49 protein-coding genes, 1 tRNA gene and 1 other RNA gene (1 of these 51 cut by a window edge) are annotated in these 57,671 nt (G+C 60.4%); 37 read left to right on the forward strand and 14 right to left on the reverse strand.

What is annotated here, in order from left to right:
* Positions 1 to 162 precede the first annotated feature (162 nt).
* Positions 163 to 1,053 carry a LysR family transcriptional regulator gene (locus AAID99_RS06365; RefSeq protein WP_188426996.1) on the forward strand — a complete coding sequence of 297 codons (891 nt, stop codon included), beginning with the start codon at positions 163 to 165 and terminating at the stop codon, positions 1,051 to 1,053.
* 76 nt (positions 1,054 to 1,129) lie between these two features.
* Here AAID99_RS06365 and AAID99_RS06370 read toward each other — a convergent pair whose 3' ends face one another.
* The 3 genes from AAID99_RS06370 to AAID99_RS06380 all read right to left on the reverse strand — a co-directional run bounded on the left by AAID99_RS06370 (position 1,130) and on the right by AAID99_RS06380 (position 3,019).
* Positions 1,130 to 1,426 (reverse strand): integration host factor subunit beta, encoded by a 297-nt coding sequence (locus AAID99_RS06370; protein WP_188426998.1) that lies wholly within the window; start codon positions 1,424 to 1,426, stop codon positions 1,130 to 1,132.
* A gap of 69 nt (positions 1,427 to 1,495) precedes the next feature.
* Positions 1,496 to 2,440, reverse strand: coding sequence for a signal peptide peptidase SppA (gene sppA / locus AAID99_RS06375; protein WP_188427000.1), 945 nt, complete (start codon positions 2,438 to 2,440; stop codon positions 1,496 to 1,498).
* An 87-nt stretch (positions 2,441 to 2,527) separates the two neighbouring features.
* Entirely contained in the window at positions 2,528 to 3,019 is a 492-nt protein-coding gene (locus AAID99_RS06380) for a Ros/MucR family transcriptional regulator (RefSeq protein WP_188427002.1), read from the reverse strand.
* Positions 3,020 to 3,954: 935 nt separating this feature from the next.
* On the opposite strand from AAID99_RS06380, the gene AAID99_RS06385 reads away from it, so the two are divergent.
* Both AAID99_RS06385 and guaD read left to right on the forward strand, forming a co-directional pair.
* The gene (locus AAID99_RS06385) at positions 3,955 to 6,117 is read left to right on the forward strand and encodes an FUSC family protein (protein ID WP_229719852.1); all 2,163 of its coding nucleotides are present in this window, start codon (positions 3,955 to 3,957) and stop codon (positions 6,115 to 6,117) included.
* On the forward strand, positions 6,114 to 7,436 hold the full coding sequence (gene guaD, locus AAID99_RS06390; protein WP_498493450.1) for a guanine deaminase: 1,323 nt from the start codon (positions 6,114 to 6,116) through the stop codon (positions 7,434 to 7,436). Before AAID99_RS06385 ends, guaD begins: the two co-directional genes overlap by 4 nt.
* A gap of 12 nt (positions 7,437 to 7,448) precedes the next feature.
* Here guaD and AAID99_RS06395 read toward each other — a convergent pair whose 3' ends face one another.
* The 3 genes from AAID99_RS06395 to AAID99_RS06405 all read right to left on the reverse strand — a co-directional run bounded on the left by AAID99_RS06395 (position 7,449) and on the right by AAID99_RS06405 (position 9,142).
* Positions 7,449 to 8,411, reverse strand: coding sequence for an alpha/beta hydrolase (locus tag AAID99_RS06395; RefSeq protein ID WP_229719853.1), 963 nt, complete (start codon positions 8,409 to 8,411; stop codon positions 7,449 to 7,451).
* Between the two features lie 24 nt (positions 8,412 to 8,435).
* Positions 8,436 to 8,780, reverse strand: coding sequence for a zinc ribbon domain-containing protein YjdM (locus AAID99_RS06400; protein WP_188427006.1), 345 nt, complete (start codon positions 8,778 to 8,780; stop codon positions 8,436 to 8,438).
* 272 nt (positions 8,781 to 9,052) lie between these two features.
* Positions 9,053 to 9,142 (reverse strand) — tRNA-Ser (locus AAID99_RS06405).
* Between the two features lie 266 nt (positions 9,143 to 9,408).
* Here AAID99_RS06405 and rplU point away from each other — a divergent pair.
* The 4 genes from rplU (at position 9,409) to proB (ending at position 12,247) form a co-directional block, all read left to right on the forward strand.
* Positions 9,409 to 9,723, forward strand: a complete 315-nt coding sequence (rplU, locus tag AAID99_RS06410; RefSeq protein WP_188427008.1) for a 50S ribosomal protein L21 — start codon at positions 9,409 to 9,411, stop codon at positions 9,721 to 9,723.
* 28 nt (positions 9,724 to 9,751) lie between these two features.
* On the forward strand, positions 9,752 to 10,018 hold the full coding sequence (gene rpmA / locus AAID99_RS06415) for a 50S ribosomal protein L27 (protein ID WP_025840841.1): 267 nt from the start codon (positions 9,752 to 9,754) through the stop codon (positions 10,016 to 10,018).
* 94 nt (positions 10,019 to 10,112) lie between these two features.
* A complete protein-coding gene (gene obgE, locus AAID99_RS06420; protein ID WP_188427010.1) occupies positions 10,113 to 11,132 on the forward strand; it encodes a GTPase ObgE in 1,020 nt (339 codons plus the stop codon).
* Complete coding sequence (gene proB / locus AAID99_RS06425; protein WP_498493451.1) at positions 11,129 to 12,247, forward strand: glutamate 5-kinase; 1,119 nt, start codon at positions 11,129 to 11,131, stop codon at positions 12,245 to 12,247. Before obgE ends, proB begins: the two co-directional genes overlap by 4 nt.
* Before the next feature lie 68 nt (positions 12,248 to 12,315).
* Here the strand turns inward: proB and AAID99_RS06430 are convergent, their stop codons facing one another.
* From AAID99_RS06430 to AAID99_RS06460, 7 genes are all read right to left on the reverse strand, one after another.
* A complete protein-coding gene (locus AAID99_RS06430) occupies positions 12,316 to 13,392 on the reverse strand; it encodes an SDR family NAD(P)-dependent oxidoreductase (protein ID WP_498493452.1) in 1,077 nt (358 codons plus the stop codon).
* Positions 13,393 to 13,647: 255 nt separating this feature from the next.
* On the reverse strand, positions 13,648 to 14,463 hold the full coding sequence (locus AAID99_RS06435) for a hypothetical protein (RefSeq protein ID WP_498493453.1): 816 nt from the start codon (positions 14,461 to 14,463) through the stop codon (positions 13,648 to 13,650).
* Positions 14,464 to 14,529: 66 nt separating this feature from the next.
* Complete coding sequence (locus AAID99_RS06440; RefSeq protein ID WP_498493454.1) at positions 14,530 to 15,765, reverse strand: histidine-type phosphatase; 1,236 nt, start codon at positions 15,763 to 15,765, stop codon at positions 14,530 to 14,532.
* Between the two features lie 9 nt (positions 15,766 to 15,774).
* Positions 15,775 to 18,318: a TonB-dependent receptor gene (locus AAID99_RS06445; protein WP_498493455.1), complete on the reverse strand. Its 2,544-nt coding sequence runs from the start codon at positions 18,316 to 18,318 to the stop codon at positions 15,775 to 15,777.
* 93 nt (positions 18,319 to 18,411) lie between these two features.
* Complete coding sequence (locus AAID99_RS06450; protein WP_498493456.1) at positions 18,412 to 19,287, reverse strand: FecR family protein; 876 nt, start codon at positions 19,285 to 19,287, stop codon at positions 18,412 to 18,414.
* Complete coding sequence (locus AAID99_RS06455; protein WP_188427020.1) at positions 19,284 to 19,784, reverse strand: RNA polymerase sigma factor; 501 nt, start codon at positions 19,782 to 19,784, stop codon at positions 19,284 to 19,286. Before AAID99_RS06455 ends, AAID99_RS06450 begins: the two co-directional genes overlap by 4 nt.
* A gap of 146 nt (positions 19,785 to 19,930) precedes the next feature.
* Positions 19,931 to 20,230, reverse strand: coding sequence for a DUF2312 domain-containing protein (locus AAID99_RS06460; protein WP_051395789.1), 300 nt, complete (start codon positions 20,228 to 20,230; stop codon positions 19,931 to 19,933).
* Between the two features lie 241 nt (positions 20,231 to 20,471).
* Here AAID99_RS06460 and zwf point away from each other — a divergent pair, with 241 nt between their 5' ends.
* Both zwf and AAID99_RS06470 read left to right on the forward strand, forming a co-directional pair.
* Positions 20,472 to 21,941, forward strand: coding sequence for a glucose-6-phosphate dehydrogenase (zwf, locus tag AAID99_RS06465; protein WP_188427021.1), 1,470 nt, complete (start codon positions 20,472 to 20,474; stop codon positions 21,939 to 21,941).
* Positions 21,942 to 21,950: 9 nt separating this feature from the next.
* Complete coding sequence (locus AAID99_RS06470; protein WP_188427022.1) at positions 21,951 to 22,424, forward strand: hypothetical protein; 474 nt, start codon at positions 21,951 to 21,953, stop codon at positions 22,422 to 22,424.
* A 32-nt stretch (positions 22,425 to 22,456) separates the two neighbouring features.
* On the opposite strand, the gene AAID99_RS06475 is transcribed toward AAID99_RS06470, so the two are convergent.
* Complete coding sequence (locus AAID99_RS06475; RefSeq protein ID WP_188427023.1) at positions 22,457 to 23,449, reverse strand: alpha/beta hydrolase; 993 nt, start codon at positions 23,447 to 23,449, stop codon at positions 22,457 to 22,459.
* Between the two features lie 582 nt (positions 23,450 to 24,031).
* On the opposite strand from AAID99_RS06475, the gene rnpB reads away from it, so the two are divergent.
* The 28 genes from rnpB to AAID99_RS06615 all read left to right on the forward strand — a co-directional run.
* Positions 24,032 to 24,430: RNase P RNA component class A (rnpB, locus tag AAID99_RS06480), an RNA gene on the forward strand.
* A 462-nt stretch (positions 24,431 to 24,892) separates the two neighbouring features.
* Positions 24,893 to 25,366: a division/cell wall cluster transcriptional repressor MraZ gene (gene mraZ, locus AAID99_RS06485; RefSeq protein WP_188427024.1), complete on the forward strand. Its 474-nt coding sequence runs from the start codon at positions 24,893 to 24,895 to the stop codon at positions 25,364 to 25,366.
* A complete protein-coding gene (gene rsmH / locus AAID99_RS06490; protein WP_188427025.1) occupies positions 25,363 to 26,364 on the forward strand; it encodes a 16S rRNA (cytosine(1402)-N(4))-methyltransferase RsmH in 1,002 nt (333 codons plus the stop codon). The genes mraZ and rsmH overlap by 4 nt, the downstream gene beginning before the upstream one ends.
* Positions 26,361 to 27,371 (forward strand): cell division protein FtsL, encoded by a 1,011-nt coding sequence (gene ftsL / locus AAID99_RS06495; protein WP_498493457.1) that lies wholly within the window; start codon positions 26,361 to 26,363, stop codon positions 27,369 to 27,371. The genes rsmH and ftsL overlap by 4 nt, the downstream gene beginning before the upstream one ends.
* Before the next feature lie 127 nt (positions 27,372 to 27,498).
* Positions 27,499 to 29,505: a peptidoglycan D,D-transpeptidase FtsI family protein gene (locus AAID99_RS06500; RefSeq protein WP_188427107.1), complete on the forward strand. Its 2,007-nt coding sequence runs from the start codon at positions 27,499 to 27,501 to the stop codon at positions 29,503 to 29,505.
* Between the two features lie 3 nt (positions 29,506 to 29,508).
* The gene (locus AAID99_RS06505) at positions 29,509 to 30,978 is read left to right on the forward strand and encodes a UDP-N-acetylmuramoyl-L-alanyl-D-glutamate--2,6-diaminopimelate ligase (protein WP_188427027.1); all 1,470 of its coding nucleotides are present in this window, start codon (positions 29,509 to 29,511) and stop codon (positions 30,976 to 30,978) included.
* Complete coding sequence (locus tag AAID99_RS06510; RefSeq protein WP_188427028.1) at positions 30,975 to 32,336, forward strand: UDP-N-acetylmuramoyl-tripeptide--D-alanyl-D-alanine ligase; 1,362 nt, start codon at positions 30,975 to 30,977, stop codon at positions 32,334 to 32,336. The genes AAID99_RS06505 and AAID99_RS06510 overlap by 4 nt, the downstream gene beginning before the upstream one ends.
* A complete protein-coding gene (gene mraY / locus AAID99_RS06515; RefSeq protein WP_188427029.1) occupies positions 32,336 to 33,427 on the forward strand; it encodes a phospho-N-acetylmuramoyl-pentapeptide-transferase in 1,092 nt (363 codons plus the stop codon). Before AAID99_RS06510 ends, mraY begins: the two co-directional genes overlap by 1 nt.
* 1 nt (position 33,428) lies before the next feature.
* Positions 33,429 to 34,781 carry a UDP-N-acetylmuramoyl-L-alanine--D-glutamate ligase gene (gene murD / locus AAID99_RS06520; protein WP_498493458.1) on the forward strand — a complete coding sequence of 451 codons (1,353 nt, stop codon included), beginning with the start codon at positions 33,429 to 33,431 and terminating at the stop codon, positions 34,779 to 34,781.
* A 28-nt stretch (positions 34,782 to 34,809) separates the two neighbouring features.
* Positions 34,810 to 36,003, forward strand: coding sequence for an FtsW/RodA/SpoVE family cell cycle protein (locus AAID99_RS06525; RefSeq protein WP_188427031.1), 1,194 nt, complete (start codon positions 34,810 to 34,812; stop codon positions 36,001 to 36,003).
* Positions 36,000 to 37,115 (forward strand): undecaprenyldiphospho-muramoylpentapeptide beta-N-acetylglucosaminyltransferase, encoded by a 1,116-nt coding sequence (gene murG, locus AAID99_RS06530; protein ID WP_188427032.1) that lies wholly within the window; start codon positions 36,000 to 36,002, stop codon positions 37,113 to 37,115. Before AAID99_RS06525 ends, murG begins: the two co-directional genes overlap by 4 nt.
* Positions 37,116 to 37,170: 55 nt before the next feature.
* The gene (murC, locus tag AAID99_RS06535) at positions 37,171 to 38,589 is read left to right on the forward strand and encodes a UDP-N-acetylmuramate--L-alanine ligase (RefSeq protein ID WP_332363524.1); all 1,419 of its coding nucleotides are present in this window, start codon (positions 37,171 to 37,173) and stop codon (positions 38,587 to 38,589) included.
* The gene (gene murB, locus AAID99_RS06540; protein WP_498493460.1) at positions 38,586 to 39,482 is read left to right on the forward strand and encodes a UDP-N-acetylmuramate dehydrogenase; all 897 of its coding nucleotides are present in this window, start codon (positions 38,586 to 38,588) and stop codon (positions 39,480 to 39,482) included. The genes murC and murB overlap by 4 nt, the downstream gene beginning before the upstream one ends.
* Positions 39,479 to 40,417: a D-alanine--D-alanine ligase gene (locus AAID99_RS06545; RefSeq protein ID WP_498493461.1), complete on the forward strand. Its 939-nt coding sequence runs from the start codon at positions 39,479 to 39,481 to the stop codon at positions 40,415 to 40,417. The genes murB and AAID99_RS06545 overlap by 4 nt, the downstream gene beginning before the upstream one ends.
* The gene (locus AAID99_RS06550) at positions 40,414 to 41,436 is read left to right on the forward strand and encodes a cell division protein FtsQ/DivIB (RefSeq protein ID WP_498493462.1); all 1,023 of its coding nucleotides are present in this window, start codon (positions 40,414 to 40,416) and stop codon (positions 41,434 to 41,436) included. Before AAID99_RS06545 ends, AAID99_RS06550 begins: the two co-directional genes overlap by 4 nt.
* Entirely contained in the window at positions 41,433 to 42,833 is a 1,401-nt protein-coding gene (gene ftsA / locus AAID99_RS06555; protein ID WP_188427037.1) for a cell division protein FtsA, read from the forward strand. The genes AAID99_RS06550 and ftsA overlap by 4 nt, the downstream gene beginning before the upstream one ends.
* Before the next feature lie 84 nt (positions 42,834 to 42,917).
* Complete coding sequence (gene ftsZ, locus AAID99_RS06560; RefSeq protein ID WP_498493463.1) at positions 42,918 to 44,405, forward strand: cell division protein FtsZ; 1,488 nt, start codon at positions 42,918 to 42,920, stop codon at positions 44,403 to 44,405.
* Positions 44,406 to 44,572: 167 nt separating this feature from the next.
* Positions 44,573 to 45,580 (forward strand): UDP-3-O-acyl-N-acetylglucosamine deacetylase, encoded by a 1,008-nt coding sequence (lpxC, locus tag AAID99_RS06565; protein ID WP_498493464.1) that lies wholly within the window; start codon positions 44,573 to 44,575, stop codon positions 45,578 to 45,580.
* Positions 45,581 to 45,722: 142 nt separating this feature from the next.
* Positions 45,723 to 46,538 (forward strand): outer membrane protein assembly factor BamD, encoded by an 816-nt coding sequence (locus AAID99_RS06570; protein WP_371869875.1) that lies wholly within the window; start codon positions 45,723 to 45,725, stop codon positions 46,536 to 46,538.
* Positions 46,539 to 46,616: 78 nt separating this feature from the next.
* Entirely contained in the window at positions 46,617 to 48,332 is a 1,716-nt protein-coding gene (gene recN / locus AAID99_RS06575) for a DNA repair protein RecN (RefSeq protein ID WP_188427041.1), read from the forward strand.
* Positions 48,332 to 50,398 carry an NAD-dependent DNA ligase LigA gene (ligA, locus tag AAID99_RS06580; protein WP_188427108.1) on the forward strand — a complete coding sequence of 689 codons (2,067 nt, stop codon included), beginning with the start codon at positions 48,332 to 48,334 and terminating at the stop codon, positions 50,396 to 50,398. Before recN ends, ligA begins: the two co-directional genes overlap by 1 nt.
* Positions 50,399 to 50,513: 115 nt before the next feature.
* Positions 50,514 to 51,824 carry a hemolysin family protein gene (locus tag AAID99_RS06585; protein WP_188427109.1) on the forward strand — a complete coding sequence of 437 codons (1,311 nt, stop codon included), beginning with the start codon at positions 50,514 to 50,516 and terminating at the stop codon, positions 51,822 to 51,824.
* A gap of 109 nt (positions 51,825 to 51,933) precedes the next feature.
* Entirely contained in the window at positions 51,934 to 54,009 is a 2,076-nt protein-coding gene (locus tag AAID99_RS06590) for an FUSC family protein (protein ID WP_498493465.1), read from the forward strand.
* A gap of 34 nt (positions 54,010 to 54,043) precedes the next feature.
* Positions 54,044 to 54,238 (forward strand): DUF1656 domain-containing protein, encoded by a 195-nt coding sequence (locus AAID99_RS06595; RefSeq protein WP_188427043.1) that lies wholly within the window; start codon positions 54,044 to 54,046, stop codon positions 54,236 to 54,238.
* A gap of 13 nt (positions 54,239 to 54,251) precedes the next feature.
* Positions 54,252 to 55,199 (forward strand): HlyD family secretion protein, encoded by a 948-nt coding sequence (locus AAID99_RS06600; RefSeq protein WP_188427044.1) that lies wholly within the window; start codon positions 54,252 to 54,254, stop codon positions 55,197 to 55,199.
* A 21-nt stretch (positions 55,200 to 55,220) separates the two neighbouring features.
* On the forward strand, positions 55,221 to 55,796 hold the full coding sequence (locus AAID99_RS06605) for a nicotinamidase (protein ID WP_188427045.1): 576 nt from the start codon (positions 55,221 to 55,223) through the stop codon (positions 55,794 to 55,796).
* Between the two features lie 94 nt (positions 55,797 to 55,890).
* The gene (locus tag AAID99_RS06610; RefSeq protein WP_498493466.1) at positions 55,891 to 57,363 is read left to right on the forward strand and encodes a PepSY domain-containing protein; all 1,473 of its coding nucleotides are present in this window, start codon (positions 55,891 to 55,893) and stop codon (positions 57,361 to 57,363) included.
* A gap of 9 nt (positions 57,364 to 57,372) precedes the next feature.
* Positions 57,373 to 57,671: the 5' end (the start) of a DMT family transporter gene (locus AAID99_RS06615; RefSeq protein ID WP_188427047.1), read on the forward strand. Its footprint extends 679 nt past the window's final position; 299 of the gene's 978 nt are visible here — the first part of the coding sequence; its start codon is at positions 57,373 to 57,375; its stop codon lies beyond the right edge, outside the window.

Below are 57,671 nucleotides of genomic sequence, written 5' to 3' on the forward strand. Positions count from 1 at the left end.
TCTTGCGTAAGATCTGCTGCATAAAATGACTTGGCAGCGTCAAAGAATGCTGCCAAGTCAATGAAATCAACAATTCATGACCGCATGGGACACTGACAGGCGACCAAGCCTGTCAGGCCTTTTTCTGTCCTGCGGTCGGAGACGAGCTCTAGGAAAGCCGGCATGGACTGGGACAAACTGCGTATCTTCCATGCTGTCGCTGAAGCTGGGTCTTTCACTCATGCCGGAGACAGGCTCAATCTCAGCCAGTCTGCCGTGTCACGCCAGATCTCTGCTCTGGAAGAGACTCTCAACGTGCCGCTGTTTCATCGGCATGCGCGCGGGCTCATCCTGACCGAGCAGGGCGAAACGCTGAACCACACGGTCAGGGAAGTGTTCTCGAAACTCTCCCTTACCCAGGCCTATCTGAGCGAGAGCAAGGTCAAGGCGAAGGGCGAGCTCAAGATCACGACCACCTCAGGCTTTGGGCTGGGCTGGCTCGCGCCGAGGCTTCAGCGTTTTCTGGCGCTTCATCCCGATATCGAAGTCAGCCTCATCATGGAGGACACGGATCTCGATCTGGGCATGAGAGAGGCGGATGTGGCCATACGCATGCACCCGCCCCGTCAGGCCGATCTGATCCAGCGTCATCTCGCGAATTTCCTGATGCCGATCTATTCCAGTCAGGCCTATATCGATCAGCACGGCATGCCGACGAGCATCGCCGAACTGTCCCAGCATCATCTGGTTGGTTTTGCCGGGCTATCGCCGCCTCTGCCCGACGCCTTCTGGCTGCTTGATCTTGTGCGTCGTCAGAGCCACGGATCGGTGCGCAACAAGCTCGAGATCAACAGCTTTCCGGCAATCGCCAGCGCAATCGCCAATGGCGCCGGCATCGGCTCGCTGCCTACCTATCTGGCTCAGGCACATCCCGAACTGGTCCGTATCCTGCCCCACGAGCCGATACCGACCGTGGAAGCTTTTTTCGTCTATCCTGAAGAACTCAAGATGTCGAAGCGCATCACCGTTCTGCGCGATTTCCTGCTGAGCGAAATCCAGAGCGCAAAGCTTTAACGGCGCCTCTCGTCACGCGCCTCTCTGCCAGGCGCGGCATCAAGGCTTGAAGAAGCGGTCGGCCGCCCTTTGGAAGTCAAGTTTTCCGGGTATGGAGACGATTGACCCGTTCACGCAGCTCCTTGCCTGCCTTGAAGAACGGAATCGTCTTCTCGCCGACAGCCACACTCGACCCGGTGCGTGGATTACGTCCCTGACGCGCCTCACGCTTCTTCACGACAAAAGCGCCAAAGCCACGTATCTCGACCCTGTCGCCGCGAGAGAGCGCAGACGAAATCTCCGACAGGATCGTCTGGACGATCAGTTCGATGTCGCGAGCATTCAGGTGAGGATGCACCGCTGAGAGTTCAGCAATGAGTTCTGATTTCGTCATGAAGAAAACTATGCGCTCTCGAAATCGATTGGATGGCCCCTGAGGGCAATCCGGGGACTGTGATCACGGCTACCGTGGCAAAATCGCTACCGCACCGTCAAGCTTCTGATAGGCGGTCAGGGCCTCGACGGCCTGGCCGATGCCAAACCAGTCGCCCCCCAGTTTACGCTGCAGACGACCGAAAAACGAATGAGCAGGCTTTTTGGCCTCGATTGTCCTCAAGGGCAGGTCTTTGCCGTCATGTATCTGGCCATGCAGCCACACCAGCGCCTGGTCTTCATCACCCAGCTGATCGATCAGATGCAGGGGCACTGCCTGACGACCCGTATAGGGACGACCGTCGGCCAGAGCGCGAATATCTTCGACCGGCCGATGACGCCCCTTGGAGACCATGGTCACAAACTGGTCGAAAAGATCGTCGACAATTCCCTGCAGCATGACCCGCCCTTCCGGCTTGAGCGGCACGAAGGGCTGCGACTGATCCTTCATGGCCCCCGAAACGATTGTGTCGGTCGTCAATCCGATTCGACCAAGCAGGCCCGAGGCGTCGGGCCTGATCATGATCACACCGATCGATCCTGTAATCGTCGAGGGGTAGGCAAAGATGCGCTGGGCCGAAACCGCAATCATGTAGCCCGCAGAGGCAGCCGTGCCCTGCATGGAGACCGCAACAGGCTTGTGCGCCGCAAAGGACGCCACAGCATCATGCAAGGCGACACCCCCTGTAACGCCGCCGCCGGGACTATCGATCACAAGCAACAGGCCTCGGATATGCGGATCGCGCTCAGCGCGCTCGATCGCCTCGACCTGAGGACGAACCTGATCGGAAATGACTCCCTTGATCTCGAAACGCGCAATCGCATTGGCAGGCGCATGATGGCGCGCGGGCAGGAAGAGTGCCGCACCCGCAACAACGAGCGCAGCGAGGGCCACCCCTCGCCAGAGCACGAGACGACGACGCTGGTATTGGTTCACGTTACTGGCGTCATCACCCGGTATCGTCTCGTTCGTCATGACCCGTTTCCTCGTGCGGCAATAAAAAAGGCAACTCATCACAGGATGAGTTGCCTTTGAGGTCGAGTCTACTGGGTAAAAGTGGAATCAGGCCTTTTTGGCGCGTCCACGACGAGCCGGACGCTCTTCACCCTCGGTGCCTTCAGCAGCCGAAGCGCGGGCAGCGGCATCGCCACCAGCATTGATCTTGCGACCAAGGCCGATTTCACGAGCCAGATGCGAACGACGCTCGGCGTAGTTCGGTGCCACCAGCGGGTAGTCGCTCGGCAGGCCCCAACGCTCACGATACTGCTCAGGCGTCATGCCATAGGCGCTCTGCAGGTGACGCTTGAGCATCTTCAGCTTCTTACCGTCTTCAAGGCAGACGATGTAATCCGGGAAAACCGAGCGCTTGATCGGCACGGCAGGCTGCGGACGCTCCGGCTCGGGATCTGCCTGACCAGCACCCTGCAGCGCGTTGTATACTTGCTTGATCATCCCCGGGAGCTCTTCGCCAGCCATGGGATTATTTGCAACATGAGATGAAACAATCTGAGCGGTCAGCTCAAGCAGGGCGACGTTGTTTTCAGACTCTGACATTTATTTTCTCTTTGTTAAAGTTTAACTCTTTTAACTGGATCTTTTATACCATCACCTTTGTGAGGTAAATAGGTTTAACGATTTCTTCTTTGGTTTTTATTCTTTTCGGAGTTTCCTGTTAAAGACCCCTAGAATTCACAATGTTCCCTCTGCTTTATCAAGAAAATAAACCCTATTCGCAACAGACCAAAACGATTTTTTCTGACCATTCCGTCAATGCACGTCAAAATACAATAGAACACGTTTGTAAACTTTTTGATAAATCAAGGATAAACGGGATTATTTTTTTATCCACAAAGGAATGTGTCAAAAATTAGGTCAATTACTGAATAATTAACGCATTCTATTCTTTCCCCATTGGCTCACCATACCCGCCTTCTCGTCATTCTGAGTCGCCGTTTTCTATGAGGCGAGATATGGCAACAGCCGGAACTCCCCCTCTTTCCCCGTTTTCTTGAAAACGAGTCGGTTGACTGACGTCGGTTCGTGACAATGGCCCACCCACAATAGAAGCTTCCTTTGCCATACCTTCAGGAGTCACCGCTCGACTGCACTGCATCAAATTGATACTGACGCAACAGGTCGGTAATGAAGTAAGGCCTCGTGTCTAACATCGAGGCGCGCCTCGCGTTCCATAGCCCAGAGGCACAAAGCCCGAGTTTCACACGCGCAGAATAACGGTCGTTAACAAACTTTTCTGCCATGCGCGCCCATTCTCAAGAGCGAAACCGGAGGTGTGACTAGAGCGCTGCGCATTCTTTGCGAGGCGGATGTCAGGGCTCGCGCTATTCTGCGGCTATACCCGAATCGAATTAATGAATGTTTAGATCGTGGGGGCCGCCCCGCGCTTTTCTTCATTCCCGCAGACTGTCATCATGGACACTTCTGTGCCGCATCGGCCTTTTTCAACCGTGTGAATCCCGGTCTTGCCAGTCTTGCGCTTCTTTTCCCGTTTTTCCCTGAACCCCAATTCCTTCGGAAGCGTCTCCCTGTCGCTGCGCCGCAATCGATGGGCGTGGCTTTTTGCTCCCTCCTCGCAGGCGGTCGAGTTTGCCTTGCGCAATACCATCGCCGCCCTCCTGGCTTTGGGCATTGCCATGTGGATGGAGCTCGACAGCCCGATCTGGGCAACAATGACCGTCTGGGCCGTCGCACAGGGCACGCGTGGCGAAAGTCTCTCAAAGGCCAGATGGCGTATCGTTGGAACCGTTATCGGTGCCATTGCGGCAGTCGGTCTTTTCACAGTGTTCCCCCAGCAACCGCTCCTGTTCTTTCTGACACTGGCGCTCTGGATGGGGCTTTGTGCGGGCATTGCGACCTTTGTCAGCAATTTTCGCGCTTATGCCCTCGTCTTGTCGGGCTATACCTGCGCCATCATCGCAATGGGCGCGGTCTACGACCCTGAAAACGTCTTCATGATCGCGGTCTCGCGCTCCACCTATATTGCGCTCGGCGTGATCTGCGAGGCGGCGATGGGCCTCATCTTCGCCACCAGTCAGGAGCGTCAGGCACGGCAGGCCGTGCGTACCAAGCTGCAATCAGCCCTGTCTCTGGTGTCACTCTCGATCGCCGATATTCTCTCTGATGCGGCGACGACCCAGCGCAAGGCGCGCGAGCTTTTCGCCACTATCCTGCGTCTCAACAGCGAAATCGAGTTTGCAGAAATCGAGATGGGGCCGCATGGGCATGAGGGCGACCATGCCCGCGCTGCCCTTGCTGCCGTTTCCATCCTGCTCTCACGAGGCTTCGGCATGGCCGCCCGTCTGGCAGCGCTCTCGCACAGCCATGGCAGTTTTCGAGAAACGTCGCATGACGCCCAGATCTTTCTGCGTGGGCTTGAGGCGCGGCTGAAAGCGCAGGAGCCTGTACAATCCATCCTCGCCGATCTGCATATCCTTATTGAAGATTGCCGCGTTCACGCAGCCCCTTTCATACGATCGGATCAGGAAGAACCCGTTCTGCTCGCCCCGGTCGATGAACGCGTGCTGCATGTTGCACTGGGCGAGCTGCTGAACGATCTCGAGATCGCCATCATCGAATATGATGCCAGCACGCATCTCATTCGTGGCGATCGCTTCCAGTTCCGCCTGCAATCCCATCACGATCCGCGCAACGCAATCAATAACGGCCTGCGCGTGATGGCAGCCATCCTGTTCACGGCGCTGGTCTGGGAGGTCACTGCCTGGCCGAATGGCACCGCCTTCATTTCAATGACCTCCCTGATCTGCGGCTTGTTTGCCACTCAGGAAAATCCGGTTCTTGGCACCACCACCTTTCTCAAGGGAACGATCTGGTCGGTTATTGCGGGAGGGATTCTCACCTTCATTTTCGTGCCGAAATTCGACACGTACGAAATGTTCATCATGGCCTTCGGGCCTGCGATGTTCATCGGCGGTCTTGCCCGGGTCAATGTGCCGACAGCTGGAGCTGCGGCAGCTTACGGGCTTCTGATGCCAAGTATGGTGAATGTGCAGAACCACCACCGGCTTGATGAAATTGCCTTCTTCAACGGAGCAACCTCAACCGTCATGGCAGCCTGCGCCGCCGTTTTGGTCTTTCACACATTCCTGCCTTTCAACCCGCAATCGGAGCGTCTACGCCTGCGCAAGCAGATGCTGGGCGAATTGCGCGCGCTCTGCCATTTGCGCAAGGCACCCGAAACCCGCCTCTGGATCGGCCGCAACATCGATCGCTTTGCCCGGCTTATCCGCCATGCCGGCCCCTCGCCTCTGCCGATTGTCGAGAGCTATCTGCAAGGGACGCTTGCGGTCATGACGATCGGTCTCAATGCGATCAGATTGCGTACCCTTCTTGATCGCGAGCATCTGCCTGTTACTGCACGACGTGCCATCGAGTTGCTTCTCGACCGGATGGAATACACGCGCGACCGCCATGACCGGCCCGCACGCGTTGCCGCTGCCGCTGTACGCCGCCTGCGCGCGCTTGATCGCACCGAGCGCGATCTGGTGACACGGCTCGAACTGATCAGGGGCATTTCCTATCTCGTGGTCATCAGGGATGAGCTGGTGGCCAATGCGGCGTTTCTCGACGAGACCCAGAGCTTCACGAGCCGCTACATTCTGGAGGAGTCGCGATGACGCCCGAACTACCAAGCCTCGCCTTGCGCGGCACGACCCTGCGCTTTGCCGGCAACCCGTTCGACATGCCCCCACAGGATGCCCTGCTGACTGACACTGACGGCCTCGTGGTCATCGAGTCCGGTCGTATCACCGCCATTGGCAACTACGCCGATCTCGCTCGCGACTTGCCGCCGGGCATGCCGGTTACAGATCATCGTGGATGTCTGATCGGGCCCGGCTTCATCGACGCCCATGTGCATTACCCGCAATTCGGCGTCATTGCCTCCTATGGCGAGCAGCTTCTTTCATGGCTCGAACGCTATGTTTTTCCGGAAGAACGCCGCTTTGCCGATCGCGTCTATGCCGGTCAGATTGCCGAGAGCTTTCTCGACAGCCTGCTCGATCATGGCACCACGACAGCGGCGGTCTATTGTACGGTTCACCCTGAATCAGTGGAGGCATTTTTCACGGCCTCGCAAAAGCGCAACACCCGCATGATTGCGGGCAAGGTGCTGATGGATCGCAATGCGCCCGATTATCTGCGCGATACGGCACAAAGCGGCTATGACGAGTCGCGACGCCTTATCGACACCTGGCATGGCACGGGTCGGCAGCTTTACGCCGTCACACCACGCTTTGCGCCAACAAGCACGGAAGAGCAGCTGAACCTTGCCGGTGCGTTGCTCGATACGGCACCGGGCCTGTTCATGCAGACCCATCTGCTCGAAACCGTGCAGGAAGCACGCTGGGTCGAAGCGCTGTTTCCGCATCGCTCCGGTTATCTCGATGTCTATGATCGTGCCGGGCTTGTGCGGCCCCGCAGCATCTTCGGCCATGCCGTGCATGTCACAGAGCAGGATCTCACACGCTGCTCTCATGCGGGCTGTACCCTCGCCCATTGTCCGACATCGAACGCCTTTCTGGGCAGCGGGGCGTTCCGCCTTTTCGATGCCTTGCGCCCGGACCGCCGCGTCGCGGTCGCCCTTGGCACCGATATAGGTGGCGGCAACAGTCTTTCGATGCTGCGCGTGATGAACGATGCCTATACAGCGGCCCAATCACACGGCACGAGCCTGCACCCTGTGCAATCCTACTGGCTGGCCACAGCCGGGGCGGCTCAGGCGCTCGGCCTTGCCCCCCAGATCGGCCAGATCGAACCGGGGGCCGAGGCCGATATCTGCGTGCTGAATCCCATGGCTACCCCTCTCATGGCGCAACGGGCCGAGCGGGCCGAAACCGTGCCGGATCTGCTTTTCGCCTTGTCGATGCTGGGTGACGATCGGGCCATCGAGGCAACCTACGTGATGGGCCGACGCCACAGTCCGCCCTCGCGCTGAAAAATGGCCCTCTCAGGCCATGCCGCGCTCGGTCAGCCAGGCGTGATACCAGTTGGGCCATTCGGATGTGACATGATCGGGCTCTCCCATGCCGAAGCCATGCCCGCCCGTGGGCAGGCGGTGATAATCGACCTCGGTGCCAATCGCCTCACAGGTGCGCGCCATGAGCGCCGCATTATAGGGGCTGGCGATGCGATCATTATCCGCCTGGGCCAGAAAGACCGGCGGATAGCCTGATGTCACATGGCTTTGCACGGACCACAACCGCGCCAAAGCGGGGTCAGAATTCGTGCCGACAAGGTCGCGATGCGTCGCCGTGTGGTCGTACGGCTTTTCCAGCGTGATGACCGGATAGATCAGGGCGGCACCGGCGAGAGGAGCCAGCCTGCCCCCGACCGGCCCGGCGGAGAACGGCCCTGCCCCGGCCCAATGCGTGGCGGTCATCCCCATAAGATGGCCACCAGCCGAAAACCCCAGCAGCGAAACCCGGTCTAGATCGAGATTTTCGGCAGACGCGCGATGCCGGATTAGTGCCAGAGCGCGTCGCGCATCCTGAAGCGGGGCGAGCGGCCCCTCGGCCCAGCCCTCACCCGGAAGGCGATAGACAAGCACGAATGCCGTGATGCCCCGTGCCGTCAGCCATCGTGCCGCTGGATAGGCTTCTCGACGCATGCCGATCCGCTGATAGCCACCGCCAGCCGCCACGAGAACGGCACTGCCATTGGGGCGCTCCGGCCGGAATATCTCCAGCCTTGGCTCACGTATATTATAGAGCGCCCCTGTTGCCGTGGATTGCTCGATTCCTCCTGGCCCGCCCCCACCGGGTGGCGTATCGGGCCAGAGGGCAATCTGATCGGGTGATTGCGAACGCGATGGCCCGTGACAGCCACCAAGCAGGGAAAGCGATCCGGCGAAAGAGGCCGTGAGCAAGGTGCGACGATCCATCCTGGTGGCGCCAAAATGATCACGCGTCATGCTGCCTCCTCTTTCCTGCGGCACCTAGGCCTTGCGGACGAATTCCGACTTGAGGTTCATGGCACCGATGCCCGGTATCTTGCAGGACAGATTATGCCCGTCATGGCCATCGGTAAGACGAACCCCCTTGATCTTGGTGCCGCCCTTGATGACTGAGGACGATCCCTTGACCTTCAGATCCTTGATGATGGTGACGGTATCACCGTCTTCAAGAGGATTTCCATTGGCATCGCGCACCACAGCATCATCCTGAGCGGGGGCGGCACCTTCCGAAATGCTCCATTCGAGGGCACATTCGGGACAGACCCAGAGCCCGCCATCCTGATAGATGTGTTCACAGCCGCATTGCGGGCAAATATCGCTTTTCACGAGTCTGATCGTCCTGTTTTTCTTGCGATGCGTCCATGAAGCAAAACCGCTTTCATGACGGCACCCGACTTGTCATCAGTTCAAAGGCATCAACTGCCTTCCGGATGAGCCCTTCTAGAGTTTCTCGCAGGCAGTGAAAAGCATTCAGCCCCGTGACAGGCACAAATCAGAAATCGCCCACCGATAACGATGTCTGTTCTGATCGACTGACCAGCAATTGATTTGAGCGGGGGGGAAATGACCGGTGACCTGAAGACACCGTTAGACGGGTCTGGCGGAGAGGGTGGGATTCGAACCCACGGTGCCCGTGAAGGCACAACGGTTTTCGAGACCGTCCCAATCGACCACTCTGGCACCTCTCCGTAGCAGGATCACCTGGTCGTGGGCGGCTTATAAGGGGCAGATCGCGCCACGCGCAAGAGGGGGCGTGACGATTCTTTTTGCGATCCCCTTATTTTCCTGCCGTGGCAGCGCGATAAAGATTGACGTCGCCGTGCCGCCTCCTGTAGTGAGCCCCCCTCGCGGGCGTGCTTGCGCGCCGGCCAATAATAAAAAGCGACTGGGCAATGCCGACTGGGGGAAAACCCCGGCAAAATTGCCAAGAGATCGGACTTGAGAGAGTTTACATATGTTCGCAGTCATCCGCACCGGCGGAAAGCAGTATCGCGTCACCCCGCAGGTCACGCTGAAGGTTGAAAAGCTCGAAGCCGAAGCCGGCACGACCATCACCTTCTCCGACGTTCTGGCCGTTGGCTCTGACGCCGGCATCAAGATCGGCGCTCCGCTGGTCCCTGGCGCCACCGTCACGGCAACCGTGATCGCCCAGGACCGCCTGGACACGGTCATCATCTTCAAGAAGCGCCGCCGGCAGAACAGCCGTCGCAAGAACGGTCATCGTCAGCACGTGACCGTCCTGCGCATCGACGCGATCAACGCAGCGTAACTGACGCTAGAGAGAAGGAGAGACCTCCATGGCACAAAAAAAGGCAGGCGGTTCGAGCCGTAACGGACGCGACAGTGCTGGTCGCCGTCTCGGCGTCAAGAAGTTCGGTGGCGAAGCCGTCATCGCTGGCAACATCATCGTTCGCCAGCGCGGCACGAAGATGATGGCCGGTTCGAACGTTGGCGTTGGTCGTGACCACACCCTGTTCGCTCTCGCCGATGGCGCCGTGAAGTTCACGCGCCGCGCCGAAGGCCGCGTCCACGTTTCCGTGACGCTGGCAGAAGCCGCAGAGTAAAGACTGGCCACAACCAGTTGACGGGAGAGGCCGGTCCACTTGGGCCGGCCTTTCTTGTTTAGACCGTTATTTTTGGACGAAGACGAGACAGACGATGAAATTCCTCGACCAGGCCAAGATCTATGTACGCTCCGGCGATGGCGGGGATGGTGTCGTCGCGTTTCGTCGTGAAAAATATGTCGAGTTCGGCGGCCCTGACGGCGGTAATGGCGGCCGCGGCGGCGACATCATTTTCCGCGCCGTACCCAATCTGAACACATTGATCGATTTCCGCTACACGCAGCATTTTCGTGCCCGCAAGGGCGGCAATGGGGCGGGCTCCGACCGAACCGGCGCCAAGGCTGAGACCGTCATCATCAATGTGCCGATCGGCACCCAGATTTTCGACGATGACCGCGAGACCATGCTGGCCGATCTCGACGAGGACGGCAAGGAAGTGCTGCTCTGCAAGGGTGGCGATGGCGGATTCGGCAATGCGAACTTCAAGACCAGCACCAATCGTGCCCCTCGCCGCGCAGACAAGGGCTGGCCGGGCGAGGAACGCTGGGTGTGGCTGCGCCTGAAACTGATTGCCGATGTCGGGCTCGTAGGTCTGCCGAATGCAGGCAAATCCACCCTGCTCTCGGTCTGCTCGCGCGCCAAGCCCAAGATTGCCGATTACCCGTTCACGACGCTGCATCCCCAGCTCGGTGTCGTGCGTCTTTCGGCGACCGAGGAATTTGTCATTGCCGATATTCCGGGCCTTATCGAGGGCGCGAGTGAAGGCGCTGGCCTGGGCGACCGCTTTCTGGGCCATGTCGAACGCTGCGCGATGCTCATCCATCTTCTGGATGGCACCGAGAGCCAGCTGGTCAAGAACTACCGCATGATCAGAAACGAGCTTGCCGCCTATGATGAAACCCTGGCCGAAAAGCCGGAGATCATCGTGCTCAACAAATGCGATGCCCTGACAAAGACCCAGATTACCGCCAAGAAAAAGGCGCTCGCCAAGGCGTCTGACGCTGAAGTGTTCACCTTGTCGGCAGCAACGCATGAGGGGCTGGCAGAGCTGCTGCGTCTGGTGCAGGATCGCGTCACCCAATACCGTCTGGAAGAACGCGAGACCTCTCTGTGACCAATCGACTGGCTGAAGCACGCTGCGTTGTCATCAAGATCGGCTCTGCCCTTCTTGTCGATGCCAAGAACGCCGAGCTTCGCCATCACTGGTTGAGCACAGTCTGCGAAGATATTGCGAGGCTGCGCGCTCAGGGAACCGACGTTGTTGTGGTGTCCTCCGGCGCCATCGCCCTTGCCAGGGTGCGTCTGGGTCTCATCGGGCGCAGGCTACGTCTGGACGAAAAGCAGGCGGCAGCCAGCGTCGGTCAGATCCAACTCGCTCAGGCCTGGAGCGCAGCCCTTGCCCTACAGAATCTTACGGCAGGGCAATTGCTGCTCACACCCGGCGATACGGAAGACCGTGAACGTCATCTGAACGCGCGTGCGACGTTGCGCACATTGCTCGATCTCGGCTGCGTGCCTGTCATCAACGAAAATGACGCCATTGCCACGACAGAAATACGCTTCGGCGATAATGACCGTCTGGCGGCACGTGTGGCGCAGATGATCGGCGCTGATACGCTGGTTCTGCTTTCGGATATCGACGGTCTCTATACAGCCGACCCGCGCCTCGACCCGACAGCCGAACATCTGCCGGTCGTCGACGCGCTGACGGAAACGATCATGGCCATGGGCGGTGCGCCGCCACCGGGCTACTCCTCCGGCGGCATGCATACCAAATTGCTGGCGGCCCAGATCGCAACCCGGGCAGGCGCCCGCATGGCCATCGCCTCGGGCCTTTCGCCCCATCCTATCAGCACCCTTCTGGATGACGGCCGCTGCACCTGGTTTCTTGCGTCTGAAGATGCTGGCTCCGCCCGCAAACGCTGGCTTGCCAGCGCTTTGCAGACCAAGGGGCGTGTCACGGTCGATCAGGGTGCCGCGCGCGCCCTGCTCAATGGCAGTTCGCTGCTGCCTGCAGGCGTCAAGGCCATCGAAGGCGTCTTCGCTCAAGGCGAACTGGTGGTCATCCTCGACGAGGAAGGCCATGAGATCGGGCGTGGGCTGACGGCCTATGATGCCGAAGATTCCCGCAAGATCGCGGGGCATCGCTCCGAGGATATCACGCGCTGCCTCGGCCATAGCGGCCGCGATGAACTGATCCATCGCGACGATCTGGTTCTGATCCGCTGAAATCTCCTACGCGAGAGATCAGACAGCCTTAGAAAAGAAGGCAAAGGGAGCGCAAACGCTCCCTGCCCTCAGGTCATGAGCGCGCTGTCGCCGCCATTCACCTCGAACTCGGCTCCCGTCGTCAGGGCAGATGCGTCCGATGCCAGAAAAACGGCGATTGGCGAGATATCCTCGGGACGCAGCCAGCCGACAGGCTGAACCTCACTTCTGGCACGGTCACGCCAGGCCTGGGCCGCTGTTACGTCGCCCTTGACCTTGTGATGGGCCTGCTGCTCGACGGCGGCGAGACGCTGCGGATTAAGCGTGAGTGCCGTGCCGACAAGCCCGGGGATAATGGCGTTCACCGTCATGCCATATGGCGCGAATTCCATCGCCGCAGACTTCATGAGACCGATCAGCCCCCATTTCGAGGCCGAATAGCTGGCACCGTTCCTGGTTCCGTGCCGCCCCTGCATGGAAGAGACGATCAGTACCCTGCCCCCATGGCGGTCGATCATATGCGGTACGAAGGCGCGCAACGTACGCGACGTGCCATTGAGATTATTCTCGATCTGGTCGTCCCAGTCGGCATCGTCCATTTCCAGAAGCGGCTTCCAGCCCTGGATGGCCGCATTGGCGACCAGAATATCGATCCTGCCAAAATGTGCGATAACCTGTTCCGCTGCCGCACGCAGTGCCGCGATCTGCCGGATATCGGCCTTGATCGCCATGGCATTGCGACCGAATGCCCTGATCTGACGCACGGTCTCCTCAAGCTCGTCACCACTGGCGGGCACCGCATCGGCTACAGGACTGACCGGGCCAGCAATATCGAGAGCCACCACGTCAGCACCATTGGCCGCATATTCGACGGCAATGGCGCGCCCGATGCCACGAGCCGCGCCAGTCACCACAGCAACGCGCCCGGCAAGCTGCGAGCCGCGCCCCTGCTTGATGGGACCCGCGGTGAAAGCCGGTGGTGGTTCGGGGAGTGGCCCCAGAGGGCCTATGGCAGGTTTTTTCTGACCGACTGCCGCGACGGCACTTCTGATGGTGCCCGCTGTCATGAGGGCCGCGCCACCGACGAGCAATGATCGTCTCGGTCGCACGTGGTCGGCTTCATGCACCTCTTTAAGGCAGGTTTGCTGGTCCAATTTGCGGGTCATGTTGTTGTGACTCCTTCACCTCACCACTGGGATGGGTGTCGATATACTATGACACAAATCCAGGGGAGAGGGACCGCGTCCCAGCTTGTTTCTGCCGCGCAATCTCTCGTGACCAGCCGATGGTACGAGGCCCAGACTGGACGGGAATTTTCCGGCTATCGCCAGCCCGATTTAAAAAATGGTTTCAATTCCGCACGTTAAGGTGACCTGCCGCGCCGTTATCCTGAAGGATGGCACCCGCGGAGACGGCTGCCTTCAGGGGCGCGGCGGCCATCTCAGGGTCGGCTCCGAGCGCACGCGACGCGCGCCAGCCTCTTCTGCCTGCCTGAGACGCTCTGCCTCTGCGGCGGCACTGCGCGGGGCCATTTCCTGCCGCTGCACCCTCAGGCGCCAGGCATCGTCCTGATCCTGCACCTCATTTCGCGATGGGCCGGTATTTCCCTGATCCTGCGCCACTGGCGGCCTTGGGGGGCGAGGTGCCTCGCGCTGTGGCGGCGGATCGAAATGGGTCGGCCTCAGAATGCGGTGCACGCTCTCCTGAGCCCCGGACTCCGCATAGCTGTAATCGTCACGGGCCTCGGGCAAGGGCGCCGGACGCTCCCGGCGCTCCTCAAACCCGCCATCGCGCGGTGCCTCACGCACGGAAGGGACCTCTTTTGCGACGGGTTCAGGGCGTGGCGTCGGAACGCTGTCATGCATCGTTCGCTGGGCCGCCTGACGGCTTGCCTCAGAGGACCAGGGCATGGGTTCAGCCATGCGTGACGGCTCCGGCGCGCGGGAAACCGGCGTCACGACAGGCGCTGCCGGCTCGATGGGGGCAGAGCTTCTTCGGGGCGGGGCATAGACAGGCTCGCCCGACGGCCCCGTCTCGCTGCCACCCTGCGCGAGACGCATCGCGATGATTCGCAATTCGGCGCGTACCTCGTTGAGCTGCAACTCGACCTCTTCCAGCCTTGGTTTCACGCCAAAGATGGAAAACGGCATGAGGATGAACATAAGCCCCAGCCCCAGCAGGATAAAACCTGCCAGAAACTGCATCCAGAGCGGAAGGGAGAGAAGCGCTGTCGTCATAATCTGCGATCTATGCGAATTTCAGCGACTCCGCCAAGTGGAGAGTTGTACCTGAGACGTTCTCTTTTACTCCACAGGCATAGGCGCAGGCTTTACCGACACCATCATGGCGCCTCCATGGGCCTCATCAAGGCCGCCGCCATTGCGCAAGGCAGCCAGCGACTGGTGAAATATGACGACCCGATATAGCGCATGGCCAGCGTGATCGCGCCAGCGCTCGAAGGCAAGGGTCGTATCCGGTGCGGTGCGATCCGGCTGATCGGCAAAGGACCAGCCGAGCCCATAACGCGCAGCCAGTGCATCGAGCGTGGTGTCATGCCCGGCAAAGGCCAGAAACCGCGTTTCCCGCGGCACGATCGACCCATCGGAAAGCGTCACGCTATCTCCGCTCAGAAACCGGTCGATTACGTCAGCCATGAGCCGCGATTTTTCCTTCACCAGCGTGCCCCGTCGGCGCGTCAGATCGGAAAGATAGTCATGCACTGGCAGGGCACGTCTCAGAAGCTCCGGTGCAAGAGCCTGTGCCCAGCGCGGGCCCGCATTTTCTCGGCCCTGCACATAAACGAGCAGGATATTCTCAGCCACAGACGCTGCCAGTGTCGGGCCACCTTCCAGAACCGCCCTGCCCTTTTTCTCGCCAATCGTCAAAGGTGTCGAAAAACACGGTGAGGTTCCGCCGCTGCATCCCTCGGGGGCAATCAAGTCCTGAAGAACCCTCAGGCCCTGATCGACAAATTGAGGGCGTGCTTTAACGTCATCACGCTGAAAAGACGCGGCTTCGGCAGCAAGGATTGCCCGGTTTCTGGAGATGAATTCTGGCGTGACCGCGTCAAACAGCGGATCATGCATGGCCGGAGACAGAGACCGTGCCATGAGATGCTGCGCCGGAACGAGAGTTTCAGCCATGATCTGCCCGCTCTGACGCGTGCGATCATCGGCGGAATCTGCCCATATCACGGGCGCTGCCTTGCTCAGGCACGGGCCCTGATGCCTGGCGCAGGCCAGATCGTAATGAAGGGCGACATCCTGCATCAGACGCCCAAGCGTTACCCGGCCATGTTCGGTCAGCTGCCCCGGTGCAACAGGCCAGGCAGGCCAAGCAACACCTGTTTCCTTCTCAAGGGCCTCAGGCCCATGCGTCGGGCTTCGAATGCCATGCCGCGCGACAAGCACGACACGTTCAAGAACCGCATGACTAGGGAGCGAAGCTGAAGAGAAACTGACCGTCCCGGCCGAGGCTGGACCGGCGAAACCGAGACCCAGCGAGGCAAGACAGGCAGCAAATAAAAGCGTCTTCGTCATGACTTTTCCTCAGGGCAGCGTCACGGTCAGGTTGAAGAACACGCTGCGCCCTGCCAGCCGCCAGTAGAGCGGTGCGCCATCGGGATAACCCGCACTCGCTGCCGACTGATTGCCTGCAAAATCGCTGATGGCGCGATTATTGAACAGATTGGCAATCTTGAGGCTCGGCGTCACGTCGCGCATGAACCCGCCCAGCTTCTTGAAATGCCAGCCAAGTGCGAGATCGGCCGTTGTCGTGCCGCCAATGCGATACTGATTGGCAAATACCGTATTGCCCGCGCTGTCGGTCGTGCTGTCGAGCCCATAATGATTACCGACGAATTTCCCGATCAGAGACGCATACGGCCCCTTGTTGTCGTCATAGAGAATACCGAATGACGCCAGCACATTGGGTGTGGCCGCCACACGCACCGAGCTGTGCTTGTACTGGGCATCGTTCACGCTGTAATTGCCGTAGAGCGATACGCCATGGCCGAGCGCATACTGCCCCTCGACTTCAAGCCCCTTGTAGATAGCACCACCACTATTGACCGAGGTGCTCTGCGTGCCGAAACCCGGCACCTTAATCTGCGCAGATGCAATGAAATTCGAGAAATTGATGTAATAAGCATCAAAAGACAGGGTCCAGCGCTTTTGCTGCACAACCGTGCCGATCTGGTAATTCAGCGTGGTCTCGGGGCTGACATTGCCGACATTCTGCGTCTGGAACACGCTCATCGGCGGGGCAAGAAAGCCCCGGGCGATCTGGCCATAGGCGCTCCAGCCCGGCAGGATAATCTGGTTTGCCGAGATCGACGGCTGCCATGAGCTGAATTTCTGTGTCGCGTTCAGCGGTACCTTGGTCGATTTATTGATCGCGGCGTCATAGTCACGACGGAAATAGGAATATTTGATTCCCGGCTTGATGACAGTATTTTTGAAGGGCTTCCAGTCGAATTCGAGATAAGGCTGAACCGTCGTGTTGAAGTCTGAAATATCATAGCTGTACGCTGAACCATTCTTGCCGGGCACGATCATGCTGTTCTTGCTCAGATCCACGGCATAGGTATAGCGGCGGTCATCCTGCAGATCGGCCCAGGCTCCCAGCAGCACATCGCCCTGCGACGTATGCGCCTTGAAGGTGAGCGTATCGCCGTAATCGCGAAACTTCGCATCGGCATATTTGCCGGGCACATCATTCTTGTAGGTCGCAAGCTTTTTGCCACTGGCAGAATAGAGCGTCACGCCATTGGCACCTGGATCGTCAGAGCTTGCGTCGGTCGATTCCGTATAATCATGCTCGAAGCCATTGGTGTAGAGACGGTTTTCGACAGTCAGCCAGCTCAGCACCCGGCTCTTGATGTCGATGTAATCAAAATCTGCTGTGTAGGTGCTGGGTTGATAGCCGGAATAGCATTGCAGCGTCGGGTTATCGCAAAGCCCGTAATTCTTGCCGTATTGTTTATATTGCTGGAGGGTCGCCCCTTGGGTCGTGTTCTGGTTTTCCCAGTTATAGGTGGTCAGAAGGGTCAGGGTCGTGTCTTCGCCCAGCTTCGCCACATCCTTGAACAGCAGGTTATTACGACGCTCGCCCGAGCCTGTCAGATAGCCATCGGTTTCCTCATGCTGCAGATCGAGCACCATGGAGCCGAAGCGTGTCTTGCCTGAATCCACCTCGACGCCACCGGCGCGCGTGTTGAAGCTGCCATAGGTGCCATAAGGCGTGACGCCAAAATGCTGCGCCGGGGTGCGGGACTGAAACCCTATCGTCCCGCCAAAGGTGGCGTTACCAATGGTTGAGGCTGTTCCCGGCCCGCGATTGACCTGCACCTCGCCAAGAAAATGCGAGATGAACAGCGACGAGGTCGTGTGATGCAGATCGCTGGCATTACCGAACGGGATGCCGTCGAAGAGCATATTGTACTGACCATCCTGAAAGCCGCGCAGGCTCATGGTTTCGGCCTTGCCCATGCCGGGGCCGTTCGGGTTCTGCGTCCAGATGCTGGGCTGGAACTTGATGATGTCGTCCACACTTGCCAGTGGCACGATATTATTGGTGATGAAGCGCTTCTGAATGACGGAAGTCGGCTCGGTGATGGTCAGCGGCACTGTCGAGGGGGCCAGACGCTCGGCACGCCCGATAACCGTGATATGTTCCTGCCCCGTCCGGTCATCACGGGCGTCATGCCTGAAATTGCTGCCCCGCGCAGCCGACGCGATCACCACCACCCCATCGGCCTGCACATGCGCACTCAGACCTGATCCGCCCAGCGCGCGTTCAAGCGCCTTGTCGAGCGTCAGCCTGCCCTTGACCGCTGGCGCCTTGCGCCCGCGCACCTGATCGCTGGAGAACAGGATGTCGCGGCCAGACTGGCGAGCAAGCCCGGTCAGCACTTCTTCGAGCGATCCGGCAGGCTGGCTCAGGCTGAGCGTCTTTTGCGCGTCACCCTGGTTCAGAACGGCCTGCGTTCGCTCTGCCTGGGCAAAGGCCATGCCAGGCAGAGCGGTGAGGGAAAGAAGGACGACGGCAAGATTTCTGCGCTGGCATGGTGCGGCAGACGGGACACGGATCATCGGGGCAAATTCCATCAGGCTGCGGCCGGAGTGGCCGTTCCCCTGAGGGACGACGCAGGAATGCGATCCCTCACCCGTTTCGATCTCGTTTCATCAAAGCTTAACAATCTCGATCTGCGTCGGCCCGAACCTCACACGCAATGGCAGGAGATGGGCGAGCGCCTTGAAAAACCGTGCTGGGTCCTGCGTATGAAACACACCGCTGATACGCAGACACGCCAGAGAGGGGGAGAGGATCATCACGGGCCTGTCGCTGTAGCGCGCCATCTCCGCCACGGCCTGATCGAGCGGCGTATTGCGGAACAGGGCGCGGCCTTCGCGCCAGGCCATGATCTCATCAGGCCGGGCTGCCGCGACAACGCTGTGCTGTGTGAGGCGATCAAAACTCAGCGCCTGCCCCTCGCCCAGAGCCAGACGCCTCTGGCCGTGACCGCTCAGGCTCAGTCCCCCCTCGAGAACGGCAAGCTGCATGGCCCGGTCGCTGATCTCGAGCGCATAGCGCCCCCTGCCCCCCGATACCGACCAACCGCAGCAGCGAAACCCGGCCTGATCTTCTCTGAAGGCGAGCGCGTAGCGCCCATTGCCAATTGTCATCTGGTGGCGCGATGGCCCGCAGATCACGGCGCTACAGGCATCCATGTCGATATCCATTGTGTCGAGCGCGAGGTGGCGCCGCTCATGCCTGCCAGTACGGAATTCGCGCGCATCGGCGCCGGAAGGACCGAAAAGCGTCAGTGCCCCGAAAAGCGCACCGCATGACAGGGCCGCACGGCGCGATATCTTCCGCGACGATTTTTGCTCGGCAAAACTGCCCGACTTCCAGATCTGCGAGACCAGCCCATAAGCCTGATGATGGGCCTCGCTCTCGCCCAGCCAATCGGCAAACCGGGCACGATCATGATCGGAGCAGTGCTCGGAAAGCAGCCTAGCCTGCCAGCTTGCTGCCTGTTCGACCTGGTGCGGGGTCATGAAAGCCCGTCATGCATCAGGGCAAGGGCCAGATGGGCCAGCGCACGGGCAATAGATTTCTCGATGGTACTGACGCTCAGTTCGAGAGTCTTCGCGATGCGGCCATAGGTCAGCCCATCGAGCCGGTGCATCAGGAAGATGCGCGACGTCCGGGCATCGAGCGCCGCAAAAGCGACGCGCACGCGCTCAAGCTGCTCGCGTCCAAGCAACACGCGTTCGGGGCCAGGCTGGAGGCAGACAGGCTCGATACCTTCCTGCGCATCGAATGAGGAGAAACCCACACGCTTCTCGCGCCTGGCCCGATCGATGGCCAGATTGCGCGCCGTGCGCAGCACATAGGCTTCAGGATGATCGATACCTTCCACGCCGCGCTCGAAAAGATGCATGAGGGCGGTCTGGAGCAGATCATCGCTATCCGACCTGCGGTTCTGTCGCCGGATACGCTCATACAGAGACGTCCATACGGACTGTCTTAGGCACCATTCTGCCGCTGACATTTGTTACCTGCCAGAAATGAGAAACCGGGAATGCGCGGTTCATATCAATGGCAGGTCAGCTTGTCAGCGCGAGAGGTGCGCTGTCTTCAAATCTTCACAGAAACCGCGCCCTGTTGCCTGAATGCAAAGAGGCGCGGCCGTGGCCCTTACATGCCGAGTGCGCGGCGATAGATGTCGAGAAGCGTCTCCTGCTCTTCGATCTCGTTGGGCTCTTTCTTGCGCAGCTTGATGATGTTCTTGATGGTGGCAACATCGAAACCGGCCGATTTGGCTTCGCTGAAGATGTCCTTGATATCGCCTGCAAGCGCCTTGCGCTCTTCTTCGAGACGCTCAACGCGCTCGATGACGCTCCGCAGACGATCGACGGCAATACCACCGACATTCGAGTCAGGATCAGCAGCCTGACGCGCACGGCTGGCGGCGGCTTCGTCAATATCAAAAGGCATGTCAGACATGGTGACCTCGAAAGCGGGGGTTGCACGCGGCCCTTCTGGGGCCAGAGAGCCACAAGCGCCCGGGCAGACGCTTGCGAAGAGAGGCGGCTTATCGCGGCTCGACAGGGCGGGTCAACGCATATTGCGCCCGAACGCCCTGCTTTGGGGCGCGTTCTCTTTGCTACCTTTACCCCATCCGGGCCCGCATGTCATAAGACCGCACTGCCCCATCGAGAACCGGAGAGCCAGGCCGATGACCCATTGCCACCAGGTCGCCCCTTTCGATTACGTCATTTTTGGCGCCACCGGCGATTTGACCATGCGCAAATTGCTGCCCGCCCTGTATTATCGCCTGACCATGGGACAGGTGCCGGATACGGCCCGTATCATTGGCACGGCGCGCTCACCACTCAAGCGCAACGAGTATCAGACCCGTGCCCGCGACGCACTGAAGCGCTTTGTGAAGGCTGACGATTTCGACGAAGACACGGTCGATCGCTTTCTGGACATGATCCATTACGTGAGCCTTGACGGCTCCAAGCCGGATAGCAACTGGGAAGGCCTGCGCGAGGTTCTGAGCCACAAGGCAGAAGAGCATGTGCGCGTGTTCTATTACGCCACCGCTCCCGATCTGTACGGCGCCATCTCGAAGAACCTGCATAACGAAGGCCTCGTCACCGATGACAGCCGCGTTGTGCTGGAAAAGCCGATCGGCATCGATCTGAAGACGGCCGAAGAGATCAACGAAGGCGTCGGTCAATATTTCAAGGAAAGCAATGTTTTCCGCATCGACCACTATCTGGGCAAGGAAACCGTCCAGAACGTGATCGCGCTGCGCTTTGCCAACCCGCTTTTCGAAGCGGTCTGGTCGGGTGAGCATATCGAGTCCGTGCAGATCACTGCTGGCGAGCTCGTCGGTGTCGAAGGGCGCGCCGCCTATTACGACAATTCGGGTGCGCTGCGTGACATGGTGCAGAACCATCTGCTGCAGGTGCTCTGCCTCGTCGCGATGGAAAAGCCTGCCTCGCTTGAGGCCGATGACGTGCGTGACGCCAAGGTGTCGGTGCTGAAATCGCTCGTGCCTCTCGATGCGAAGACCCTGCCCACCAGCACGGTGCGCGCGCAATACACCAAGGGCCACAGCAAGGGCGCCACGGTTGAAGGCTATCTCGAAGAGCTCGGCCATGAGAGCAACACCGAGACCTATGTCGCCCTGCGTGCCGAAATCGACACCCCACGCTGGAAGAACGTGCCGTTCTACATCCGCTCGGCAAAGCGTCTGAAGGCCAAGGTCAGCGAGATCGTCGTTACCTTCAAGCCCTCGGCCACAAAGCTCTTCCCGTCTCAGCCGGAAAAGAACGTGCTCGTCATCCGCATCCAGCCGGATGAGGGCGTGTCGTGGCAGTTCAACGTCAAGAACCCGCTGGATGATGATTTCGGCCTGTGGGAAACCAATCTCGACGTGCATTTCGAGCGCGCCTTCTCCGTGCGTTATCCCGATGCCTATGAGCGCCTGCTGCTCGACGCCGTGCGCGGTTACCCTGTCCTGTTCATCCGTCGTGACGAAGTCGAGGCGGCATGGAAATGGGTTGCGCCGGTCATGGAAGCCTGGGCGAAAAATGAAGTCCCAATGGCTCATTATGCCGCCGGAAGCTGGGGCCCCGAAGAAGCCCGTCAGATGCTCGCCCGCGACGGGCAGGTCTGGCACGAAGACGTGGAATAAGGCGCTCCCTTGGCCTCAGATCCCAAAAACACCTCCCGAACCGACGCCCCCAAGCTCGGCTCGGGGCGTCGCAAGCCGCGCACGCTCAAGCAGCATCTCCTGCGCCGTCTGGTCGTGCTTGTGCCTGTCTCCCTTCTGGCCATTGTGGTCATGAAAATGGGCTGGCTCGATCAGGCAGCAGACAAGATCCAGTTCGATCGTCTCGCCTGGTTCGATAATACGAAGCTCGTCGAGCATCTGCGCGTCATGGTCACGCATAACGGCATGACCACCGTGCCCGCGAAATGCCTCGTGCCGATCATCAACGGCAATGATCCGCCAGAGGCAACGCGCGTCGATTTCATGCAGCGCAGCAATGATGGCTGCCCGGGCAAGGCGGGTACCTTCGATCGTCTGTTTACCATCAAGGTGAACAGGGCCGATCGCCTTCTTGCCACCGATCAGGGCTCGCCTGGCCGCTTCCACGCGATGGCGCAGCAATAATCAGGGAAAGCCGGGCTCTCAGCCCGGCTTTTTCATGTCGAGACCCGGCGCCCTCGACGTGCATCGTCAAAACGCTGGCGCAGGAAGCGTCCGCCCCGACGCAGTGCCCTTCTGCCATCGACCAGCGCCGCGTAGAAATTCAGAAAACCATGAATCGCGCGTGGGAAGCAGATCAGACGCACGCTCACACCAGCGTCTCTCAGCAGGCGCGTATAAAGCTCGGCCTCGCCCCGCAACGGGTCAAAGCCCGCCGTGACAATCATCGCCGGGGCAAGACCGGCGAAATCATCAGCGAAGACCGGCGCCAGATCCGGGTTGAGCATATCCTGATCGGATCGACTATATTGCCGACCGTACCATTCCAGCAGGCGTGCCGTCAGCATATAGCCCTGCCCGTAAATCTCGCGACTTGGCGGCGAGAGCAGCCCGCTGACGGTCGGGTAGTAGAGCAGCTGCGCCGCCATGCGCCCCAGCTTGTGCTCTCTGGCCCGATACGCCAGCACGGCCGCAAGATTACCCCCCGCGCTGTCGCCGCAAACCGCAACAGGCAGGCCTAGGGCCTCGGCCTGCTCATGCAGCCAGAGCAGCGCCCCCCACCCGTCATCGACCGCCGCCGGAAACGGCGCCTCTGGGGCAAGACGATAATCGAGCGACAGCACCATCGCGCCGGAATGACGCGCCAGACGGCAACAGATCCCGTGGTGCGAGACAAGATCGCAATGCACAAACCCGCCGCCATGCATGAAAAGCACAAGCCCGATAACCTCGCCTCTCGGGCGATAGAGCCGGGCAAGGCGCGTCTCGCTGCCACAGGGTACGCTGATTTCGCGCCATTCCCTGATCTGCAACGATGACAGCGCCTGCGGAAAACTCGGCATGCCCGTCATGCGACGCAGGGCCGCCAGAGATTCAGGCGTCAGGCTGGCAGGAAGCGGCAATCCGTCACGACCTTTGGCCGCTTTTTTTAGCCAGTGCAGAAAAAGGCGATAGAGCCATCCGGGACGCGAAACGGGCAAATCTGTCATGTGCCGAAGCTAGGGCCGCCTGCAGGAATTTGGCCAGAGAAATATACGTCCGGGTGAAAGCAAGACGCCCTTCCCGATCGAGGAAGTAATTCTCTGAGATCGCAGGCCTCACTCTGCCTTTCTCTCTGGTGCAGCTCCACCTGGTGCATTTTAGGACCTTGCCTAGGCGCGCCGGTCTCAGAATCTTCGTCGTACCGCTCGCCTCCCTGTCGGAACGACCCCTGCGGAGAACCTTCCACAGAGCACTAATGGGAATATTCCCCTCAATATCTCTGGGCACCGACTTTCATCATAGCGAACTGGCGAATATCTGGAGATAATCAGGAAATATTTGGAATTATTATTCCAAATCAAATGCAGGCGCAGACAAGAGCAACAACCGGTTGAAGAAAGCCACCTAACCGCGCTCCACTTCTTTTCCGGCTTACGACAGGCGACAGGCCCACGGAAAGTGGCCGGCCGCAATACGCCCCGCCAGACAGCCTTCTTCGCAGACCATTGAAAGCCCGAGAGCCACCAGCATGACATAAATTCCGTGCCAGCCGCTTGACCCCGCATCAGGCATCGGTCAGGTTGCGCCCGTCAGACGGTCGGGCGATCGCTGCTGCGTCGGTGCGAACCGGCGTGATGGAGGAAAGTCCGGGCTCCACGGGAGAACGATGCCGGCTAACGGCCGGCGGGGGCGACCCTAGGGAAAGTGCCACAGAAAACAAACCGCCTGCCCGGCTCTCGAGCTGCAGGCAAGGGTGAAACGGTGCGGTAAGAGCGCACCGCTCCTTCGGTAACGCGGGAGGCAGGGCAAACCCCATCGGGAGCAAGACCGAATAGGAATGGCGGATCCGTCTCTCACGAGATGGGATCAGAGGCTCTCCCGCCTTGTCATTCGGGTTGGTTGCGTGAGGCCGGTTGCAAGACCGGTCCCAGAGGAATGATCGCCCCGCCATTGGCGGACAGAACCCGGCTTACAGACCGTCTGACATTATTCTTCGCAAAAATCTGATGGCCTGATGCGTCGGTTTTCGAGCGCACCCGAGGGGCTGATCATTTCCATCTCGCCGCCATAACATCGTGCAATCCAGACCCAAGATTTCGCGCTTTTTACGGAAATAACAGCAAAAAATGCCCTTCCCCGACATAATCGCGCCTTAATCACCTTTTGTTCTTTGTGAATAAGATCAAGATAAAATTCGTCACGGCGCAGTCATGATTGCGACCACGCATCAAAAATGAGAACATTATAAGAACATAATATTCGGAGACCTCGAAAAAATCTAGGAATTCCGCCATTTTTTGGTGCGAATTGTTTGACGTCCCATAAAATCCCATGATATCCCAAAACTATCCCGGACGGCCCCAGAGACATGCAGCAAGCGGCCATGTCCTGCTCCGAACGAGAAAAGTCATTGGCAGTCACTCTTGAACGGCGAGGAGGCATCGAACGGCGTGAGTGTGTTTCTTGGCACGCATCAGAACCGTTTTGACGCCAAGGGCCGCGTGTCCATTCCGGCATCCTTTCGCGCCGCTCTTCGTGCTCAGGCCCAGCCTGAGGAAAGCCTCGTCATTCTGCGCCCCTCGCATCTTCACCCCTGCATCGAAGCCTGGCCCAGCGCCGCTTTTGCCACCCTTGCCGGGCCGGTTGAGTCGCTGGATATTTTCTCGGACGATCACGACGATCTCGCTGCCAGCCTCTATGCCGATGCCTATCCGATCGATGCAGACAAGGAAGGGCGCATCATCCTGCCGGATGTGCTCAAGCGTCATGCCAATCTCGTCGATGAGATTTCCTTCATGGGGCTCGGCCGTGTCTTCCAGATCTGGGAGCCTGAGGCAGGCGCAAGGCGTCGTGAGGAAGCCCGCACCCGCGCAAGACGCATGACCAGCCGCCCCACGACAAACACCAGCGAGCTGGCATCATGAACGCGATCGCCCCCCTCGCCCTGCTGACCCAGCACGACCCCGGCCATGTGCCTGTGATGCTGCCCGAAGTGCTCGACGCCATGGCCCCGCATGACGGAGGCCGCTATGTCGATGGCACATTCGGCGGCGGTGGTTATACCCGCGGCATTCTGTCGCGCGCAGCCTGCACTGTCTGGGGCATTGACCGCGACCCGACGGCGATTGCCCGTGCCGAAGCTCTTGCGGCCGAGCTGGCCACCAGCGCGCCATCGCACAAGCTCGTCGCCGTGCCAGGCACGTTCGGTGCCATGGCCGATCTGCTGGCTGACGAAGCCCCCTTCGATGGTATCGTGCTCGATATCGGCGTGTCGTCCTATCAGATCGACGAAGCAGAGCGTGGTTTCTCGTTCCGCCATGACGGGCCGCTCGATATGCGTATGTCGCAGTCGGGGCGCTCGGCAGCCGATCTGGTCAACAAGGCGGATGCCGACGAACTGGCCGATATCATCTATCATTACGGCGAAGACCGGATGTCACGCCGTATTGCCGCTGCCATCATCCGCGCACGTGCCGAAGAGCCCATCCATACGACGGCGCGCCTTGCGGATATCGTGCGCAGCGTTGTACGCCCTGACAAATCGGGCATTCATCCCGCGACACGCACGTTTCAGGCGCTTCGCATCGCCGTGAATGACGAGCTCGGCGAATTGCAGCGTGCGCTGGACACGGCCCCAGGCCTTCTGGCCGATGGCGGCAAGCTGGTCGTGGTGACGTTCCATTCTCTCGAAGATCGTCTGGTCAAGCGTGCCCTCGCCCAGGCGGCTGGTCGTGTCAGCCGTCCCTCTCGCCATGAACCCATGGCAGAGCGTTTCGTGAAACCCGACTTCATTCTGCCCCATACGCGCCCGGTTCTCGCCTCGGAAGACGAGATCCGCCGTAATCCCCGTTCCCGCAGCGCCAAGCTGCGCAGCCTGCTCCGCACCGTACCTTCAGCCTCTGTTAGGGGGTCTCATTCATGATCCGGCCATTTACGATTTTCTGCGCACTCCTTGCCGGCGGTTCGGGCATGTTTCTCTATACCAAGAAGCATGAGACGACCGTTCTGGATCAGCATATCACGACGGTCGTGCAGAAAACGGAGCGTGTGCGTCAGCAGACGGCAATGCTGCGCACGCAATGGGCCTTGCTGAACCAGCCGGATCGACTGAGCGCCCTCTCGACACGTTTCCTTGGCCAGCTGCATCCCATGGCCCCGACGCAGTATGTGCGTCTGGCCAGCATGATCGACTCCCTGCCCGCGCCCAGTACCAAGCCTGCCTTCCGCGATCCGCGCGAGAGCCTGAGTGTTGCCGTGTCCAACGCCCCGGCAGCGGCACCCGCTACCGTTGCGGCACCCAGGGCGCCTGAGCAGAGAGCGCCCGAACCCAAGGCTTCGGTCGCGCCTGCGTCGCATGACAACACGTCTGCGCTCATTGCCAGTGCCGAGATGCCGCATCATCGCCCTTCCCCTGCGGGCAATCCGGGCGCGGTCATCCCGGCTGCGGATGCTCCCGCAGCGCCGCGCCTAGCGCTCGCTTCGGCCACGCCCCACGTGGCACCTGTCGCACGCACGGCCGCAACGCCCCATTCGACACGCCTGATGCCCCCGGCGCCGCGCCCGACCATCGAGCTGGCCCAACAGAGCAGTCACCCCCATGTCGTGTCTGACGAACTCGGTCAGGCCGCACATCACAGCCATCGTTACGACGCTGTCGTTCATGCCACCACACGCAGCACAACGGCCCAGAGCAGCAGCGATGATCTGGCCGTCCGTCTGGCCACATTCCGTGGCAACCGGCCGCAGGCCACTGCCGCCACGACATGGCGCAATCCGCGCGTGGCCGCGCCGGCCCACGCTGCACGCCAGAATGTGGACGTTGCCATTCAGCCCGCCAAGCCTCATCATGTGCAGAGCGATTCCGGATCGTCTTCGTCTCTCGCAGGCTATGGTGATGCGCTGCCACCGCCAACGCCTCTCGCCAACTGAGCGGATATGGAAGCGCCTGAGCATGGCTGGCAGGACACCTCCCCCCAAACGGTCGGGCTATCCCGACGGCGCGCCTTCGCGCCCTGAAGGCAGGAGTCCCAAGCGGTTCAAGGCGTCGCTTGACCAGATGCATACGAGGCTAATCGGTGTCGGCCTCGGTTTTCTGTTTCTGTTCGGTCTGGTCGCAGGCAAGCTGAGCCTCGCAACCGTTTTCATGCCCATGGCTCCTGAGAAGCGTCAGATTGCCTCTCAGGTTCCTGAAATTCCCAAGAGCGACCCCAAAGGGCAGATTGCGGGCGATTTTGCCCTGCCTGACGTGCATCGCGCCAGTATTGTCGATCGCAACGGCCAGACGCTGGCCTTGTCGCTCCCTGTGGCGCAGGTCTACGCCAATCCGATGGAGCTTATCGACGCGCCCGATGCGGCGAAGAAGCTCAAGAGCGTTCTGCCTCAGCTCGACGAGGCCGAGACGACGCGGCGCCTCTCGCTCAAAAAGCAGTTCGTCTATATCGCGCGCGATATTTCGCCGGTGCAGGAAATTGCCATCAATAACCTTGGCATCCCCGGTATCTATTTCGAGGCAAGTGAGCGCCGCCACTATCCGCTCGGCCGTACGGCCGCACAGATTCTCGGCGGCGTGGATATCGACGATCACGGCGTGGCTGGTGTCGAACGGTTTTTCAATGAGCGTCTGAACAAGGATCGCACCCCGCTGCGCCTGTCGCTCGACGTGCGCATCCAGGCCGTCGCCCGTGAAGTGACCCAGGCCGCCATGGACGAGTTCCAGGCGATCGGCGCTGCGGCCATCGTGATGGATGTGAATACGGGCGAGATCATCTCGATGGTCAGCCTGCCGGATTATGATGCCAATGATTTCGGCCATGCGCCTGCTGATTCCCGCTTCAACAGGGCCGTGACCGGCATGTATGAGCCAGGGTCGACCTTCAAGCTGCAAACGGCCGCGATGGCGATCGAATATGGCGTGGCCCATATTTGGGACCGTTTCTCGACCATCCCGATCCATATCGGGCGCTTCACGATTTCAGACATCAAAACCGACCATTTTGCCCCCTGGCTGGCCTTGCCAGACGTGCTGGCCAAATCGTCCAACCCGGCAGCCGCGCATATCGCGCTCGATGTCGGCGCCAAGAAGCAGCAGGAATGGCTCCGCACCATGGGGTTCTTCAACCGCGTGCCGATCGAGCTGCCCGAAGCGGGTCGCCCCATCGTGCCGTCATCGAAGAACTGGGGTGTTTCAACCGTCATGACCGTCGGCTTCGGTCACGGTGTGGCAGAGCCGCCGCTGGCGATCGTACGCGGCACAGCAGCGACCGTGAATGGCGGTATCCTGATCAAGCCGACGCTCGTCGCCCGCGATCAGGGCGACGACAGCAAACCCAATGATGGCACTCTGCCAGCGCCCGGCCCCTCGACGTCGCCTCCGGCGGCGCCTGCCGGGGCGGCTCCTGCAGGTGCGCCGGTTGTGCCTGCAGCGTTCAAGCCTGACGCGTCTGCGGATGCGACAGGCGATGCCCCATCCCCGCCCCTGACCCCCGAAGGGTTGCGCGTGGTGTCGGAGGAGAACTCGCGACTCATCCGCAAGATGCTGCGCCTTGACGTTACGCAGGGTACAGCCCGCAGCGCCGAAGTGCCGGGCTATTTCGTGGGTGGCAAAACGGGTACGGCAGAAAAAGTCGGCCCCAATGGCCGCTATCTCAAACACGTCAATATCTCGGCCTTCACCTCGATCTTCCCGATGAATGCGCCGCGTTATGCCGTTTATGTCATGCTCGATTCACCGCACCCGACACCCAAGACCCATGGTTTTGTGACATCGGGCTGGAACGCTGCGCCGACCACCGGCAAGCTGATCGCTCGTATCGGACCGATGCTCGGCATGTTCCCCGACACGAAAAATGCGGCAAAGATAGACGCCGACATGGCAATTCCGCTCGAACCCGGCATTCCACCAGGCAAGCGAGCACTCGGCCCGGGCAACGACCCTGGCGATCCGCGTATCGCCGCCCAGAAAGAAAAAGAAGAAAAGGTCGCCGCCAAAGCTGCAGAAAAAGCAGCAAAGCTTGCGGCCAAGGCTTCCGAGCGCAGCGCGCACCATTCCCCCGAAAGAGGCTGAGCCATGCGCCTTTCAGAGATTTTGCATCGGGCCGGTCTGACCGCCCCGGCTGCGGCTATTGACCCTGACATCAGCGGCATCACCGCCGATAGTCGGGCCGTCGGGCCCGGCATGATATTTGCGGCCCTGCCTGGTGTCGCCCAAGATGGCGCCCGCTTCATTCCGCAGGCTGTGGCGCAGGGCGCGGCTACGCTGCTTCTGCCATCAGCGGCGAGAATCCCGGCTGATCTCTCCATTCCCTGTATTCAGACCGCGTCACCGCGTCATGATCTGGCTGTCATCGCGCAGGTTCTGGCTGGTCCGCAGCCACGATGCATCGCGGCCATAACCGGGACGAATGGCAAGAGCAGCACGGCCGATTTTCTTCGTCAGCTCTGGTCTCTGGGTGGCATGCCCACGGCCAGTATCGGGACGCTTGGTCTTATCAGCGATATCCCGGTCGAGGCCCCGCCACCCCTCACGACACCGGATGCCGTCTCTCTGGTGCAGAGCCTTGCCCGCCTCAAGGCGGCAGGTATCGATCACGTAGCGCTCGAGGCCTCTTCACACGGGCTCGATCAGCACCGTCTCGACGGTGTTTCACTCTGCGCAGGCGGGTTCAGCAATCTCACACGCGACCATCTCGATTATCACGGCACGATTGAGGCCTATCGTACCGCCAAGATAAGGCTGTTTGCCGATCTGCTCCCTGAGGGTGCCATTGCCGCTCTCAACGCCGATATGGATGCCGAGACGGTTGCTGCGCTGCGAGACGTGGCGCAGGCCCGCAAACTGCGCCTGCGCAGCGTGGGTGAACAGGGCGAAACCATCAGGCTTCTGCGTGCAACGCCCCTGCCCCATGGCCAGATCGTGTCACTCTCCCTCTTCGGCGAAACCCTGCCTGATTACGAGCTTGGCCTGACCGGGCGTTTTCAGGTCGATAACGTGTTGCTGGCCGCCGCCCTTGCATGGAATGACGATGCCGAGGCCCGCGCTGTTCTCGACCTCATTCCCCGTCTGGGTGGTGTGCGCGGCCGAGCCGAACTGGCCGTGACACTCGATAACGGGGCTGGTGTCTATGTCGACTACGCCCATACTCCCGATGCCCTCGAGCATCTGCTGCATAGCCTGCGCCCTCATGCACAGAACCGCCTGATTGTCGTCTTTGGCGCAGGCGGTGACCGCGATCGCGGCAAGCGTCCGCTCATGGGGCAGATCGCCGCCAGACTGGCCGATAGCGCCATCGTGACCGATGACAATCCACGCAGTGAAGATCCGGCAACGATACGTGCCGCCATTCGCGCCGCCTGCCCCGATGCGCTCGAAATCGGCGATCGTCGCGCCGCCATCGCCGCCGCTCTTGCCGAGGCAGGTGCAGGCGATGTCGTGGTTGTGGCGGGCAAGGGCCATGAAAGCGGCCAGACAATTGCAGGTGTCACCACCCCGTTTGACGATCGCGCCGTTATCCGCGAACTGGCGGGAGTATCGGCATGAGCGCGCTCTGGACCAGCGCCGAGCTGCGTGAGGCAACAGGCGGAATCCTTGACGGCGAGCTTGTGGTGAGCGGCATTTCAATCGACACGCGCAGCCTCGAGCCAGGCGATCTCTTTATCGCACTTGTCGGCGAAAACAGCGATGGCCATGCCCATATCGCAACCGCCCTCGACAAGGGCGCCGCCTGCGTCATGGTTCATGATTCCGAAGCCGGCAACGATCCACGCCTGCTGCATGTGGCCGACACCCTGACCGGGTTGCAGGCTCTGGGCCACGCCGCACGCGCCCGGTTTACGGGAAAAATGGTCGGGGTGACGGGGTCGGTTGGCAAGACCACCACCAAGAACATGCTGCATTGCGCCTTTTCGGCGCTCGGCCCCACCCATGCAGCCATTGCGTCCTACAACAACCATTGGGGCGTACCGCTGACACTGGCCAGAATGCCGCGTGAGACGGCCTATTGCGTGGCAGAAATCGGCATGAATCATCGTGGCGAGATTGCACCGCTCGCCGCCATGGTGCGACCCGATGTGGCGGTCGTCACGACCATTGGCAGCGCGCATCTCGGCTATATGGGCAGCATCGAAGCCATTGCCGAAGAAAAATCCGATCTGATTGCCGCCCTGCCCGAAGGCGGTGTGGCTGTGGTGCCGGATGATACCGGTGTCGACAGCATTTTCGAGCGCGCTGCGGCGCATTCCAGTGCGCGCCTCTCTCGCGTCGGGCTCTCCGATCGCGCCGATTACAGGCTGACCGATCTTGCCATTTCGGCAGATGGATCACGTTTCGACTTTGACGGGCAGCGTGTCACCCTGAACGCGCCTGGTGCGCATCTGGCGCGTAACGCCGCTCTGGCACTCGCCACCCTGCGCGCTTTCGACCTGCCGATCGACAAGGCCATTGCGGCCCTCGCCGCCTGGCGCCCGGGGGCTGGTCGGGGCGAGATACAGCCCATACTGAATGGCACCGCCTCACTGCTGGATGAGAGCTATAATGCGTCGGTGCTTTCTATACGCGCAGCACTGCAAACGCTTGCTCTCGTACCGGCTACGCGTCGAATCGCGGTTCTGGGCGATATCCGCGAACTCGGTGAGTTTGCCGATAGCGAGCATCTCTCGCTGGTGCCGGACCTGATGGCCCATGCCGACCTGGTGTTTTGCTGCTGCCCGCATATGCGCCATGTTTTTGACGCTCTTGCAGAAGAAAAGCGTGGCGTCTGGCAGGCAGACGCGGCATCTCTCGCCCCAATCGTCCAATCTCATCTGAAAGCCGGTGACGTGGTTCTCGTAAAAGGCAGTCTTGGCAGTCGCATGCGCGACATTGTCGCCCCTCTTCTTGCCGGGGGCGCAAAAGCCTGATGCTGTATAATCTCATCGCCATTCACGACACGACTCATGGCGGCTTTTTCAATCTCTTCCATTATCTGACCTTCCGCTCCGGCGGGGCCTGTCTGACGGCCTTCGTCATTTCGCTGGTTTTCGGTCGTCCGTTCATCGCCCAGCTCAAGCGTATCCAGCGCGAGGGTCAGCCCATACGCACGCTCGGCCCCGAGCGGCATATTCTCGAAAAAGCCGGGACGCCCACCATGGGCGGGATGCTGATCCTGATTGCGCTTTTCGTCTCCACCCTGCTCTGGGCCGATCTGACCAACGGTTTTGTCTGGGCTGTCATGTTCGTAACCGCTGCTTTCGGCGCGGTCGGCTTTGCGGATGACTATCTCAAGCTCTCCAGACGCAACACGGCGGGTGTGTCCAAACGCGCCCGTCTGGGCAGCGAATTCGCTGCCTCGCTGATCGCCGGATACTGGATGGAAAGCCTGATGCCGCCGGAACTGCGCAACATGGTGGCCTTCCCCTTCGTGAAGGATTTCCTGCTACCGCTGGGCTTTGCCTTTCCGCTTTTCGCCATGCTCACCATGACCGGCTTTGGCAATGCCGTGAATTTCACTGATGGTCTCGATGGTCTTGCCATCGTGCCTGTGGTGATTGCCGCTCTGGTTTTTGCCCTGATTGCCTATCTCGTGGGCAATCGCGTCTTTGCTGATTACCTGCAACTGCATCTGGTGCCGGGCACGGGCGAACTGGCGGTTTTCTGCGCCGCCTTGATCGGCGCCGGGCTCGGGTTTCTCTGGTTCAACGCAACGCCTGCCGATGTCTTCATGGGCGATACAGGCTCGCTTTCGCTTGGCGGCGCGTTGGGTGCCGTGGCCGTTGCGGTCAAGCATGAGCTGGTTCTGTGCATCGTGGGCGGGCTTTTTGTCGTCGAAACGCTGTCGGTCGTGATCCAGGTCTTCTGGTACAAGCGCACCAAACGACGCGTCTTCCTGATGGCCCCCCTACACCATCATTTCGAGAAAAAGGGCTGGCAGGAACCCAAGATCGTCATCCGGTTCTGGATCGTCTCGATCCTGCTCGGCCTAGCCGGTCTCGCCACGCTGAAGCTGCGCTGACATGACGGAGCGCGCCTTCCCCTCCGATCTCTTTGCCGGGTCGCGTTTCGCCGTGGCCGGACTGGGCCGCAATGGCAGCGCCGTGGTCAGAGCGCTTCTTGCCATGGGCGCAGAAGTGCAGGCCTGGGATGACAAAAACCCGCCTGAAGCCGATCCAGCCCGGAAACGCTTTACGGCAGCTCCGATCGAGACGCTTGCGGGTTTTGACGCGCTCATTCTGTCACCAGGCATCCCGCATCTTCTGCCCACACCGCACCCGGCTGCCGTCAAGGCACGCGAAGCCCATGTGCCCATTCTGTCGGATGCGGAAATCCTGTTTCAGGCCGTACGCCGTGCGGGATCGAAGGCGCGTTTTGCCGCCATCACCGGCACCAATGGCAAGTCAACCACGACCGCGCTGCTCGCGCATATGCTGGAAAAGGCCGGTTATCCGGTAGCTGCAGGTGGCAATCTCGGCACAGCCTCGCTCGCCCTGCCGCTCCTGCCCGATAACGGCGTGTATGTGATCGAGATGTCATCCTACATGCTCGAACGTCTGCATGATTTTCATGCTGACACGGCTTGCCTGCTCAATCTGACCCCGGATCATCTCGACCGACATGGCGACATGGCAGGCTACGCCGCTGCCAAGCGTCACGTCTTCGACAATATGACGGCTTTGGATCTCGCTGTGATCAGCATAGACGACGCCTATTGCCGTGAAATAGCGCAGGATTGTGCTCTCGAGGGTCTTACGGTTCTCAGGCTCTCGGTCTGTGATGCGCCTTCCGTAGCGGCTATCGCAACGCCGATGCAGCAGGCCCCGACTTTGCCGGGGGCGCATAATCTGCAGAACGCTCTCGCAGCCAGCGCCATGGCGCGGCATCTCGGTCTGGATGAGCAAGAAATTGCCGAAGGCCTCAGGACCTATCCAGGCCTGCCTCATCGTCAGGCCCTGGCCGGCGTGATTGACGGCATACGCTTCATCAATGACAGCAAGGCAACCAATGCCGAAGCCGCCGAAAAGGCTCTGCTTTGCTATGACAAGGTGATCTGGATTGCCGGGGGCACCGCCAAGTCTGGCGGGATCGACGCTTTGGCGCCGCTTTTCGGACGTATTGCCAAGGCATTTCTGATCGGGCGCGACGCGCCTGTGCTGCAAAAGACCCTGCAGGACCATCATGTTGCCGTCGAAAACTGCGGCACACTCGATGTGGCGACCGAAGCAGCCCTTGCCGCCGCAAGAGCCCTCGATGTGCCGGTTGTTCTGCTGTCTCCTGCCTGTGCAAGCTTTGACCAGTTTGCAAGTTTTGAGGCGCGTGGTGCGCAGTTTGTGGATATCCTGACTCGTCTACACGATTCAGAAACGCCCTGATCCGTAGGGCCAGAGGGATTAGGGGAATATGGCAGGGCTCTCACGTGTCGATACGTCCAGAATTGGACGGTGGTGGCGCAATATCGATCGCGTCACACTCTGCTGTGTCGGAATCCTGATCGCCTTCGGTTATATCCTCATGCTCGCCGCCAGCCCTGCCGTGGCCGTGCGTATCGGCGCCTCACGCGAGATGTTCATTCTCAAGCAGGTCATCTTCCTGTTGCTCGCAGGCGCCGTAGTGCTGGTCGTGTCATCGCTTTCCCGTCCGGCGATCAGGCGTCTCGCCCTGATTGGCGGGGTGATCGCCCTTGCGGCCACCTTCATGACGCTGGTGCATGGGGTCGAGATCAAGGGCGCACGTCGCTGGATCGCGCTGCCCATGATGTCGGTTCAGCCCTCAGAGTTCCTCAAGCCGTTCTTCGCTGTCGTTACGGGATGGCTGCTGGCAGAGCAACGCCGACGGACGATCATGGGCTCGATCCGCTTTCCGGGCATGTTGATCGCTTTTGGCTGTTTCGGGCTGATTCTGCTGCTGCTCAAATCGCAGCCGGATATCGGCATGTTGTCGGTCATCACCATGGTGTTCTTCATCCAGCTTTTCGTGAATGGCCTGCCGATCATTTTCGTGGGTGCCGGTGTGGGCGCCATGATCGCAGCCTTCGCGGGCGCCTATGTGGCCTTCCCCCACGTGCGCTCGCGCGTGGAACGGTTTTTGCACCCCAATGTCGGTGATCACTATCAGATCGACACGGCTCTGCGCGCTTTTGGCAATGGCGGCATGATGGGCCGTGGTCCCGGTGAAGGCCGGGTGAAGGATCTTCTGCCAGACGCCCATGCCGATTTCGTTTTTGCCGTGGCAGGCGAGGAATACGGGCTGTTCATCTGCCTCTTCATTATTCTCGTTTTTGCCGTGATCGTGGTGCGCACATTACTCAAGCTGATGCGTGAGAGCGATCCATTCGTTATCACTGCAGCCTCGGGTCTGGTGGCGGGTTTTGGCCTGCAGGCCTTTATCAATATGGGCTCGACCTTGCATCTGATTCCGACCAAGGGCATGACGCTGCCGCTCATTTCCTATGGCGGCTCATCCGCTCTTTCTATCGCCCTGACTCTGGGCATGGTGCTGGCCCTGACGCGTCATCAGGTCTCTGCCAGCCCGATCAGCTCGCATTATGCCAGCCAGGGCCACTGGACCTCGCTTCGGGAAGGACCGACATCATGAACCGTCCAATCGTGATTGCCGCAGGAGGCACGGGCGGCCATTTCTTTCCGGCAGAAGCGCTCGCTACAGAACTCGCTGCGCGCGGTCATGAGCTGGTGCTGATGACCGATAAACGTGCGGGCAAGCGCCTGACCGGTGTTTTCAAGGATCGTCCGCAATATGTGCTCGATGGTACCGGCGTTGCAGGCAAGGGTATTTCTGCCAAGCTGCGCGGCGTGGCTTCCCTGCTGCGGGGGGCATGGGCCGCGCGCAGGCTGCATCGCCAGATCAACCCGATTGCGGTCATCGGTTTTGGCGGCTACCCATCCGTACCGCCCATTCTGGGCAGCCGTTTCATGGCAGGGTCGCGCCGCCCGATTGTGATCCTGCATGAAGGCAATGCCGTTCTGGGACAGGCCAATGCGCTGCTGGCGCGCTTTGCCACGGCCATCGCCACCTCCTATCCCACTGTTGCGCGACTGCCGCTCGGATTACGCGCCACGCTGACCGGCATGCCGGTACGTTCTGAAATCGAAGCCCTACTCGAGGAAGAATATACGCCTCCGGGTGATGCCATCCATCTTCTGGTCTGGGGCGGTTCGCTGGGCGCCAAGATTTTCTCGACGATCATTCCTGCGGCTCTTGCCCAGCTTCCCGCAGGATTTCGTGCGCGTCTGCATGTCACGCAGCAGGTACACGAGAAAGATCTCGCCGATGTGCGCGCTGCCTATGAAAAAGCCGGGATTGATTGCGAACTGGCCCCTTTCTTTTCCGACGTCGCAAGCCTTCTGAAAAAAGCGCATCTGGTCATCGGACGTGCCGGTGGGTCATCTGTCGCCGAGCTCACCATTGCCGGTCGCCCGTCCATACTCGTGCCGCTGCCGATTGCCGCCTCTGACGAACAGGGCGCCAATGCGACCCAGCTGGTTGATGAGGGGGGCGCCTGGATGTTTAGGCAGAACAGTCTGACGCCCGAGACACTCTCGGCTTTTCTGGGCTCATTGCTGAACGATCCCGAACGCCTGGCTGCGGCAGCCAGAGCGGCGCACGCTTTTGCCCATCCTCACAGTGCCAGACTGCTGGCCGACCTTGTCGAGGCGCGTATTTCGGACTACCGCTCCTCCACTTCCTGACACGCAGCGTTTTTTACTGACGTCTGTTTTTGCTGTTTCTCTGAAAGCCTGTTTCATGCGCGCACTTCCCCTTTCCATTGGTACCATCCATTTCGTCGGTATCGGCGGCATTGGCATGTCTGGAATTGCCGAAGTGCTGCATATGCTGGGTTACAAGGTTCAGGGATCGGATATCAGCGAAAGCGCCAATGTGCTGCGCCTGCGCAAGCTGGGCATTACCGTGGCCATCGGTCATGACGAGGCCAATCTCGGCGGAGCGCAGGTTGTCGTGACCTCAACGGCGGTCAAGAAAGACAATCCTGAAGTTCTCGCTGCACGGGCGCGCCTGATTCCTGTCGTGCGTCGCGCCGAAATGCTGGCCGAACTCATGCGCCTGCGCTGGGCGGTGGCTATTGGCGGCACACATGGCAAGACAACCACCACCAGCCTTGTCGCCTGCGTGCTGGAACAGGCAAAACTCGACCCGACCGTCATCAATGGCGGCATCATCGAAGCCTATGGCACCAATACGCGCATGGGGTCGGGCGACTGGATGGTGGTCGAGGCCGATGAAAGCGACGGCTCCTTCCTGCGTCTACCCGCAGTGATTGCGGTCGTGACGAATATGGACCCCGAACATCTCGACCATTGGGGCACGGCCGAAGCCATGCAGGCCGCCTATGACCAGTTCGTGTCGAATATTCCCTTCTACGGCTTTGCCGTGCTGTGCATCGACCACCCCGCCGTGCAGCAGATGATTCCGCGTCTGTCCGATCATCGCATCGTCACCTACGGGTTCAGCCCCCAGGCCGATGTACGCGCCGACAAGCTGATTACCGATCGTCTCGGCGCCACATTCGAGGTGGTCATCACCAGCCGCACCCAGAAAACCACGCGTCGCGCAGGGCCGTTCCGCCTGCCCATGCTTGGCCAACACAACGTGCTGAATGCGCTCGCCGCGATTGCGGTCGCAAGCGAGATGGATATCAGCGACGAGACCATCCGCCTCGCGCTCGCCGGGTTCCGCGGCGTCAAGCGTCGCTTCACGCGCTGCGGCGATTATAACGGGATCACGGTGATCGACGATTATGGCCATCATCCTGTCGAGATCGCTGCGGTTCTGCGCGCGGCCCGTCAGGCAGGCGCGCGCGATGTGATCGCCGTCGTGCAGCCCCATCGCTATTCGCGTCTCGAAGCCCTTTTCAGCGATTTCTGCACCTGCATGAATGACGCTGGCACGGTGATCGTGACCGATGTCTATGCCGCAGGTGAGGCGCCGATCGAAGGCGTCAATCGTGACTCGCTGATCGAAGGGTTGAGGGCCAGCGGCCATCGCTCGGTCGTGCCGCTGCCGGGGCCGGAACATCTCGCTGAAATGATCAATGCCATCGCCAAGCCGGGTGATTTCGTGGTCTGCCTCGGCGCTGGCACCATCACCAACTGGGCGCACGCTCTTCCGGGACAGCTAGCCGCACTGAACGGCAAGACCTCATGAGCACGGCGCTTCGTTCCCTCACCCCGCGCGGCAGGCTGAGCTTCGATGCGCCGCTTGGCCCCCGCGCCTGGTTCCGCACGGGCGGCAACGCCGAAGCGCTTTTCGTGCCCAAGGATGCACAGGATCTTGCCGAGACCCTCGCCGCTCTGCCGTCAGGAACGCCGGTCACGGTGCTTGGCGCCTGTTCGAATGTCATCATACGCGATGGCGGGATAGAAGGGCTCGTCGTGCGCCTTGCTGGCGGTTTTGCAGATATCGTGATCGAGCCTGACGGGCTGATTGCAGGTGCTGCCGCTCTCGACATGATCGTTGCCGAGCAGGCCGCCAATGCGGGGCTGGCAGGGATCGAATTCCTGGCCGGCATTCCCGGCTCGATAGGCGGAGCCGTGGTCATGAATGCCGGGGCCTATGGCTCTGACATGAATGCCGTTCTCGACTGGGCAGAGGTGCTTCTGCCCGACCAGACCATTGCAAGACTGAGCAATGAGGCGCTCGCCTTCACCTATCGCCATGCCGTGCTCCCTGAAGGCGCCATCGTATTGCGGGCACGCCTGAATGCCCGCCCCGGCGATGCCTCGGCGATACGCGCGCATATTGCCGAGATCAAAGCCGCACGTGAGGCGTCGCAGCCCGTTCGGGCACGGACAGGCGGTTCCACCTTTCGTAATCCGGAAGGTCACAAGGCCTGGCAGCTCATTGATGAGGCCGGGTGCCGCGGGCTGATGCAGGGCGGCGCGCAGGTGAGCGAGAAACATTGCAATTTCCTGCTCAATCTCGGCGAGGCCACGAGCAGCGATCTCGAAGCCCTTGGCGACGAGGTGCGTCGTCGCGTGCAGGAACACAGCGGCATTGCGCTGCATTGGGAAATCAAACGTCTGGGGAAATTGCCATGAGCCTGAAAATCGCTGTCCTTCAGGGTGGAATTTCAAGCGAGCGCACGGTGAGCCTGCGCAGTGGCGCCGGTGTCGCCCAGGCCCTGACAGAAGCGGGCCATGAGGTGGTGAGCGTCGATGCCGGGCCGGATCTGGTGCAGACAATCAAGGCGCTGCGTGACTCCGCCCCCGACGTGGTTTTCAACGCGTTGCATGGACCATTAGGTGAAGACGGTGCCATCCAGGGCGTGCTGGAATGGCTCGGGCTTCCCTATACGCATTCCTCCATACGGGCCTCATCGCTGGCCATGGACAAGGACGCCTCGCGCCGCGTTTTTGCTGCCGCCGGACTGCCGGTCGCAGAGGGGCGTGTTGTCACGATGGAGGAACTCGCTGCTGCCGATCCGCTGCCCACCCCCTATGTGGTCAAGCCGATCTCGGAGGGGTCTTCTTTTGGTGTCGAGATCGTGCGCAGTGGCAGCAATCGCCGTCAGGCCATTGCCGCAAACTGGGCCTTCGGAAAAGAAGCGCTGATCGAGGAATATATTCCTGGTCGCGAACTCACCGTCGCCGTGCTGGGCGATCGCGCCCTGACTGTGACCGATATCGTCGCCGCCTCGCCAACCGGTGATTTCTACGATTTCGATGCGAAATATGCTCCCGGCGGCTCGGTGCATCATGTCCCCGCCCAGGTGCCGGAAGCGATTTTCGAGCAGGCCCTGCGTGTGGCCGAAGCGGCGCATCGCGCTCTTGGCTGCTCCGGTGCCTCGCGCGCGGATTATCGATACGATGAAGAAACCGGGCGGCTGATCCTGCTCGAGGTCAACACGCAGCCCGGCATGACCGCCACTTCGCTGCTGCCCGAACAGGCTGCCTATTGCGGGATTTCCTATCCCGAGCTGTGCGACTGGCTGGTGCGCGACGCCCTCACGACACGAGGCAAACCGGCCGCATGAGAGACAGGCGGCCAGAAACGCCGTATCGCGGCCCCGTGCAGCAGGACAGACCGTCACGGCTGATCCTGTTCATGCGCCGCCACAAACGCGGGCTGCGTCAGATACTGGCTCTGCTCGTCCTGCTGGGGCTGGTAGGCCTTGGCGTTTCAGCGCTCAAACTGACAAGTTCGGAATCCCGCTTCGCCCCTTACCGGGCAAAACTGGTCCAGTACCTGCCGTTTCAGATCAAGACCATCCGTATCGAAGGGCGCAATCTGACAACCGAGGCTGATCTGGCAAAGGCGCTGGGCACTTCTGTCGGTCAGCCTATTTTCGGTTTTTCTGTCTCCGCCGCACGTGACCGTATCGATGCGCTGCCGTTTATCGACCACGCCACCGTGGCCCGCCACATGCCGGACACAGTCATCGTCAAGATTGTCGAGCGCAGCCCGATCGCTGTCTGGCAGGACCACGGCCAGTTCATCCTCATCAACCGGGCGGGGGAGCGCGTGCCTGATCAGGGGCTGGAAGGCAAGAACGGACAGGCCTTCATCAAGCTGCCGCTGGTGGTAGGAGAAGGCGCCAATCTGGCGGCGGCAACCCTGACAGACGCCCTGACCGCCAACCCGGCTGTGAAGGATTTTGTGGTCGCTGCCGTGCGGGTGGGGCAGAGGCGCTGGAACCTCACCCTGCGCGATGGCGCAACCGTGCTTCTGCCAGAAGGGCAGGAACAGGCGGCGCTCGCAAGACTGGCGCAGTATCAGGCCCAGTTCCGCCTCATGGAGCGCCCGGTCGTCTCGATCGATATGCGCCTGCCCGATCGTATGGTCATCCATCAGACGCCTGCGCCCACGCCCGATCCGAATGCTCCTGCTGCTGACAAGAGCGATGCAACGCAGGCTGCGGATGACAAGCCGGCACCAGCCGCAGGTGCCGCGCCCGCTCCCGCAACGGGCAAGCCCTCTCGCCCTGCAGCCACTCACGGGAGCGCAGCGCATCTCCCCGCCCCCCACCCCGCAGATGAAGCCCCGGAAGAATGAACGACCTCGTGCCAACCGACCCGGAAGCCCCACGCAAGAAGCGCCGCCGCACGGTGAGAAGTCGCTCACTGCTGCCGGTCAGTTCGCGACACAAGAATCACGAGCGTTCTGAGGAACATATCCTGTCACTGCCACCGGCAGACGAACCCAGCCTGCCCAGACACTGGCGTGTTGGCGTCTTTGGCGTGCTGGATATCGGCTCGACCAAAATGACCTGTCTGATCGGCAGGGGCGAGGCCGATGGTACGTTGCGTGTCCTCGGATATGGCTGGCGCCGTTCACGCGGCATACGCAATGGCAATATCGTCGATCTGAAAGAAGCCGAGCAGGCCATTCGCGCAACGGTCGGACAGGCAGAAGACGCGGCCGACCGACGTCTCGACAATATTGCGGTCAATCTCTCCTGCGGCCATCCAGAGAGCCATCTCTTCAATGCCCGCATGCCGATCGGCGGGCGCGAGGTGAGCGAGGCCGATATGGGTCGCGTCGTGGCCGAGGGGCAGTCACGCGCCTACACCGAAGGGCGGACGGTCATTCATACCCTGCCTATCGGTTATGCCGTCGATGACACCTATGGCATTGTCGACCCAAGAGGCCAGGTCTGCGAGCAACTGACAGCCCGGCTGCATGTCGTCGACGCCGCAACGGCAGCGGTGAGGACGCTCGATTCCGTGCTCATGCGTTCCGAGCTGAAAATGACCAATCTCGTCTCGGCCGCCCTCGCCTCCGGGCTGTCGGTGCTCGATGCAGATGAGCGTGAACTTGGTGCGACCGTCGTGGATATGGGCGGGGGCACGACATCGATTGCCGTTTTCGGAGAAGGCATGTTGCGCCACACGGCCTTTCTGCCGGTCGGCGGGCTGCATGTGACGCGCGATCTTGCCGGCATGCTCTCCACTTCGCTGGATGAAGCTGAACGGCTCAAGACCAAATATGGAGCCGCCGAGCTTTCGGCAGAAGACAGCAGCGAACTGATCACGCTGCAGAAAATTGGGGAAGCAACAGGCGTGCTGACCACCGTGTCGCGTGCCAGGCTTGTCTCTGCCATTCGCCCCCGTATCGAGGAAACACTCGAACTCGTTCGCGACAGACTCGACGATGCAGGCTTCGGTCGTACCGGGCGCGAGCGCGTGGTGCTGACAGGCGGTGCGTCCCTCCTCGATGGCGTTGGTCCGATGGCCGCCCGTATTCTGGACCGCCCTGTCAGGCTTGGGCGCCCTCTGGGCATCGTGGGCCTGCCGGAAATCGGCGCGAATTCTGCCGGGTTTTCCACCGCGTCAGGTCTGCTGGCCTGGGCGGCTGGCGCCGATCGGGGCTTTCACGATGCCGATGCCCCCGACCCCCGCCCGAATGGGATGCTAAAGCGTCTGGTGCATTTCATTAGGGGTCGCGCGTGAGTAAAAAGTAACCTATGTAGTTCATGCTCCTCAGTCATTGTTTTGCTTTTAGCGACTGATTTCAGCCCTGTTTCGGATCTCGCCATGACGCTCAATCTCACAGCACCGCAGTATAATTATTCCGATTTCTCGCCGCGCATCACCGTGATCGGTGTCGGCGGTGGCGGCATGAATGCCGTCAACAACATGATCGAGATGCAGCTGCAGGGCGTTGAGTTCGTCGTAGCGAATACGGATGCGCAGGCCCTTGCCGGCTCACGCGCCGAACGCCGCGTACAGCTCGGGCCGCACCTGACACAGGGCCTGGGCGCAGGAGCGAAACCGGAGATCGGCAAGGCAGCGGCCGAGGAAGCAGCAGAAGAAATCAGCCGCCATATCGATGGCGCGCATATGGTCTTCGTCACGGCTGGCATGGGCGGCGGCACCGGTACGGGCGCAGCGCCTGTCATCGCCAAGATGGCACGTGATCGCAAGATCCTCACCGTTGGCGTCGTCAGCACGCCCTTCGGCTTCGAAGGGGCACGACGCAAGAAGGTAGCCGAAGCTGGCATTGCCGAGCTGCAGCAATATGTCGATACGCTGATCGTCATCCCGAACCAGAATCTCTTCCGCATGGCCACCATGCACACGACGCTGCGCGAGGCGTTCAAGATGGCCGATGAAGTACTTTATATGGGCGTGCGTGGCGTCACCGATCTGATGCTGGCGCCTGGACTGATCAATCTCGACTTTGCCGATATCCGCACCGTCATGGCCGAAATGGGCAAGGCGATGATGGGCACAGGCGAAGCTGAAGGCGAAGATCGCGCTCTTGAAGCCGCAAACCGCGCCATTTCGAACCCGCTTCTCGACGATTCCTCCATGTCGGGCGCGCGCGGCCTGCTGATCAACATCACGGGCGGTGACGACCTGACGCTTTATGAAGTCGATCAGGCCGCAGAGCGCATCCGTCAGGAAGTCGCCGATGATGCGACCATCATCTGGGGTTCTGCAATCGACTCGACACTTAATGGCCGCATCCGCGTGTCGGTTGTGGCGACCGGCATCGATGGCAGCCGTAGTCCCGAACCGGAAGTGGTCGAAGCCCCTATAGAGACCGTCGATCAGGCCCCCGTTGCGCCGGAAGGCGCTGAAGTCGCGCCCTCAAGCAGCCAGCCCGCCTTCCAGCCCGCATCGACCTATGCCTCGGTACCCCGTCAGCAGCCGCATTACGCGCTCGACGGTCAGAACGGTGCCCCGGCATCGGCACCCTCACCGCATTCCGTGCCTCCGCAGGCCAACAAGCAGGGGGCGGTTCATACACCCTCGCCGCGTTCGGGTCTTTTTTCCGACCAGAACCAGCGCTCTGCGCCAGAGCCCCAGTCACAGCCACGCAGCCTTTTCGGCATCGTGACAGGAGCATTGCGCGGGCGCCCGGCGGCACCGGTCAGCGCCCCTCACGAAGAAACGCCTCGTCATGCGCCGACAATCGTCGAGCGCGAGGACTCGCCGCGTGTTTCCTCCTCCCATGACAGTGGTGAGGAAAACGGTCTGGACATTCCGGCCTTCCTACGCCGTGATCAGGGACGCTGAAACAGACGCTCTGTTGCGTCCTGAAACTGAAATTACAGTTCAGTTTCAGGACCTTAGAGCGTAATACTTGGCAATAAACATTGACTGGTCTGCGCTCCCCTTAAGCGGCTACAGCTCTCTACATGATCCGGGCATAACGTCGCGGAAACACAGGAGAGCCTCCCATCATGCAGATCACGGCTGAAACACCGTTCAAAGCATCGATTGTGCCTCTTCCGCTTTCCAACATCGCTCAGGGTTTTTCTTCCATTACGTCGAGCGCTGCGCGCGTCGCGCGCCAGGCCACGCTCAATCAGGCAATCACCTGCGTCGGCATCGGCCTGCACAGCGGGGCCCCTGTGCGCATGGTGCTCAACCCGGCCCCGGTCGATCATGGCATCGTCTTCAAGCGCAGCGATCTGCCAGAATCACGACTGATCCCGGCACGTCATGACCATGTGGTCTGCACAAGACTCAGCACCGTCATCGCTCATCCCGATGCCCCGGATATCCGTATCGCCACCATTGAACATCTGATGGCAGCCCTGCATGCCAATGGCATCGACAACGCGCTGATCGAGATCGACGGCCCAGAAACACCTGTGCTGGACGGTTCTGCTGCCGAGTTCGACTTTCTGATCCAGTGTGCCGGCACGGTAACGCAGGAGCGTGCCCGCAGCTTCATCGAGGTATTACGTCCTGTTCGCGTCGAAGAAGCCAGTGGGGCCTACGCGGAGCTGCGTCCGGCACGTTCCGGTATGGCCCTGGCCATGTCGATCGATTTCACTGCTTCCGTAATCGGTCAGCAGCGCCACGCGATGCCTCTCACCCTTGAGCGTTTCCGTCAGGAAGTCGGGTTCTGCCGTACTTTCGTCGAGCGCAAGGAAATCGAAGCCCTGCAGAAAATGGGGCTCGCCCGTGGTGGCTCGTTGCACAACGCTATCGTTGTCGAAGACGACACGGTTCTCAATCCATGTGGGCTTCGTCATCCGAAGGAATTCGTCCGTCACAAGCTGATGGATGCGGTGGGCGATCTTTATCTGGCTGGCCATACGCTTCAGGCCGGGTTCATGGGTCACAAATCAGGCCATGGGCTGAACAATCGCCTTCTGCATGCCCTTTTCGCCTCGCCGGAAAACTGGCGTCTTGTCGATGGCGAAAGGGCCGAACAGCCCGTGTTGCGCGCTACAGCGTAAGCGCAACGATCTCATGCGCCCAGGTCTTCCGCGAACGGTAAGGCGTGATATAAGACCGTTCGTCAGTGGAAGAGTCGGCATGCATCAGAACACAGAACGTAACGTTATTCCTGCTCCCAAGCGTCAGCGTCTCGTTGCCGCAATGATGGCGAGCAGTTTTCTGCTCCTGAGCGGTTGCTCGATCTTTTCCAACAAGGAAGAGGTCAAGGCGCCCAAAGTAGCGAGCGCCGAAACACTGTATAATTACGGTATCGATGCTCTGCATTCGAAGCGCTATACGCTGGCGAGCGGTGAGTTCGAACTGCTGCAACAGAATTATCCGTATTCCGGTTATGTCGGCAATGCTGAGCTGATGGAAGGCTATGCCTATTACCTGCAGGGCGAATATGCGCTCTCGGTTCAGCAGCTCGAGCGCTATCTGCTTCTGCATCCGACCAGCCCTGACGCTGCCTATGCCTATTATCTGCGCGCGCTCTGCTATTACGAGCAGATTGCCGAAGTCCAGCGTGACCAGCAGGGAACTGTCGAAGCCCTGAACGCTCTCGAGGAAGTGGTGACACGCTTCCCACAGACGGCTTATGCCCGTGATGCCCAGCTCAAGATCGATCTCTGCCGCGACCATCTGGCTGGCAAGGAAATGCTTGTTGGCCGCTATTACCAGCAACAGCATAACTACGAAGCCGCTCTGGGGCGTTATCAGCGCGTCGTAGCCGATTTCCAGACGACCAACCACGTTGCCGAAGCGCTCGAGCGCATCGTCGAAGTCGATCTCCAGCTTGGCATGGTCGATGAAGCACGCAAGGCGACCTCGGTGCTGGGCTATAACTATCCCAACAGCCAGTGGTATCGTTACAGCTACAACCTGCTCCGCAACCGCAACCTGCTGCCCGAAAACAGCAAGGCACCGGGTTCCGGCAAGCGCGGCTTCTTCGGGCGCGCCTGGCATTCGGTTTTCTGATCCGAAACAAGGCTTTCCGCTGGTGTCATACGTTGCTGCCAGCGAAACCTTCTTGCCGCATTTTCAGGATTCCGCCTCATGCTGACTCACCTCTCGATACGCGATGTGGTTCTTATCGAGAGGCTCGACCTGCCTTTTCATCCGGGTCTGACTGTCCTTACGGGTGAGACCGGTGCGGGCAAATCCATTCTCCTCGACTCTCTGGGGCTTACGCTTGGCGACCGCGCCAGCGGCGGCCTTGTGCGCGCCGGGGCCGAGCAGGCTGCGGTTTCTGCCTGTTTCGAAATTCCAGACGGGCATCCGGTCCATCAGCTTCTTGCCGAGCAGGGTATCGCGCTGGATGATACGCATGAGCCGGTCGTTCTGCGGCGTACGGTTACGGCAGATGCGCGCTCGCGTGCCTATGTCAACGATCAGCCGATTGGCGTCGGGTTGCTGCGCCGTATTGCCGCCCTTCTGGTCGAGATACAGGGCCAGCACGACCAGATGGGCCTTGCCGATCAGGCGACCCATCTCGATCTCCTTGATGCATTCGGTGTGGAGCGTGCCACGCGTGAGTCCGTCGCCCGCAGCTATCGCCGCTGGATAGAAGCCACAGCAGCGCTTGCCGCGGCACAGTCGGAAATGGAAGCCACGCGACGCGAGGAAGACTGGCTGAGACAGGCCGTTGACGACCTTGGCGTTCTTGCACCGCAGGAAAATGAGGAAGAACAGCTGGCGGCCCTGCGCATCGGTCTGCAACAGGGCGAAAGACGTGGCGAAGCCATCGCAGCAGCATTGGCAGAACTGACCCCGCGCGACCGCCGATCTGCCGCCCCTGCCGCAGCGCTTCGCAGCGCCAGTCGCACGCTGGCCCGGCTTCTGCCCTCGCCGGGTGAAGAAAGCGCCCCGAGTTCAGCGCAGCAGCAACAGGCTCAGGAGGCACTGGTCGCGCTGGAAAAAGCGGAAGAAGCCCTCGCCGAAGCCGAAACCCTGCTTTCCCGTCTCGCAGCCGATGCCGATACCGACCCCCGCCTGCTGGAAGAAACGGAAGAACGGCTCTTCGCCCTTCGTGCGGCCGGTCGCAAACATGGCGTTACGGTAAACGAACTTGCGTCGCTGCTGACCAGTCTGCAGGCCCGGCTTGAAGCGCTGGATTCAGGCAATGCCCGTATCGAGCAGCTTCAGGCAGAAACAAGGGCGGCACGTGAAGTCTTCGCAGCTGAGGCAGAAAAGCTGAGCGCCATTCGCGAGCGCGCCGCCCGGCGTCTTGAAACTGCCGTCATGGCCGAGCTCAAACCGGTCAGGCTCGAACGCGCCCGCTTCATCGTATCCCTCACACCGCTCGAACCCGAAGCCTGGAATCTACGCGGCAAGGAGCAGGCTTCCTTTCTTATCGCGGCCAATCCAGGCCAGCCTCCCGGCCCTCTCGCAAAAGTGGCCTCGGGCGGCGAATTGTCGCGTCTCATGCTCGCGCTCAAGGTCGTTCTGGCCGAGCGATCCGCCATTCCGACACTGGTGTTCGACGAGGTCGATTCCGGTGTGGGCGGGGCAACAGCATCCTCCATCGGCGATCGTCTGCATCGCGTGGCGCGCGACGTGCAGGTTCTCGTCGTCACGCACAGCCCGCAGGTTGCGGCACGCGGCGACCAGCATCTGCGCATCAGCAAGCGCATCCGCAAGGAACGCACCGAGACGCTGGCCGAGAAACTCTCGCCCGACGAACGGCGGGAAGAAATTGCACGCATGCTGGCCGGTGAAACCATTACGGACGCCGCCCGTACAGCCGCCGACAGTCTTTTGGAACAGGAATGATGGACGACACGACGGTCGACAGACACGCCGAAGAGCATGCCCGGCTTTCCGCGCTCATCGCTCGCTGGAACACCGCCTATCATCAGAACGATGCGCCTGAAGTGTCGGACGCGGAATACGACAGCGCAAGAAGCGCGCTCATCGCGCTTGAAGAAGCGCATCCGGACCTCAAGACGCAAGGCAGCGTTCTCGACGAGGTAGGGGCAGCCCCTGATTCCGCTTTCGGCAAGCAGGCCCATCGCGTGCCGATGCTGTCTCTCGACAATGTCTTCACCTCGGAGGAATTCGAGTCTTTCGTTGCCAAAGCTGCACGCTTTCTCGGCCTCGACAGCAAGGCTGCGGATGCGCTGGCTTTTGTGGCAGAGCCCAAGATAGACGGTCTTTCGATCAATCTGACCTATCGCCACGGCAAGCTCCTGCGTGGCACGACACGCGGTGACGGTCTGGTGGGCGAAGATGTGACGGCCAATCTTCTGACAATCGCAGAGGTCCCGCGCGCGCTTTCCGGTGAAGCGCCGGAAGAAATCGAGATACGCGGCGAGATCTTCATGGCGAAGGCCGATTTTCTGGCCCTCAACGAGACGATGCTGGCACAGGGGCAGAAGCCTTTTGCCAATCCACGCAATGCCGCTGCAGGGTCCTTGCGTCAGCTTGACCCCGCCGTAACGGCGCGGCGCCCTCTCTCGCTTTTTGCCTATGCGCAGGGCCATGCCAGCGAACGATGCGCCGCCACACATTGGGCCTATCTGGAAAAGCTGCGTGAATGGGGTTTCGTGGTCAATCCACTCTCCAAAGCGATTGCTCATGCAAGCGAAATCCCCGCCTATATCGAAGACCTCGCGCGCGACCGTGCCTCGCTGCCCTATGATATCGATGGCGTCGTCTTCAAGCTCGACGACCTAGATCTTCAGACGCGGCTGGGCTTTGCCGGGCGGGCGCCGCGCTGGGCCATCGCCTGGAAATTTCCCTCCGAGCAGGCCATCACGAGGCTCGAGAAAATCGAGATACAGGTTGGACGCACAGGCGCCCTGACACCCACCGCGCATCTCGAACCCGTCAATGTAGGCGGGGTCATCGTGTCGCGTGCGACGCTGCACAATGAAGACGAGATTACCCGCAAGGATGTACGCCCCGGCGATCTGGTGCGCGTGCAGCGTGCGGGCGACGTCATTCCGCAAATTCTCGGCCCCGTGCCGGAAGACAAACCGCGTGGTCCGGCTTTCGTCTTTCCAACCACCTGCCCGGTCTGTCACTCCCTGACCGAGCGCCCTGAGGGTGAAGCCGTGCGTCGCTGCACAGGCGGCCTCACCTGTGAGGCGCAGGTGGTTGAAAGACTGATCCATTTCGTCTCGCGCCAAGCGTTCGATATCGACGGTCTGGGTGAGCGGTCGATACGCGAATTTCATGAAATCGGCCTGATCGACAAGCCGGGCGATATTTTCCGCCTGCATGAAAAAGCCGATATGATCCGCGCGCGTGAGGGCTGGGGCGAACTCTCGACACGCAATCTGCTGCGCGCCATCGAGCAGCGCCGCAGCATCGCCTTCAGCCGCTTTCTGTTCGGGCTGGGAATCAGGCGCATCGGTGAGCGCAATGCGCAACTTCTGGCCCGTCACTATCAGACCTATGAGGCCTGGTTCGACGCAATGAAAGCTGCCAGCCTGATCGGCTCCGACGATCGACTGGCGCTTGGCAGCATCATGGGGATCGGTGAAAGCATTGTCGCCGATCTGCTCGCCTTCTTCGCCGAACCCCATAATCTGTCGACGCTTACAGACCTGCGCAACGAATTGACGATCGAGGCCGAAGCCCGTCCTGAAGAGGGGCCACTTTCGGGGAAGACCATCGTCTTTACGGGCACGTTGCACAGCATGACCCGCCCGGAAGCAAAGGCCATTGCCGAGCGTCTGGGCGCGCAGGTGAGCGATTCAGTGTCGAAGAAAACGGGGCTGGTCGTTCTTGGTGAAAAGGCGGGGTCCAAAGCAAAAAAGGCCGCCGAACTCGGTCTCGAAACATGCGACGAGGCGGGATGGCGTGAAATCGCTGGCCTGCCTCCTGCGAATTAAGGCGCGGATACTGGAATATGGAGCACAACGCGTCTAGTATTGAGGCTCCTGTTTCAAAGCCCCCTTTTCTTGAGGAGCCACGCGCGTGACGTTGCTGCTTCTGGGCCTCGCGGCCATGGTGGCAGCGATTGCCGTCTCCATTCTGATCTCGCTCTCGGAGATCTCATTTGCTGCCGCACGCGATATCCGCCTGCGTGCCCTTGCCGATCAGGGAGATCCGCGCGCCTCTTCGTTTCTGAAGCTGCGTCGTAACAGCGGTCAGGTCATCACTGTTCTGCAGATCTGCCTCAATGCGGTGGGTGTGCTCGGCGGTGTTATTTCGAGCGAATTGCTGACCCCTGCATTCAGCGCGGCCCTCATAGAGGCAGGCCTTACGCCGGGTTTTGCCGGCAAGGTTGCCGCCAGCCTTGCCTTCGTAGTCGTCACGGGGCTTTTCGTGCTTTTTGCCGATCTGTTGCCGAAGCGGATCGCCCTGAACAACCCAGACCGTGTGGCACTGAAAGTAAGCTGGTTTCTGACCGGCGCGCTGCGTGTGCTTTATCCGGCGGTCTGGATTTTCTCGCTCATTTCCGACTGGCTGCTGAACCTGCTGCGCATTCCCGCCGCCTCTGCGGTAGAGCCCGTAACCCCTGAGGATCTGAATGCCATGCTGGCCGCAGGAACCGCCTCGGGCGTGCTGCAGGAAAAAGAGCATCAGCTCATTCAGAACGTGCTGGCGCTGCAGGATCGGTCGGTCACTTCGGCCATGACCCCGCGTGACGAGATCGTTTTTCTCGATGTGCAGGAGAGTCTTGAATCCCAGCGCGACAAGGTGCGTATCCGCCCCTATTCCCGCTATCCGCTCTGCGATGGCGGGCTCGATCATGTCATCGGATCGATACGCGCCGAAGACGTTCTGGTGGCGGTGGTGGATGAAGTGCCCCCCAATGCAGACCCAAGCCAGCCGATCAGCAATCAGATCTTCCGCATGCGGCGTGATACGCTCTCTCTGCCAGACACGCTGAATCTATGGGACACGCTGGCACAATTCGACTCGCATGGCGCGGGTTTTGCACTCATCGTCAATGAATACGGGCTCGTTGTCGGTCTGATCACCTTCAAGGATATCATGGGCGCGCTCATGGACGGGCTCGCCAGCCCCTTCGAAGAGCAGGCCATCGTGCGTCGTGATGCCAATTCCTGGCTGATCGACGGCGCTGCCCCCATCGGGGATGTGTTTCGCGAGCTGGATATCGATCTCGATGCCGAACGCGACCTGTTCCACACAATTGGCGGGTTCGTCATGCATCGTCTGCGCCGTATGGCCCGCAAGGCGGACAGGGTCGAAGCGGCAGGTTATCGTTTCGAAGTGGTCGACGTCGACGGCTTCCGTATCAACCAGCTTCTGGTCTCGCGCATGGCGCCCGGTGAAAACACTGGTTTCTGAAGCGTATCTGACAAAAGATTTCACAGCCCACGCAATCGTGTTGCGTGCTTGACCTCACCCGCCATCAGGGCGTTCCTCAACCGGAAGTCAGTTTTCTGGATGGAGCCGAATGACCGAGCGGGTTGAGACGCCTATACGCTGGTGGCCACGCCTCAGCGATCTGCCCACCCCACCCTTCCCTCCAGGCTGGTTCGGTTTCTCCCTTCGCAGCTGGGCGGCTGTCTGCCTTGCTCTGGCGACGGCTTTCTGGGCGCAGCTGGACGCGCCTGCCGGTGCTGCCGTCACCGTCATGATCATCACACAGCCCCTGCGCGGGCAGGCGCTTTCGAAAGCCCTTTATCGACTGATCGGCACCGCTCTGGGGGTCGCCGCATCGATCCTGCTTATTGCCTGCTTCAGTCAGGATCGCGGCATGATGCTTGGTGGATGTGCCCTGTGGCTTGCGGGGTGCACCTATATCGGCTCGCTTGAGCGGCATTTCCGCTCCTACGGGGCGCTGCTGGCGGGCTACACCATCGCGCTTGTCGCGATCAATGTGATCGATACCCCGCAAAACGTGTTTGATGTGGCCTTGTCACGCGCCAGCTGCGTGGCCATTGGCATCGCCTCTGTTGCGTTCGTGAACATGCTCACCGGATCGCCCAAGGCATGGCAGAAACTCGCTGACGGGCTCGAGGACCGCGCCCGCCAAATACGCGATTTCGGTCGGCGGGCCGTGCAGGGCGAGAGCGTGGCAGACGCGATGGAAACCACGGCGCTCGCGGGTGATATTCTCTCGCTCTCGGCCGAAATCTCCTACGCCAAGACCGAAATCGACCGCTCGACACGCCGTACGGCCGGAGCCCGTCTCGCCATTATCGGCATGCTGACGGTGCTCGGTTCGGGGCGCGCCATCGCCCATATCCTGCGCACAAAGAACGTCTCCGCTCTGGCGCAGCGTCATGTGCTGACGTGGCATGAATTGCGTGAGGACCACAGTGACCGCTTCGAAACGGTCGGATCGCTGATCGAGACCATGCGCGAGGATGAACCCGATTACCACCCTGACGCCACGGATGCGCATTATCTGGAGCGCGCAGCCGTGCTTCTGAGCAATCGCCTGCATATCTCGACCGGCATCAACACGCTTCAATATGCCACCCCTGCGGGCGAAGCGCTCAAACTCGCGCAGATCGCCCAGCATCCTGATCACGTTGCTGCCTTCGTCAACGCGTTGCGTGTGCTTCTCGGTTTTTCGATCACGGCAGGGCTCTGCATCGCCAGCGGTCAGCCTGCCTCAATGGCCGCCCTGTCTCAGGCGGCGCTCATCCTCACCCTTGCCTCCACGGCGCTGGACACATCGAAATTCGGCATGGGTGCGATATTGGGCCTGACACTGGCCGTGTTTGTTGCGGTCATCATGAATTATCTGATCCTGCCGCATATCGCCGCCTTCGGGGCTCTGGCTCTGGTCTTTCTTCCCCATACGATTTTCGCCTGCGTCATGCTCATGAATGCCCGCACGAGCGCGATGGGCTTCAATTACGGGGCGTTTTTTCCGATCATCCTGGGCCTGAGCAACCATCAGGATTACGACCCGGTCGCCTTCATCTCACGCAATATCTTCTATCTTATTTCCGGCGTGATCTCTTTCATCATCCTCGTGCTGCTGTTTTCGCCGACACCGCGCAGCAGGCGCTTTCGTATTGCAGCCTCGATCGGACAGGATCTCGAAGCCCAGCTCAAGGGCAGAGGCAAACCGGCCGGTGCCGCCCTGCTCAGCCAGAAATACGACCGTCTCGTTCAGCTCCTGACATGGACAAAGCAGCTTCATGCCCATCCTGCCAGCAGGCAGGGCGCCGAACGCCCGGTCAACCGCCATGTCTTCAATCGTCTGGTCACGCTCGAAGATCTTGCCACGACACTGGCACGTGTGCGCCACTATCTGCGCGAGGCCGATAACTGCGCCTGCCTTGCCCGGCTCGCAGGAGAAGCTCGGCATCTGGTGAGTTCCGCGTCTTTCCCGACGCTCGCCCATACCCTTCCGCGCCTGAGCGGCGAGTTTCTCGTTCTTGCCCAGGACGCGACGCCGAGAGAGCGTGCCATTGCCATTCTCTGTGCCGGAAGTCTCGAGGCGGTGCGCTCAACGCTTGCCGAAAACCATTCGACGCTCATCCATTTCGGTCTAGGGCGCAAGCGATGGTAACGCCTAGCCTGCGCCATGAAAGGAAGCCTGCCCGATGAGTGAAGTCATCGATCTCGAAGGCGTGCTTGTCTCGGCTTTCGTTGCCAATCTCTTTCTGGCGCTGCTGACCCTCGCCCTCATCCGCTGGTGTTTCGGACGGCTCAATCTCTGGCGCTTCTTCTGGAATCCGCCCCTCGCCCAGTTCGGCCTGCTTGTCTGCCTGCTTGGGCTTTACACCTGGCTCTTGTGAAAGAATTCCGCTCGTGCTCGCTCGTGCCTCACGCCTGATCAGATGGCTCATCACCCTGTCTATCCTTGTCGTTGCAGGGATCGTGATCGTGATCTTGTGGGATTACTATACTGCTGCCCCATGGACCCGAAACGGTCAGGTGCGCGCGCAGGTCGTCAATATGGCGCCCCGTGTCTCAGGTGAGATCATTGAGGTGCGGGTTCATGACAATGAGCTCGTGCATCGCGGCGACGTGCTTTTCGTCATCGACCCGTTCGACTTCAAGGTGCGTGTCGCAACGGCCGAGGCCAATCTGGCCGAGCGCAAGGCCGATCTCGATTTCCGCATCTCGCAATATCAGCGGCGTCGTATCATTCCCGGTGTTGCGGTTTCGGCGGAAGAAAAACAGCAATTCTCCGCGGCTGCCGCGCAGGCACGGGCACAATATGACGCGGCACAGGCTGCCCTGCGTCAGGCACGCATCGATCTTGATCGTACGATCGTCCATAGCTCGATCGATGGTTATGTCACGAACCTTCTGATGCGCCCCGGCGACTTCGCTACGGCCGGGCATGTCAACATCCAGATCATCGACTCAGCCTCCTATTGGGTGGATGGCTATTTCGAGGAAACCAAGGTTCATAATATCGAAATCGGCGATCCGGTGCGGATGGATCTCATGGGCGGTCATCACCCTGTTTTCGGCCATGTCGAAAGCATCACGCGCGGCATTTCAAGCATGAACGCCACCACAGCCACGCAAGGCCTGCCTTCTGTTGATCCGGTCTATACTTGGGTCCGTCTGGCACAGCGTATTCCGGTCCGCATTCACATCGACCAGTTGCCGCCCGACCTGCATCTGGCGGCCGGCATGACCGCCACTGTCACCATCGTGGCCGAAAACGGGCACAGGCGTCATATGTCGGCAAAAGATGCCCTGCATCATTTCGGTGACGACATGCGCCATGTTATCGGTCACTGAAGACACGCGGAGTTTCTTCTCATGGCCTCTTCATTCCCTGCAGCGCCCCGTCGCGCCCTGCTCGTCATTGATGTGCAGAACGATTTTCTACCGGGGGGTACGCTCGCAGTGCCGAAGGGCGATCTGATCCTCCCGGCAGTCAATGCGCTCATGACGCAGGATTTCGATGCCATTATCGCCAGCCGCGACTGGCATCCGCAAAACCATATCTCATTCGTGCCTCAGGGAGGCGACTGGCCGATCCATTGCGTCGCCGGGACGGAAGGCGCCGATTTCTCACCCCTCCTGCATCAGAACCGGCTGAGCCATATCGTGCATAAGGGGCTCGACCCCGCATGCGATTCCTATTCGGCCTTTTTCGACAACGATCAGCGCCACTCGACCGGGCTCGACGCGCTTCTGCGCGGCCTGGGGATCACCCATGTCACACTCTGCGGGCTGGCACTCGATTTCTGCGTGGCGGCGACCGCACTGGATGCCAGGAAGCTCGGTTTCGAGACAGTCATCAGCCTCGCCGCCTGCAAGGGGATAGCTAAAGATCCCGCAGCGTGCCTGAACGCACTTGAAGCGCTCGGTGTGAAGATTGATCGCTCGTGACGCTGGTCAACCGCGTCCCGGACGAACCAGCTGACCTTCTATCGCGAGCGATTTGTTCTGAACTGCGTCCCGACTGCGCCGCTCTGGCCTCATCATGCTCAACGCGCAGGTGAAAACCTCTCTGCGCAAAAAAACAATCCGAGCCGTTTTCCTGCTTCATCGCAGGCTTGGCATTACGCTTGGGCTGATGATGTGCGTCTGGTGCCTCTCCGGCTTTGTGATGCTCTGGAAAGCCTGGCCGCAGCCCGACGAGACACGAGTAAATCTGGCGCATGAGCGCATTCAGATCGATACGGCCACCATTCTGCCGCCATTGGCAAAATCCTGTCGATCGTTCAGAATCCTGATGGTCGGATCGATCCCTGTCCTGCAGGTAGCCTCCAAAACAGGATCGTCCAAAAGCTTCGACCTCCGCACCGGGCAGGACCTCTCTCTCTCGCCGCAGGCCCTTGCTGGCGTGGCGGCAGGCTATGCCGATCTGCCTCGTGACGCGGCACGGTTCGAGGGTCTGCGCGACCACGACCAGTGGATACTCAACACGCGGAACCATCGATCAGGATTTTACCGCTACGCCCTCAATAACCCGCAAAAGACCCTCGTCTATCTCTCGCCCGCGACGGGCGATGTGGTTCAGGCGACGACACGCACAACCCGCTTCTGGTCATGGGTCGGGGCCATACCACACTGGCTCTATCCGTCTCTCCTCAAACGCCATCAGAGCCTCTGGGCAGACACTCTGATTGTCTTTTCAGGCGCTGGCATATTCCTCACGATCATGGGGCTCTGGATCGGCTGGCAACGCCTCGGTGCGGGGCGACGTCTTTCCCCCTACAGAAGCATCCATCGGCTCCACCATATGGCCGGGCTGTGTTTTGGCCTCATGCTGCTTTCATGGATCACGACCGGTTTTCTGAGCATGAACCCGGCCGGATTATTCGAACCGGGCCCGGCGCCGGGCTGGATAGATCGCCTCAACAGGCCCGTTACGTCTTCCGAGCTTCAGCCCCTTGTTTCGACGCTACGAGCACACCCCGAGGCACGGTTCCGTAGCGTCACGCTTGGTACCTGGGGCGATACAGCTTTTCTTGCAGTCGTCGATGATGCGGGGAAATATCGGACACTTGACCAGACTCTGTCGCCTGTTTCCCTGACAGCAGAAACCCTGAGGCCGGGTCTGAGCAGAGCGGGCATCGCCACGACCATAGCCGTGCTCGATCACGACGATTCCTATTATTTCTCCACCCGTCACCTCAAACGAACTTTTCCCGTAATGCGCGTAACAGGTGCAGATGGGACGCGGCTCTATCTCGATATGCATAATGGAGCGCAGCTGCGGGTTGTGGAAGCCGGTGCCAGAGAGACGCGATGGTTTATCTATGGACCGCATGATCTCGATTTCTTCCGTTGGCTACGTGCGCCCTTCGCCCGGTTGCTGATTATTCTGCCCCTTCTGCTGGGCGTCAGCACGATCTGCCTCGCCGGGTTCTGTCTGGGTGTCGCCCGTCTTCGTATCACAACGACTCGCGGCCTTCGGCGCAGGCGAGACAGGTCGCGTGCCTCAAGCTAGAAAGACAGCATGAGCCGCAGCACAAATCCCCCTCAGAAAAACCTTCCGCTCGGCGTGTTATGCGGCGCTGGCGCCGGAGCCTTGTGGGGGCTGGTCTTTCTGGCACCCGAACTCGCGCGCGACTTTCCGCCGCTTGACCTCGCTGCAGGTCGCTATCTGGCCTATGGGCTCATTGCACTAAGCCTGATTGGCACCCGACTGCCTGTTCTGTGCCGTCGTCTGCACAGGCGCGACTGGCACGGGCTCTTCTGGCTCTCGTTTTTTGGTAACAGCTTTTATTACGTCATGCTCTCGATGGCGGTGCAGAA

This window comes from Asaia sp. Ae19-3 (genome assembly GCF_059801175.1).

What these genes read in the sequence shown, in the direction of transcription:
- AAID99_RS06365 (WP_188426996.1), top strand. Translation starts at nt 163, where the DNA reads ATGGACTGGGACAAACTGCGTATCTTCCATGCTGTCGCTGAAGCTGGG.
- AAID99_RS06370 (WP_188426998.1), bottom strand. Translation starts at nt 1,426, where the DNA reads ATGACGAAATCAGAACTCATTGCTGAACTCTCAGCGGTGCATCCTCAC.
- sppA (WP_188427000.1), bottom strand. Translation starts at nt 2,440, where the DNA reads ATGACGAACGAGACGATACCGGGTGATGACGCCAGTAACGTGAACCAA.
- AAID99_RS06380 (WP_188427002.1), bottom strand. Translation starts at nt 3,019, where the DNA reads ATGTCAGAGTCTGAAAACAACGTCGCCCTGCTTGAGCTGACCGCTCAG.
- guaD (WP_498493450.1), top strand. Translation starts at nt 6,114, where the DNA reads ATGACGCCCGAACTACCAAGCCTCGCCTTGCGCGGCACGACCCTGCGC.
- AAID99_RS06395 (WP_229719853.1), bottom strand. Translation starts at nt 8,411, where the DNA reads ATGACGCGTGATCATTTTGGCGCCACCAGGATGGATCGTCGCACCTTG.
- rplU (WP_188427008.1), top strand. Translation starts at nt 9,409, where the DNA reads ATGTTCGCAGTCATCCGCACCGGCGGAAAGCAGTATCGCGTCACCCCG.
- rpmA (WP_025840841.1), top strand. Translation starts at nt 9,752, where the DNA reads ATGGCACAAAAAAAGGCAGGCGGTTCGAGCCGTAACGGACGCGACAGT.
- obgE (WP_188427010.1), top strand. Translation starts at nt 10,113, where the DNA reads ATGAAATTCCTCGACCAGGCCAAGATCTATGTACGCTCCGGCGATGGC.
- AAID99_RS06430 (WP_498493452.1), bottom strand. Translation starts at nt 13,392, where the DNA reads ATGACCCGCAAATTGGACCAGCAAACCTGCCTTAAAGAGGTGCATGAA.
- AAID99_RS06435 (WP_498493453.1), bottom strand. Translation starts at nt 14,463, where the DNA reads ATGACGACAGCGCTTCTCTCCCTTCCGCTCTGGATGCAGTTTCTGGCA.
- AAID99_RS06440 (WP_498493454.1), bottom strand. Translation starts at nt 15,765, where the DNA reads ATGACGAAGACGCTTTTATTTGCTGCCTGTCTTGCCTCGCTGGGTCTC.
- AAID99_RS06445 (WP_498493455.1), bottom strand. Translation starts at nt 18,318, where the DNA reads ATGATCCGTGTCCCGTCTGCCGCACCATGCCAGCGCAGAAATCTTGCC.
- AAID99_RS06450 (WP_498493456.1), bottom strand. Translation starts at nt 19,287, where the DNA reads ATGACCCCGCACCAGGTCGAACAGGCAGCAAGCTGGCAGGCTAGGCTG.
- AAID99_RS06455 (WP_188427020.1), bottom strand. Translation starts at nt 19,784, where the DNA reads ATGTCAGCGGCAGAATGGTGCCTAAGACAGTCCGTATGGACGTCTCTG.
- AAID99_RS06460 (WP_051395789.1), bottom strand. Translation starts at nt 20,230, where the DNA reads ATGCCTTTTGATATTGACGAAGCCGCCGCCAGCCGTGCGCGTCAGGCT.
- zwf (WP_188427021.1), top strand. Translation starts at nt 20,472, where the DNA reads ATGACCCATTGCCACCAGGTCGCCCCTTTCGATTACGTCATTTTTGGC.
- AAID99_RS06475 (WP_188427023.1), bottom strand. Translation starts at nt 23,449, where the DNA reads ATGACAGATTTGCCCGTTTCGCGTCCCGGATGGCTCTATCGCCTTTTT.
- rsmH (WP_188427025.1), top strand. Translation starts at nt 25,363, where the DNA reads ATGAACGCGATCGCCCCCCTCGCCCTGCTGACCCAGCACGACCCCGGC.
- ftsL (WP_498493457.1), top strand. Translation starts at nt 26,361, where the DNA reads ATGATCCGGCCATTTACGATTTTCTGCGCACTCCTTGCCGGCGGTTCG.
- AAID99_RS06500 (WP_188427107.1), top strand. Translation starts at nt 27,499, where the DNA reads ATGCATACGAGGCTAATCGGTGTCGGCCTCGGTTTTCTGTTTCTGTTC.
- AAID99_RS06505 (WP_188427027.1), top strand. Translation starts at nt 29,509, where the DNA reads ATGCGCCTTTCAGAGATTTTGCATCGGGCCGGTCTGACCGCCCCGGCT.
- AAID99_RS06510 (WP_188427028.1), top strand. Translation starts at nt 30,975, where the DNA reads ATGAGCGCGCTCTGGACCAGCGCCGAGCTGCGTGAGGCAACAGGCGGA.
- mraY (WP_188427029.1), top strand. Translation starts at nt 32,336, where the DNA reads ATGCTGTATAATCTCATCGCCATTCACGACACGACTCATGGCGGCTTT.
- murD (WP_498493458.1), top strand. Translation starts at nt 33,429, where the DNA reads ATGACGGAGCGCGCCTTCCCCTCCGATCTCTTTGCCGGGTCGCGTTTC.
- AAID99_RS06525 (WP_188427031.1), top strand. Translation starts at nt 34,810, where the DNA reads ATGGCAGGGCTCTCACGTGTCGATACGTCCAGAATTGGACGGTGGTGG.
- murG (WP_188427032.1), top strand. Translation starts at nt 36,000, where the DNA reads ATGAACCGTCCAATCGTGATTGCCGCAGGAGGCACGGGCGGCCATTTC.
- murC (WP_332363524.1), top strand. Translation starts at nt 37,171, where the DNA reads ATGCGCGCACTTCCCCTTTCCATTGGTACCATCCATTTCGTCGGTATC.
- murB (WP_498493460.1), top strand. Translation starts at nt 38,586, where the DNA reads ATGAGCACGGCGCTTCGTTCCCTCACCCCGCGCGGCAGGCTGAGCTTC.
- AAID99_RS06545 (WP_498493461.1), top strand. Translation starts at nt 39,479, where the DNA reads ATGAGCCTGAAAATCGCTGTCCTTCAGGGTGGAATTTCAAGCGAGCGC.
- AAID99_RS06550 (WP_498493462.1), top strand. Translation starts at nt 40,414, where the DNA reads ATGAGAGACAGGCGGCCAGAAACGCCGTATCGCGGCCCCGTGCAGCAG.
- ftsA (WP_188427037.1), top strand. Translation starts at nt 41,433, where the DNA reads ATGAACGACCTCGTGCCAACCGACCCGGAAGCCCCACGCAAGAAGCGC.
- ftsZ (WP_498493463.1), top strand. Translation starts at nt 42,918, where the DNA reads ATGACGCTCAATCTCACAGCACCGCAGTATAATTATTCCGATTTCTCG.
- lpxC (WP_498493464.1), top strand. Translation starts at nt 44,573, where the DNA reads ATGCAGATCACGGCTGAAACACCGTTCAAAGCATCGATTGTGCCTCTT.
- AAID99_RS06570 (WP_371869875.1), top strand. Translation starts at nt 45,723, where the DNA reads ATGATGGCGAGCAGTTTTCTGCTCCTGAGCGGTTGCTCGATCTTTTCC.
- recN (WP_188427041.1), top strand. Translation starts at nt 46,617, where the DNA reads ATGCTGACTCACCTCTCGATACGCGATGTGGTTCTTATCGAGAGGCTC.
- ligA (WP_188427108.1), top strand. Translation starts at nt 48,332, where the DNA reads ATGGACGACACGACGGTCGACAGACACGCCGAAGAGCATGCCCGGCTT.
- AAID99_RS06585 (WP_188427109.1), top strand. Translation starts at nt 50,514, where the DNA reads ATGGTGGCAGCGATTGCCGTCTCCATTCTGATCTCGCTCTCGGAGATC.
- AAID99_RS06590 (WP_498493465.1), top strand. Translation starts at nt 51,934, where the DNA reads ATGACCGAGCGGGTTGAGACGCCTATACGCTGGTGGCCACGCCTCAGC.
- AAID99_RS06595 (WP_188427043.1), top strand. Translation starts at nt 54,044, where the DNA reads ATGAGTGAAGTCATCGATCTCGAAGGCGTGCTTGTCTCGGCTTTCGTT.
- AAID99_RS06605 (WP_188427045.1), top strand. Translation starts at nt 55,221, where the DNA reads ATGGCCTCTTCATTCCCTGCAGCGCCCCGTCGCGCCCTGCTCGTCATT.
- AAID99_RS06610 (WP_498493466.1), top strand. Translation starts at nt 55,891, where the DNA reads ATGCTCAACGCGCAGGTGAAAACCTCTCTGCGCAAAAAAACAATCCGA.